This is a genomic window from Metabacillus bambusae, assembly GCF_017497975.1.
In the GTDB taxonomy this organism is placed as follows: Bacteria; Bacillota; Bacilli; order Bacillales; family Bacillaceae; genus Metabacillus; species Metabacillus bambusae.
Window position 1 is genome coordinate 57,672 of record NZ_JAGDEL010000025.1, and the last position, 52,230, is coordinate 109,901.

The following is a 52,230-nucleotide window of genomic DNA, read 5'->3' on the forward strand; positions in this document are numbered from 1 at the left end:
CGACGAAATTTCCACTCCTCATGGTGAAAACTTCCATTGAAATCGAACGTATATTCGCTTAAGATAAAGAATATAATAAATACGAACATACATTCCGTTTGGAGGAAGCGGTCATGATTGAAAACTACGGTCAATTGCCAAAACGAAAAATCCTTTGTATTGATATGAAAAGCTTTTATGCAAGCTGTGCTGCCGTTTTACTTGGTTTAGATCCCCTGACATGTTATTTGGTCGTTGTTGGTGATACCGAGCGCCAAGGGAGTATTGTACTGGCAGCTTCTCCACAAATGAAAAAGGAATTTGGCATTAAAACGGGGGCGAGATTGTTTGAAGTTCCAAAGGACCCGCGGATTAAAATTGTTAATCCGAAGATGGGTACCTATATTCGGATGTCAACAGAAATAACAAAATTACTTCATCGCTATGTGCCAAAGGAGGCAATTCATACCTATAGTGTGGACGAAAGCTTTATTGAAGTGGATGGGGTAGAGCATATTTGGGGTGATGCCCAAACGATTGCCGATAAAATTCGTGATGACATGAAGTGTGAGTTTGGTCTCCCTAGTGCAATTGGCATTGGACCTAACATGCTTCTTTCAAAAGTATGCTTAGACATCGATGCGAAAAAAACAGGTATAGCAGAGTGGACGTATGATGATGTAAAGGAAAAGCTGTGGAAGATTGAGCCGTTAAGCAAAATGTGGGGGATCGGTTCAAAAGTGCAAAAAACATTAAATCGGATGGGGATTTTCAATGTCGGACAGCTAGCCAATTACCCACTTGAGCTTCTCGAGAAAAAATTTGGAGTTATGGGTAATCAACTATACTATCACGCATGGGGAGTGGATTTATCAGCAGTCGGAGCACCGATTATGCAGGGGCAAATTAGCTTTGGGAAAAGTCAGATTTTGCTTCGTGATTACCCAGATCCCGAGGAAGTTAAGCATGTCATTTTAGAAATAAGTGAGGAAGTTGCCCGCAGAGCACGGCAGCACAATAAGGTCGGAAGAACGATTAGTCTTGGAATTGGCTACAGCCGTGATGAATTTGGCGGTGGTTTTCATCGATCTAAAACAATTGATCAGCCGACAAATATTACAATGGACATTTATGAAACATGTTTACAGCTATTTGACAAGTTTTACGCGAATAAAACTGTACGGCAAATATCGATTACATTATCAAATATGGAAGACGATTACGTGATGCAGCTCGACTTGTTTCGCCAAAATCGATCTAAGCAGCGAACACTTGGCTATGTAATGGATTCAATTCGCCATAAATATGGTTCAGATGCAATTTTACGTGCTGTGTCGTACACTCCAGCCGGAACAGCGAAGCATCGTGCCAAACTTGTAGGCGGACATAAAGCATAACAAGCCCATTTCAAAATGGAAAAGCTACGGTTCACTCCAATGAAGAATAGTGTATAAGGACTTTATTTTGGTGTTTAGCTCGAGCGCCTAGCCCCTCGAGGTCATAAGCCACAAGTGAATTGAAGACAAAGAACGTCTTCTATTCACTTGCGTCTTATTGCCCGAGGCTGAACAAGGCGCTTGCGCTTTTCTAAGGAGGACGTAGCGTGGCAGTTAAACAACAGCAATGTTTAACATATGTTGCTTTAGGAGATTCTCTAACGGTTGGAGTAGGTGCATCATTTTTAGCACCAGGTTTTGTGGCACGTTATGTCAGGCTGACAGAAAAAGAGCTAAACAAGCATGTAGTGGCTGATATATATGCAGAATCTGGCATCGAGACAGGCGAAGTACTTACGATTGTAGAACGTCCAGATCTACACGAGAAAATTAAGCGTGCCAACATCATCACTATTTCCGCTGGAGGAAACGATTTAATAAATGCAAGTAAGGATCTTGCAGAAACAGGCGATATAACGGAGCTTACTCAATCAGTAAAAGAATGCCATAGCAATATGGTGAAAATCATGCGCACGATACATGAACTGAAAAAAGAATGTGGTGTGCCTTATAGGATTTACCTTCTCAATCTTTATAACCCGCTACCGCAAATTCCGCTTGCAGATAAATGGGTACGGTTATTTAATCGCCATTTAAATAGCCTTGGTAATGGCTCAACAATTTTCGTCGCTGATATTTACACTGTCTTTAAAGGGAGACAGGATGAGCTGTTGTCAAGACGAGATAATATTCATCCAAATGACCTTGGATATCAAGAGATCGCATATACATTATTTCACTTAGGCTATCCGAATGAATTTCAAAGTAGATAATTGTTGAGGAGGGTGAATGACATAATACGGGACAGAGGAAATATAAAATGGACATCAATGATGCTACCTGAACATGTAAAGCTACTAAGAGATTGGTCAGAGGCTGATTCCTATCAAGAAAAGCCTGAACTTGATGAACAACAGCTTGAACAATTTAATGAAACAATTTGCCTAGCAATGGAAGAGCACGCTGAGCTAGTTTTCACATATTATCAAGATCATTTTCATCACACTTGCACGGGCTATGTCCATTATATCGATCCAATTCAACATACGCTTCAAATTGTCGATGAACAAAGTGGACACCGCCAAAAGCTATCACTTGAAGCGATTGTTGATGTGAAGCAAAAATAAGCAGAAAAAACGAGTAGAAGGATGAAACAAACAATCTCATCCTCCTAACGTTCTTAATTATTCACCTAAGACTTTTTCGGCACGAACACAAGAATCAAAATTCCCCTTATGAGACGCATCGCAAAATGGCATTTTCGATGAACGACCACAGCGACATAAGGAAAAAACTTCTTTTGTCGTAAATTTGTTTCCTTCAACATCAATCAGTTCTACTTCTCCTGATATCCGCAAAGGACCATTATCCATTACTTTAATTTGTACGTTAGACACTTCTAACACCATCCTAATATATACTCTTCTAATCTATTATTCCCTCTGAACAACAAATTATACAATAAAAACTATGATTGTATTTAAAGATAGAGAAACTATAGATTTATCCCTCTTTTAAACATGCATAGAAATATTTACTAAAGAGGATAATATAGTTGAAAGTCGGTGATACATGATGGGTCCAATTAAATTTCCGCTAGTGGTGTTTATGATAATGCTTTCGATTGGACTATTTGCACACGTACAAACGATCCCTGCATTATTATCAATATCTGGTCGTGATTCATGGCTAGCTATTATTGCAACAGTAGTGCCCGTGATTCTATGGATATTTTTTTTAGGAAAGCTAGTTAAGCTCTCTGCAATAATAAGTGTTTCCGAATGGAAGGAAAACTTATCTCCACTGCGCTATTATTTGCTTGTAGGGCCGTTTGTTTTATATTTGCTTTTATCAGCTTATGTGACAAGCAAAGATATTACAATATGGAGTCATATATCATACATACCAGATATTAGTTATACAGTCATTGTGATTGCCTTTTTATTTATATGCTTTATTGGAACACAGTCAGGAACCCAATCTTTAGCAATCTTAAGTGGAGTTTTATTACCGTTGGTAGTAGCACTAGGGATATTTGTAATGACAGCAAATATAAAAAATAAAAACTATGAATTACTTTTTCCCATGCTAGAAGATGGATATATGCCAATTCTTAATGGATTTATCTACACAATGCTCCCGTTAGTAGAACTATTCATTCTTTTAATATTCCCCCATGTTGACAAACAATCAATTACGATTAAAAAACTATTTCTCATAGGAGGAATGATTTTAGGTTTGATGCTTGGACCAACGATGGGTGCAATTACTGAATTTGGCCCTATCCAAGCATCACAATATCGATATCCAGCATTTGAACAGTGGCGAATATTAACAATAGGAAATTACTTTTCCCATGTAGACTTTTTCGCCATTTATCAATGGTTAGCAGGAGGAGTTTTAAGAACAAGTTTATATGTTTTATTAGCAAGCCACTTACTTACAAGAAAAAAGCAGAAAAAGTATACAGTTTTTTTTAGTTATAGTGTACTAATAATCGGATGTTTATATCGAATAGATCAACAGACGTTTTATGAACTTGTTTATACAATTTTCATGCCAATCTCATTACTAGTTTTAACAATTCAATTAACAATTTTATTTATTTTTCTTACCATTCAAAATCATAAAAAAAAGCTAGAGGAGGTGAAATAGAATGGATAAAAATAACATTGATTATAGCCCAGATGGAATAAAGAATCTGTTTTATTCGTCTTCAGATATCGTAATTAAAACAAAATTTAAAGGAGAACAAGACGAGAAATCGCTTTTGATGGTTTATTGTGATCCAATAGTTGATAAGACTATGCTTAATCAAGTCGTTTTACCACCGATCAATCAACAAAGATCAGTTGGGGAATTTCTTGGCTCACTAAAAAATACGATACAAATAAGCTCATTAGAAAAGGAGAAAATAACAAAAGAAGACATATGCGATCCTATCTTTTCAGGACAGCTAATGATGACAACGAAGGAAAGTGATCATGTCTATTTTTATGACATCAGTAAAATACCATCCAGAACACCTGATGAATCAATTACAGAAGTATCAGTGAGAGGACCAAAGGATGGATTTGTGGAGGATATAAGTACAAATCTTGGTTTAGTTAGAAAGCGTTTGAAAACAGCTTCTTTTGTTGTAGAGGAATATACAATAGGCACACGGTCCCAAACGAAGGTAGCACTACTTTATATAACAGATATTATAAATTCCGAATTATTAAAGAAAATTAAAGGGAAATTAGCACAGATAGAAATTGATATTATTACAGGGAGTTCGCAAATGGAAGAATTAATTGCAGAAAAGCAATTTCTATCCTTATTTCCATTAGTGAACTATACAGGAAGAGCAGATTTTGTCGTTGAATCGTTAAATCAAGGTAGGTTTTCAATCATTGTAGATGGAGCACCAACAGCATTACTAGCTCCCGCGAACTTAGGATATTTAATAAAGACCTCAGAAGATGAACACACAAGCTTCTTTTATGCTTCTGTTGAAAGGCTTCTACGTTTATTTGGACTATTTATGACAGTTTTTTTACCTGGTTTATATACTGCTTTAACAACTCATAATGTTGGCGAATTACCACTCCCTTTATTAGCGACTATTTCAATTTCAAGAATAGGGCTACCATTTACAGCCTTTATTGAAGTGTTAATTATGCTAATTATGTTTGAATTATTTCGAGAGGCTGGCGCACGACTCCCTAAAGCTGTAGGACAAACAGTTGCTGTTTTAGGTGGATTGATCATTGGCGATGCAGCGATAAGAGGTGGCATTACATCTCCAACTATGCTTGTTGTAATAGGAGTTACAGCTATTGCAAGCTTTACTCTTGTCAATCAATCACTTGCAGGAAATATTTTCATTATACGATTATATGTTGTCATCCTAAGTTTTTTTATGGGGATATTTGGATTTATCATTAGCTTTATTTCTATTATTATGTATCTAGCTAATTTAAGATCATTCGGTTTTCCATATTTATCATTTTATACTAATATGACGTGGAAGGATTTCTTGTCAATATTTATCAAATTACCTGAATTAATAAAAGATAAGCGGGGTTCAGAATTGAAGCAAAAGGATTCATCAAGACTAGGTGAAGCTGAATGAGTTGGAGGAAGATTTGGATTTTAACAATAATGTTCATTCTTTTATCAGGATGTGGAAGGGTAAAAGAAATTCATAACCAAGCATATGCAGTTGGAATGGGAATTGACTATGTGGATAATGAGTACCATGTTGTCATTCAATTTCTGGATTTTAGTAATGTTGCAAAAACAGATCAAGGGAAAAGTTCAGATCAAGTACCTGTGTGGATAACAAAGGGGAAAGGAAAAACAATTGAAACAGCGTTATCAGGTATCTATCAAACAATTCAAATGAGAGTGAATTTTGAACAGTTAAATTTAATTATTTTTGGAGAAGGGTTGATCACATCTAAACAGCTTTATGAGGCATTCCAATCATTAACTTCTAACTTTACTGTTCGTTTAACAGCATGGACATATGGGACACAAGAGAAATTTGATGACATCTTTACATCTTCGGTGATATTTGATTATCCATTTTCTTATTCGAGATTGAACCAGCCTAATGAAGGAAATCAACAGAGTTCAACGATTCCAGCAATAACATTACGAGATTTTGTATGGAGATTAAATGAAAAAACAATAACGACCATCGTCCCATCAGTCTCACTTAACGAACAACATATATTTAAAGAGAGTAAGCCAATAAAAGCTGCGGTTATCAATGGTGCATACATATTAAACGATAAAACGTATAAAGGCTGGTTATCCACCTCAGATCTACGTGGCTTTATTTGGACAAATGATGAGTCAATAAGATCAATTACAACGATTAAAGAAGACAAGGATCATCTTGTAGAAGTTGAATTAATAGAACCAGAAATAAAATTGAAAAAGAAAAAGGATGAATTGAGCTATAACATTAATGTAAATTTAAGAGCAATGATAAGAGAAAGTTTAGATAGTGATATGGCACAAGAAAAGATAAAAAAGAAAGTGGAAGTTAAAGTCAAAGAAGAAGTGAAAAAAGCGTTCAATGCAGGGAAAGAACTAGGTGCTGATATTTTTCAGTTAGAGGACAATTTGTATCGGTACTATAATAATGAATGGCTGAACAACAAACATGAAAATCCAATTGAGTTGGCAAATATAAAGGTAAATGTGATACCGCTATATAGTATTGATAAATTTAAAAGTAAAAAGCAAGATGCAAATACAAAAAGAGAAAATTAAATATAATTACTAATTGTTATTTTGCATCGCTAGTTCATGCATGAAATAAAAGGGTGTGATAAACTATGCATATAGAATATTGAGAAGGAGAATATCATGCAGCTAACATTTACAAAAGAGGCAATTGAGCAATTAACACCTAAACTTCGAGAAAATAAAAATAGAGTGTTGAAATTAAAATATGATACAGAAGGCTGCGGATGTGTGATGAGTGGTGTCACTGCATTATGGCTAGTAAAAGAGCAGGATGCAGATGACATAAAGTTAGAAACAAATGAAGTACCGTTATTTGTTGAAAAGACAAAAATGGTATTTTTAGATGAAGAGCTCACAATATCCTATAACAAAACAGCAAATTGCTATATGCTAAAAAGCCCTTCACAAATATTAAATCCACGCATGAGCTTACTTGTAAAGTGAGGGGAAATAGGTGAAGAATCGGTTAAAATCAATAAAAAATGTTGCATTAAATAAAACGTGGGTATCTTTTTTAAATGATAACCACCCATATAGTCTGCTTCACTGGTCAATCGGAGGATCTCATGACGATACGAAGGACGTATGGTTACTTCAGGATGAAATGACGTTTGAAGCACAGGAATTTCCGACTATAGATGAAGCAATTCAATGGATGGAGCAAAATATGGAGCATATCTCTGATGTGCTAGGATGAAAACAGGCTACCATGTGATTAATGTGGTAGCCTTAATAAGTTCTCAATAACCGAGCGCTTACGCTTTTGTTCTTATCTAGGAAATTATAAAATTCTTGTACTGTGGATAAGCGCTTGGCATCCAGCTCCAGCGCCTAGCCCCTCTTGGGTCTACAGCCACTTAAGAATTGAAGGCAAAGAACACCTTCTATTCTTAAGCGTCTTATGCTTGTCGGGGCTGTTCAAGGCGCTTACGCTTTTGTTCTTATAAACCAATCTCAGCAAAAAACTCATCAATAACTTTAGAATATTCCTCGCGATTTTCTGCATAAGACATCGCATGTGAGCCTTTTTCAGCAATATAGAGCTTTTTGAGTCCTGTCTTTTTTTCGTAAAGTTGTTTAGTCATTTCAGCTGGTATGTAATCATCTTCTTTACTATGAATCAATAAAACTGGACGTTTTATATTTGCTATTGCATTAAGTGGTGAAACACCTTTAATAGAGTAGCGATCACGGAGCTGAACAAAAGGCTTTGCAATCGGCATAATCAAGAGGCTTGGTACTTTGAACTCAACTTTAAGCCTGTAGAGCAGCTGTGCTTCAAGCTCTGAGAAAGGGCAGTCGGCAATATAAAAATCTGCACCATCTTCAACCATACCAGCATAAAGCAAAGTTGTAACTGCACCCATTGATTCACCATGTATTCCTAATACAATTGAATCCCCAATTTCTTTCTTTACCCATTGAACAACAGATTGGAGATCAAATTTCTCATAATGACCATAACTTGTTGTTTTTCCACCACTTTCACCATGCCTACGGTGGTCATAGATCAAAACATTCCAGCCCTTTTGCATAAATAAATTCATATACTTAACCGAATTAAGGCGATTTACTGTAACTCCGTGACAAATAATGATGTAACGGTTCGTATTGTGCGGTTCAATAAGCGTGCCTTTTATCGAGTAGCCAAACTGAGATGGAATTGAGAAATTTTTCTTCTCAAGAGCATCAAAATCCTTTTGGTTATAAAGTCCATATTTAGTATCTCGATTAATAATTTCTTCATCTGTTTTCTTTTTGATATACATCATTTTATTTGTAAAGAAAAATCCGATGATAAAAATATACGAAAGGATAATAAGCAATCCAATAAAGATTTTTTTCATAAAGCTGACTCCTTAACAAATTTAACTTCATTCTTATTTTACATGAACCGCTACCACACTTCCAATGTTTACTAAAATGCATTTAAATAAAAGGCCGCTGCTAAACTTGGTTGTTGATTTCCGCTACATGCGTTCGCTTTCCGCGGACGGTCCTAGAGCTTCCCGCAGGAGTCTCACATATCTGTTCTAATCAACAAAGCACCAAAATAGTCAAATGAAAAAGACAAGCGCTAAGCCTGTCCATTTAATCATTGCACTGAATTCTGTCTTTTTGTAGGATGGATCGCTTTTGCTACTTCTTCAGCAGCCATCATCTTTTTAGAAGTATCAGCATTTGGTTTGCCTTTTTGTCCTCGTTGCTTAGCCATGTTTAATCGCTCCTTTCTATCAAATAAAATATGTGTTTAGAGAACAAATTATACAAATATCGAAACAGCCAAGCAGTATGTGCGTATTCATATATAGGGATGTGTTTAGATGAAAGCCTTTCTCTTAGGATTATTACTTGCTTGCTTAATAGGACTAATTGGTTTTGTGACGAATGATAAAACGATTATTACCATGCTATCTGGGAGTGTTGGTTTAGTTTCCTTTTTAGCATCAGGATTGTATGTAGGAGTTTTTGTAAGTAGTGATCGCATAAGAATACAATACCAAAATGAAACAAAGGAAGAACGAATAAAGAGAGTGAACACAGCTGCGATGTTCTTTTTACTTGGGTTACCCAATTTCATTCTTGGGATTTATACAATTGCAATGTAATGATTTTCCTTAAGTAAATATCTTTTCAAGTATAAAAAACTTTTTTATACTTTGAAGTAGAGATAATCCAAGCTCTATTTGCTTCATTCGAATTACCCTGAGCGTTTATAGTGACACTGAAAAAGGATGTAGGAGGCAACTGGATGAAAAAGCAAAACAAGAAAAAGGATGATCAAACAGTATCAGTTTCAGATCATTTAAATAGTAATGTATTAGAGAAATTGAAAGCAGTGAAAAAAGGATTAACACAGGAACAAGAGGAAAGACAAGCAGCGCTTGAACGCCAAAAACTAGAAGAACGAAAACAAAGAGAAAAAAATAAAAGCTTTGAAGAACTGTTAGACGAGAGTTCCTTATCATGGAAGAATTTTAAATAATCATAGTGAGACAAGAAAACGGGACCTAATCGGCCCCGTTTTTTAACGGTGTTGTTCGTATATATCTAGTTTTGTTAGTTGTTGCAACTTTTCATATGTTTGGGAAGTTAGTGGATCACCTGATCCCGCGGCAGCATTTTCAATTAATTGCTGTATCTTGCTTGCCCCAGGAATTACTGTGCCTATGACATCCTGATAAAGGCAATATTGCAAGGCAAGCTCTGTCATAGTATGGTTGGTGTCTACATTCTCAAGTTCTACGATTTGTTTTTCAAGCTCTTCCTTTGAGTAAGAAAGATACCCTTGGTCTAGGAGCTTTAATGATAGAGGTTTTTCGGTTAAAAGACCTTTAGCAAGTGGTCCACGTGCAATTACACTCACACCATTTTCTTTCATGAGCGAAAACCATTCCTCAGGACGTCGATCTAATAGGCTGTATTGCATCATAATTGAGATAATACTTGATGTTTTTAGATATTCCTCAATCACATTCGGTCGAATTGAAGAAATACCATAATAACGAATAACACCTTCTTGTTTTAATTCTTCAAAAGCTTCTATCGTTTCATCAATATTATCTTCAATTGTACCTCCATGTAGCTGATAAAGGTCGATATAATCAGTTTGCAAACGAAGTAAGCTCTGTTTTACAGCTTCTTTTATGTATGCCTTAGAAGGATCCCAGCTCCAGCCAGTTTTGTCATCCCTCCAACGATTTCCTACTTTTGTTGCTAAAATGATGTCGTTTCGGCGATGTTTAATGGCTTTGCCGACAAGTTCTTCATTTCGTCCAAAATCATATAAATCCGCTGTATCAAAGTAATTAATACCTTGTTCTATTGCTGCATCAATAAGCGAGAGAGCATGCTTTTCTTCAGTTCCAAGTGACATACAGCCAAGTCCTACTTCACTTATATATAATTCTGATTGGCCAAGTTGTCTTTTTCGCATTTTATCACTCCTTGTTCAAAAGTCATCTTAAATTCGAGGGTAGTATAAAGAATGCGAAAAAGCAACTCAAAACACTTAGTCTATTTTTTTGAATTAAACCTGAATGTTTCGCGTGTTTTTTCATCACGAATCCATTCATTTACAGTTGTATACGTACGACCGTACTCCTTCAATTTTGTACGAATCTCCCACGCTTTCCCAACAAGAACAATTCCTTTGTCCAGCAGATAGATTTTCACGTTCTTTAGAACCATTCCTTTCCAATAGCTCTGTTAAAGCTCACTGTTGATTTTGGCACTTTGTTGATTGGAGTGGAAAGCGAACGCCTGCAGCGGAAATCAACAACCAAGTTTAACAGAGCCTTTCAATTAAGATATGATAGAATGTATGAAGGAAGAAATGCTTATAGAACAGGAGCTGATCGAATGGATCATTTAAAAGAAACGACACTCTCTTCAAAGGAAATATTCAAGGGGAGAATTATTGATTTATATGTAGAAGAAGTTGAACTACCAAATGGTAAAACAAGTACTCGCGAAATTGTAAAGCATCCAGGGGCAGTAGCTGTTATAGCAGTAACTCCTGAAAATAAAATATTAATGGTTGAGCAATTTCGTAAGCCACTTGGACGAACATTAGTTGAGATTCCAGCAGGAAAGCTAGAAAAAGGAGAACAACCAGAATCCACAGCTAAAAGAGAGTTAGAGGAAGAAACTGGCTATACATGTGGTTCTCTACAACCATTAATCTCATTTTATACCTCACCTGGTTTTGCAGATGAACTTGTTCATTTATTTATTGCAGAGAATTTGGAAAAGCTAACAGTAGCTGCAGAATTAGATGAAGATGAATTTTTAGATGTGATGGAAGTGACATTAGAGGAAGCGGAGGCAATGATTCAAAATAAACGAATATACGATGCGAAAACTGCCTTTGCCGTTCAATACTTGCAACTTAAACAAGCGTTAAAAGGATAGGAAGCTAAATTGCAGCATAGGCCAGATCTAACATGTATCAAAGAACTCATTTAGTAGTTAATCTAGTAGTAAAATATAGTTTATCCTTCGTATTAAAGTGGCGTAAACACACTACAGGGGGTTCGTTAACATCTTGAATCATTATTTTGCTGATTTACATATTCATATCGGTCAAACAACTTCTGGAAAGCCAGTTAAAATTACAGCCTCACGAACGCTCACCTTAGAAAATATATTAATCGAAGCAAGTGAGCATAAAGGAATCGATATTGTAGGAATCATTGACTGTCATGTACCTGAAGTATTACTGACGCTTACTAAGCTCGTTGAAAATGAAGATTGTATAGAGCTAGAAAACGGTGGCATTCGCTTTAACAATACAACCTTAATTCTCGGTAGTGAGCTAGAAATTTATGACGATGCTTGCAAAGGTCCAATCCACGTATTGGCTTTTATGCCATCACTTGAAAAAATGAAGGAGTTTTCTACATGGCTTTCTTCACGATTAACAAATATTACGCTAAGTTCACAAAGAATTTATGAAGAGGGAAAAACATTACAAAAGGTTGTTAAAAGCCTAGGTGGGTTATTTATTCCTGCTCATATTTTTACACCTCACAAAAGCTTATATGGAAGTGGGGTAACGCATTCCTTGAAAGAGGTTTTTGATGGTAGCCTAATTGATGCGGTTGAACTTGGATTAAGCTCTGATACCACTATGGCGGACCAATTAGCTGAGCTACATAATTATACGTACTTAACCAATTCAGATGCTCATTCATTGCCGAAAATTGGACGGGAATATCAAAAGCTAATTTTGCAAGAACCAAGCTTTTTAGAATTGAAAAAAGCACTAGCTATGGAGGATGGTAGAAGTGTCGAAGCTAATTATGGTTTAAATCCATATTTGGGAAAATATTATGAAACAACATGTGAAAAATGTGATAAAAAGCCGGAAGCAGATCAAGTAAAATGTGAAAACTGTGGTAGTACTCGTTTTGTAAAAGGTGTATCAAACCGGCTCAAAGAACTAGCAAGTGCAATAGAAAATGCCAAAAGTCGTCCTCCATATATTCATCAAGTACCACTTCAATTTATTCCAGGTATTGGTCCGAAAACATTAGAAAAATTGAAGGACATGTTCGGAACAGAGATGAACATACTACATGAGGTACCTAAGCATGAACTTCAGAAGGTAGTACCAGAAAAAATTGTTGAGTATATAGTGGCTGGAAGAGAAGGTCGTCTTAAAGTGACATCTGGCGGTGGCGGAACGTATGGAAAGGTAAAGGGAATTTAGTGAAGATGGGGGAAGTGTACTTATCTGTAGCTCCCCCTCTTAGTTCATTTCCTCTGTATAATTTTAGCGAACACAGATGTATCTCTCAAAGATTTGCCATCTGCTGACAGAGCGTCATGATGAAACGTACCCTCTAATGTAAATCCTAATTTTTCTGGTATATTTCGACTTTTACCATTATTTGAATCACATCTAATTTCAATTCGTTTAGCAGCAAGTTCTGTTTCGGCGAAATATATCAATCCTTGGACAGCTTCTGTCATGAACCCTTTACCACTGAATCTTGAATCGATCCAATAACCAATTTCAAAGCTGCGTACCTCCCAATTTATTCTATGTAGACCAGTACTTCCGATAAACTGACCAGTAAATCGTTCAAAAATAAGAAAGCGTAAATCTTCTCGTAAAATAAATTTAGCGATTGCTTCTCTAGTATTTGTTTCGGTATCCTCAAGAGTTGGAGCTTGTTGTGCAAAAGGCAGCCATTGTTTTAACTCGTTAATCGAAGCAAGTATTGCCGAATTCACGGCTTTGCCATCACCAAACTTAGGGGCTCGAAGGAGTAAGTGTTTAGTTGTGAATTCAGAAGGGAAATCTAGTAAAATAGGGTTCATTTCAACACATCCTCTTCAACTTTTTTAAAAGTATATAATAGAAAACTAGAAAAGAAAACCAACTTTTTGAGTCATAGAATAGTGATCCTCTCATATACTCTAGTAAGTGAATGACGGGAGGAAATAATATGCGTAGACAACTGCCAATTAGTGCAATGATAAAGAAGCATCTTAAAGAGCATTCTTCAATATATCTGTTTGTGTTTGTATTGTTTCTAATGGGAGTTATTTTTGGAGCGATTATTGTAAACAGTATGAACTTAAGTCAAAAAGAAGACTTATACTACTATTTAAACCGATTTTTCGGACAAGTTGCTGAAGGGAAAGTAGCAAGTTCTACAGATATGTTCCAACAAAGCTTTTTTCATAACTTAAAATACTTAGGCTTAATGTGGATCTTAGGTATTTCAATCATTGGACTACCAGTCATATTAGTTATGCTTTTTATAAAAGGTATGGTCGTTGGTTTTACAGTCGGATTTTTAGTGAATCAATTAGGATTAAAGGGCTTTTTACTCTCATTTGTCACAGTACTACCGCAAAATGTGCTGCTTATCCCAGCCTTTATCATTATGTGTTCCGTTGCGATTGCCTTTACGTTAAAGATCATCAGACAGCTATTCGTAAAGAAAACAAGTAATTTAGAGGCACCATTCTCTTTATTTATGAGGTATGTAACTGTGTTTTTATTTATTGGGGTTCTTGCTATAGTAGCATCAGGGTTTGAAGCTTACGCATCACCATTTTTAATGAAGAATGTAGTAGAGTTTGTAAGTAAATAATAATTATTATTAATTAATATAGATTATGTTTATTAGATTGTAATGATTTTAGTTGGACACTTTCCTTCCAAATGATATATAATAGTTTTGGGAACGCGGCGAGGGAGGAAAAGTAGTTATGGAAAACCGCATTGATCGGATCAAGAAGCAGCTGCACTCTGCTAGCTATAAGCTAACACCGCAGCGTGAAGCAACTGTTCGGGTATTACTAGAAAATGAAGAAGATCACTTAAGTGCTGAAGATGTGTACCTTCTCGTAAAAGAAAAAGCACCCGAAATTGGACTAGCGACAGTATATCGTACTTTGGAATTATTAACTGAATTAAAAGTTGTCGATAAAATAAACTTTGGTGATGGTGTATCTAGATACGATCTTCGTAAAGAAGGGGCAGCTCATTTTCACCACCATTTAGTATGTATTGAATGTGGTTCTGTAGCTGAAATCGAAGAAGATTTACTAGAAGATGTTGAAGAAATCGTTGAAAGTAAATGGAATTTTAAAATAAAAGATCACCGCCTAACATTTCACGGAATATGTGTGAAATGTCAGGAAAAAGAGCAAAACGAACAACAAGAACCTAATAATGATGAGTAAGAGAGTCTAACATACTTAGTTAGGCTTTTTTTGTTGCTCAAAACTATAGATGCACTATACTTTGGATAATTGCTTCTGTCCCCAGCAATAGCTCAATATTTAGTACGTGGAATTATCTCCTAATAAAAGATATGCAAAAAAATAAATTGGTTGAAAAATGATGTATAAAGTTTGTCCTTTTTGGCATATCTTCTAATAATCATAATAAAAACTCCTCGTTAACGTATGATCCTTCAAAATCTAATAAACTAAAAGCAATTTATTGAAAATCTTCGTTTTAGGCGGAGTAAATCACCGAAAAGAGTTGGAGGTTCATTATGATTCGCTGGTTAAAGACGGCTAGAGATATGTTAAAGGTATTTATTTTATTTACTGGATTTACGATTTTATTCTATTATGCTATCATTTGGGTGAACTTAGAGTATCAGGAATTACATCGATATGATCAGCCAGAAGGAGCTGCCTTAAAAGTAACAAACATGGTAAACAATGAAGAAGAAAGCTGGTTTAACAGATTAATGTTCTTTATTGACAATGGGGAGTAGACGATTTTGAAGGATCAAATAAAAGATTTTATCCACTATTTAATAGTAGAACGAGGTTTATCCAATAACACGATCGTATCTTATGAAAGAGATTTAAAAAGTTATCAAAAGCATTTAACAGAGAATCAACAACTTAAAACATTTAATGATGTCACTCGTCTTCATATTATTCAATTTTTAAAATCCTTAAAAGAAGCTGGGAAATCAAGTAAAACGATTGCGAGACATACTGCATCCATACGCTCGCTTCATCAATTTTTGTTAAGAGAAAAGCAAGCAGACCAGGATCCATCTGTCTTAATTGAGTCTCCACAATTAGAACGAAGCTTACCTAAAATCCTTTCATTGCAAGAGGTGGAAATGTTGCTTGATACACCAAAGCTTACAACTCCGTTTGGCTATCGAGATAAAGCTATGCTTGAGCTTTTATATGCAACAGGCATTCGTGTGAGCGAAATGATAAACTTAAACTTAACGGATGTTCATTTAACAATGGGATTTATCCGGTGCTATGGAAAAGGGAATAAGGAACGAATTGTTCCAATTGGACGAACAGCAACCGAGGTCATTACCAATTATATTGAAAAGGGAAGACCAAGATTATTAAATGCAAAGCAGCCAACTGAAGCTCTCTTCGTCAATCATCATGGAAAACGGATTACTAGGCAAGGTTTTTGGAAAAATCTTAAGAAAATAGCACTAGAAGCGAATGTGAATAAAGAGCTCACACCACATACATTACGACATTCCTTTGCAACACATTTACTTGAGAACGGTGCAGATTTAAGAGCTGTTCAAGAAATGCTCGGGCATGCAGATATTTCAACAACCCAAATTTATACACATGTAACAAAAGCTAGATTAAAGGATGTTTATAATCAATTTCATCCTAGAGCTTAACTAGGCATCACACATTTGTGGAGATGCTTTTTTAATGTTTACCAGGAAAAATAATATTACTTTTAAAAAATAGAAAATTGAATTTGCTTCTTAAGAGTTGTCAATGATCATGTAAGGGGTTTATAATAAAGATACGGTTTAGTTGTCAGACTTCCGACAAGTTCTCATTTTCGAATTGAATATAGTGTTATTTGGAACAGTAAGATGAGAGAGTATGAAGAAGGAGGATTTGCATGGCAAATTATACATATAAACGGATTTTTTTAATTGTGATGGATTCAGTGGGCATTGGAGAAGCCCCAGATGCAGACAAGTTTAACGACCTTGGCTCAGACACGCTTGGACACATAGCTGAACATATGGGTGGGCTAAATATGCCGAATATGGCTAAGCTAGGCTTAAGTAATATTCGCGAAATTAACGGAATCCCAAAGCAAGAACAGCCACTGGCTTTTTATACAAAAATGCAGGAAGCATCGAATGGCAAAGATACAATGACCGGGCATTGGGAGATTATGGGGCTCAATATTAAGCAACCCTTCAGAGTCTTTCCAGATGGTTTCCCACCAGATCTTATCAACGAATTAGAAGAAAAAACAGGGCGCAAAATTATTGGTAATAAGCCTGCATCAGGTACGGAAATATTAGATGAATTAGGCGAAGAGCATATGAAAACAGGGGCATTAATTGTGTATACATCTGCAGACTCAGTATTGCAAATTGCTGCACATGAGGAAATTGTTCCACTAGATGAGCTATATAAAATATGTGAACTAGCACGTGAAATGACATTAGATGAAAAATATATGGTAGGACGTATCATTGCTCGTCCATTCTTAGGTAAGTCTGGGAAATTCACACGAACAGCTAATCGTCATGACTATGCCTTAAAACCTTTTGATCGTACAGTCATGAATGAGCTAAAAGATAGTGGATATGATGTATTGTCAATCGGGAAAATTTCCGACATTTATGATGGTGAAGGAATCACAAAATCATTACGAACAAAATCCAATATGGATGGCATGGATAAGCTAAATGATACTGTTGGCATTGATTTTACAGGTATTAGTTTTGTAAACTTAGTAGATTTTGATGCATTATATGGGCACCGTCGTGATCCATCTGGATACGGAAAAGCTCTTGAAGAATTTGATGTAAGATTAACAGAAGTGCTTGAAAAGTTAACGGAACAAGATCTTTTAATTATCACGGCAGACCATGGCAATGATCCTATTCACCACGGAACAGACCATACAAGAGAATATGTTCCATTACTCGTCTATAGTCCGAGTTTAAAAACAGGTAAAGAGCTACAGATAAGAGAGACGTTTGCTGATATTGGTGCAACCATTGCTGATAATTTTGAAGTGAAAATGCCTGCATTTGGAAAAAGCTTTTTAGCAGATTTGAAATAGGAGGATACATAATGAATTACAATGCAATTAAAGAAGCTGCTAGTTATGTGAAATCGAAATACGAGGATACACCAAAAATTGGTCTTATTTTAGGCTCAGGTTTAGGGGTATTAGCAGATGAAATCGAAAACCCTGTAAAGATTCCATACAATGAAATCCCAAATTTCCCAGTATCAACGGTCGAAGGTCATGCAGGTCAACTTGTAATAGGAACACTTAAGGAAGCAAAAGTAATTGCAATGCAAGGCCGCTTCCATTTTTATGAGGGATATAGCTTAGACAAAGTAACAGCACCAGTTCGAGTGATGAAAGAGCTTGGAGTTGAAACATTAATCGTTACAAATGCAGCTGGGGGGATAAATGAGTCTTTTGAAGCTGGTGATTTAATGTTAATCACCGATCATATAAATAATATGGGGACAAATCCATTGATTGGGCCAAATGACGCTAGTATTGGTGTTCGTTTCCCAGATATGTCAGAGAGCTACAATAGAAAGCTTCGGGATATGGCAAAAAATATTGCTAATGAGCTTAATATTAAGCTTCAAGAAGGAGTATATGTTGGTAATACTGGACCATCTTATGAAACACCTGCAGAAGTTCGCGCCCTTCGTACATTAGGAGGAGACGCAGTCGGTATGTCAACGGTACCAGAGGTCATCATTGCTAGACATGCAGGACTAAATGTATTAGGCATATCTTGTATTTCCAATATGGCTGCTGGTATTTTAGATCAACCTCTATCACATGACGAAGTGATCGAAACAACGGATAAAGTGCGTGTCAACTTTTTAAAATTAGTAAAAAGTATCGTAGAGAAGATCCAATCATCAAAATAAAAATAAAGGTGAGATTATCTATGAGAATGGTTGACTTAATTGAGAAAAAAAGAGATGGTCAAGAATTAACAAAAGAAGAAATCCATCATATCATTAAAGGCTATACATCTGGTGACATTCCAGATTATCAAATGAGTGCCTTTACAATGGCTATTTATTTCCAAGGTATGACAGACAATGAGCGTGCAGAGCTTACAATGGCCATGGTCCATTCCGGTGACACAATCGATTTAAGTGAAATAGAAGGAATTAAAGTGGATAAGCACAGTACAGGTGGAGTTGGTGATACGACAACACTTGTATTAGGCCCTTTAGTAGCTGCAGTCGGTGTTCCCGTGGCAAAAATGTCAGGGCGTGGTTTAGGTCACACAGGCGGTACAATCGATAAACTCGAATCCGTACCTGGCTTTCACGTTGAAATAGAAAACAAACAATTTATTGAGCTAGTTAATAAAAACAAAATCGCTGTAATCGGTCAAAGTGGGAATCTTACTCCAGCCGATAAAAAGCTATATGCACTACGTGATGTCACAGCTACTGTAAATAGCATTCCACTCATTGCCAGCTCCATCATGAGTAAAAAAATTGCAGCTGGTGCTGATGCCATCGTATTAGACGTAAAAACGGGTGCCGGTGCGTTTATGAAGGATCTAGAAGATTCAAAAGAACTTGCCAAAGCAATGGTTGACATCGGAAACTTAGTCGGTAGGAGAACAATGGCTGTTATTTCTGACATGAGCCAGCCATTAGGATACGCAATCGGCAATGCACTAGAAGTAAAAGAAGCAATAGATACCTTAAGTGGAAAAGGACCAAAAGACTTGGAAGAGCTTTGTTTAACACTAGGCAGCTACATGGTCCTCTTAGCTGAAAAAGCAAACACACTAGATGAAGCTCGTTCAATGCTTGTGGAAGTCATGAACAACGGGGAAGCGTTGAAGTCGCTAAAAACATTCCTAGGTGCACAAGGTGGGGATGGATCCGTTGTTGACCAACCAGATAAACTACCTCAAGCAAAGTTTATCGTTGAATTAGAGGCAAAGCAAGAAGGCTACGTCTCTGAAATTATTGCTGACTCAGTTGGAACTGCAGCCATGCTACTCGGAGCAGGACGTGCAACAAAAGAATCGCAAATTGATTTAGCAGTTGGCTTAATATTAAATAAAAAAATTGGTGACTTTGTTAAAAAAGGTGAGTCTCTTGTTACGATTCACAGCAATCAAGAAAATGTAGATGACGTGATGAATAAATTGTATAGTAGCATTTCGATATCTGGTAGTGAGGTAAAAGCACCGAAATTGATTTATGCCACAGTGGAATAGCGTAATTTATCGAATCGACCACAGCCTAATTGGCTGTGGTTTTTAAGTTGTGGCACGTAGTTAATAAAAAGAGAAAAGCAACATCAAGAGGGAAAGGTGCAACAAAATGCAAATAGAAGTAAACTAGTAGAAGATATTGATACTTAAAACTAACAAACCAACAAACAAGATCCTTCACACACCTCTCATCAAGCACAACCTCTATAAGCTTCTTTCATCTTTAAATTTCAAAGTTACAAGTAGCACAAGTGATAAGCGTTATCACATATTAATAGATTAACTATCCATAAAAAATCTTTCCTCCACCCTAGTATAATTTCCCTCCAAATGGAAAAAATGGGTGTATAAAGAATGGAGGGCTTATGAAATGAAACGGATACTTTCATGTTTTACGCTTATAGCAATGCTTATTTCTGTCACACCAGTGGCATTTGCCAAAGAATCTACAACTGTCGAACTTGCAGATAAAGCGAAGTCAGCTGTTTTAATCGAACGAGATACGGGAACGATTTTGTACGATAAAAATAGTGATGAAAAGCTGCCTCCAGCAAGTATGACAAAAATTATGACGATGCTATTAATTATGGAAGCGCTTGAAAATAATCAAATTAAATGGGATGAAAAAGTTCGTACAAGTGAATATGCTGCTTCAATGGGCGGTTCGCAGATTTTCTTAGAGCCCGGAGAAGAAATGACTGTCGAGCAAATGTTAAAAGGTATTGCAATTGGATCCGGAAATGATGCGTCAGTTGCAATGGCTGAAAAAATTGCAGGCTCTACTGAACAGTTTGTAAATATGATGAACAAGAGAGTAGAAGAGCTTGGCTTGAAAAATACTCATTTTAAAAATCCGACAGGTTTGCCTGAGCCTGACCATTATAGCTCAGCTCATGACATGGCTTTAATGGCAAAAGAGTTATTAAAGTATGAAGAAATTACGAAATTCACAGGTAAATATGAGGATTATTTACGCGAAGGAACTGACAAGAAATTCTGGCTAGTTAATACGAATCGTCTTGTTAAGTTTTATCCAGGTGTTGATGGAGTGAAAACTGGGTTTACAAATGAAGCGAAGTATTGCTTAACGGCAACTGCAAAAAAAGATAATATGCGTGTAATTGCAGTTGTTTTTGGAGCAGAGACACCTAAAGACCGTAATGCACAGGTAACGAAAATGCTGGATTATGCATTTAGTCAGTATCAAACACATCCTCTTTTTGAAAAAGATCATGTTTTAACAAGGTTGAAAGTAAGCAAGGGTAGTGAAAAGGAAGCAAATTTAATGACATCTGAGCCAATTTCAGTCCTTACCAAAAAGGGTGAAAATGTAGATGATGTGACTCAAGAGATTGTGATGAAAAAAGATGTGCAGGCACCTATTAAAAAAGGTGATGAGCTAGGGTCACTTCAATTAAAGAAAGATGACAAAATTCTGGCTGAAAGTAAATTAGTTGCTGAAAAAGATATTTCAGAAGCGAGCTGGTGGAAGTTATTTAAACGGGTAATGGGTGATTTTACAAAGTCTAGCTAATGTTGACGAATTATCACTAGTTTTGTCACCATGCAGGAAATTAAAGTTTCAATCAAGAATGACTCTTTATCCAGAAATTAAGGAGGGGTAAAACCTTGAGTCTAGCGATTGAACTTGATGTGAAGGAAGCTGTTTTATGTGTAAGACTTTCAGGTGAGCTTGATCATCATGCAGCTGAAGAATTACGTACAAAAGTTACTGAAACGTTAGCCACGAATCCTATCAAGCATATTATGTTAAATCTTGAAAATTTATCGTTTATGGATAGCTCCGGTTTGGGTGTGATTTTAGGAAGATACAAACAAATTAAAGCTTCAGGTGGAGAGATGGTCGTATGTGCGATTTCTCCTGCTGTAAAACGATTATTTGATATGTCAGGGTTATTTAAAATTATTCGTTTAGAAGAAGATGAGAAAAAAGCACTGCAAACATTGGGGGTGGCATCATGAAAAATGAAATGAACCTCCAATTTTCAGCACTTAGTCAAAATGAATCCTTTGCAAGGGTCACGGTTGCAGCATTTATTGCACAACTAGATCCGACAATGGATGAATTGACTGAAATTAAAACAGTCGTTTCAGAGGCTGTGACAAATGCGATCATTCATGGATATGAAAATGATCCAAATGGTATTGTGTACATTTCAGTTACATTAGAGGATGATGTCATCCATATGACAATTCGCGATGAAGGTATAGGAATTGCCGACATTGAAGAAGCGAGACAACCTCTCTATACAACAAAGCCTGAACTTGAACGATCAGGTATGGGCTTTACAATCATGGAAAATTTTATGGATGAAATTAAGGTAGAGTCGTTAGAAACAAGAGGTACAACAGTTAGGCTGACAAAACACTTATCGAAAAGTAAAGCTTTATGCAATTAAAGGGAGACTTGCTATGGATGTGGAGGTCAAGAACGATAATTCAAAGACACAGTTAAAGGACCATGAAGTCAAGGAGTTAATTCGTCGCAGTCAAGAAGGGGACCAAGAGGCTCGTGATTTAATTATTCAGAAAAATATGCGTCTCGTTTGGTCAGTTGTTCAACGCTTTTTGAACCGTGGCTATGAGCCTGATGATTTATTTCAAATTGGAAGTATTGGTTTACTGAAATCTGTCGATAAATTTGATTTATCTTATGATGTGCGATTTTCAACCTATGCAGTGCCCATGATTATTGGAGAAATCCAACGATTTATCCGAGATGATGGAACAGTAAAGGTTAGTCGATCATTAAAAGAACTAGGCAATAAAATTCGACGTGCTCGTGATGAACTCTCGAAAACGATGGGGAAGGTTCCCACTGTAGCAGAAATCGCAAACTACTTAGACATTTCTCCCGAAGATGTGGTTCTCGCTCAAGAAGCTGTAAGAGCACCTTCATCTATTCATGAGACGGTTTATGAGAATGATGGAGATCCGATTACTTTGCTTGATCAAATAGCTGATAATACGGAAACAAAATGGTTCGATAAAATCGTGTTAAAAGATGCAATTCGTGATCTCGATGAACGAGAAAGACTTATCGTATACTTAAGATATTATAAAGACCAAACACAATCTGAAGTTGCAGATCGGTTAGGAATATCTCAAGTGCAAGTATCACGACTTGAAAAGAAGATCTTACAGCAAATGAAAGATAAAATGAATCAATAGAAAAAAGCTGGCCTTATTGGGTCAGCTTTTTTCGTCGTTTAAATTTTGATGGGAATACACCAATTTTGACGTTTGCTTAATAAATAATTTAAGTAAAATAATGCTGTCCTTCCATGGTAATTATTGGACTTCAGCTTAGGCTTGCATGATTAAAAATCAGCAAATGCATACTACATATACGTACAAAATTAATAAGACGAATTTATGACAGCAAAAAAAAGGGAAATTAACATCATAAGCAATATGGGGCAAAGAATGGGGTAACTAAATATAACCTTACAATACTAAGTTCGTCTATTTTAAGAAATTGATTGGATTTAGCATTGTGTGTCACCATATTCTTTCTTACAAACTAAATCATTAGGAGTGAACCTTGATGGAAAAGACGGTATATATTAGACTTCGTCATCGCATTCAAGTCCATCCTAACGATGTCATTACGATTGATAAAATCGCACTCGTCGTCGGCGATAAGGAGTTGACGGAAAAACTAAGAAAACTATTTATTCACAAAATTAAACCGAGTGATAAAAATATGGTGGTAATAGACGTCATGCACGTTATAAAAGAAATACATAAATTTGACCACCTTATTGATGTCCAGACAATTGGTTCATCACAAACAATCGTTGAAATCGTGTACGAAAAAAAGAAGCTTTCACCAATCTTATTTCTTGCTGTATGGATTCTTCTATTTATCGGTTCAGGACTTGCGATTATGAACTTTCATGAGGATGTAAGTATGCAGCAGGTTCATCAACGTATCCATAAAATCGTAACGGGGAATTCAAATGATCAACCACTCTTACTGCAAATTCCATATTCAATTGGATTAGGTTTAGGAATGGTTTTGTTTTTTAATCACTTATTTAAGAAAAAGATAAATGAGGAACCAAGTCCCCTGGAAGTTGAAATCTTTAATTATCAGCTAGATTTAGACAAATATGTTGCGATGAATGAGAATAAGGAGAACTTGAACAACGTTGATAATGATCGTAAATAGTGTGATCTTAATTATCATTGGCTTGTCTGGGGGACTAGTTGTAGGTACTGGGTTTGTAGCGTTCTTAGCTGTACTTGGGATCATTCCAAGGCTAACTCAACTAACAAAAACAAACCATTTTATCCAGGTATATGAGTGGGCGATTATTCTCGGAACTGTTATTACTGGCTGGATAAGCTTGCGAGATTCTGTACTATTCCAGTCTGAGTATTGGCTTATTCCAATTGGACTCTTTAGTGGGATGTTTATTGGAATGCTAGCAGCAGCCTTAACAGAGGTATTAAATGTTTTTCCGATCTTGGCAAAGCGAATAGGGTTAGGAGATAAAATTGTTATTCTATTAATGGCGATTGTGTTTGGGAAAATTATTGGTTCCCTTTTTCACTGGCTCTATTTCGTAAATCATTAAAGGAGGTAGAAGCATGGCAAACTCTAAAATGAAGGATGACTATAAAAATCAGATTAAAAGCTATCAACCGAAACCACCTTACGTTTTAAATTGCTTAAAAGCATTTCTAATAGGTGGGTTTATTTGTATGGTTGGTCAAGGTATCCAAAATTTTTACATTAATGTATTAAATTTTACTGAAAAGGATGCAGGTAATCCTACTGCAGGAACGTTGATTCTAATCTCAGCCCTTTTAACTGGTTTAGGTGTTTATGATAAACTTGGTCAGTTTGCGGGTGCAGGATCTGCAGTTCCTATTACAGGTTTTGCTAATTCAATGGCAAGTGCAGCAATAGAGCATCGAAGTGAAGGGATTGTACTAGGTGTTGCAACTAATATGTTTAAGCTAGCCGGTAGTGTTATCGTATTTGGGGTTGTAGCAGCTTACATTGTAGGGATTATTCGTTATTTTTATGGACTTGTATTTTAAGGTGAGGTGACACTGATGAAATTAACTGGTAAACAAACCTGGCAATTTGAAAATCCATTATTTGTTCAATCAAGTGGAACCGCTGTTGGTCCTAAGGAAGCAGATGGACCTTTAGGCCAATTATTTGATGTGAAGCATAAAGAGCTTCATTGTGGTGAAGACAATTGGGAGCTTGCCGAAAGACGATTAATGGAGCAAGCAATAGAACAATGTTTAATGAAAGGGAATAAAACGACAGATGAAATTGATCTTTTTTTAGCTGGAGATTTGTTAAATCAAAATGTAACAGCAAATTATGTTGCTAGACATGTAAATATCCCATTTCTTTGCATGTTTGGTGCATGTTCAACCTCTATGGAAACAGTTGCAATTGGATCTGCCCTAATAGATGGTGGCTTTGCTAGTAATGTGCTAGCGGCAACAAGTAGTCATAATGCTACTGCGGAAAGACAATTTCGCTATCCAACCGAATATGGTGGTCAAAAGCCAGATACTGCAACGTTTACTGTAACAGGTTCTGGTGCAGTATTAATTAGCAAAGAGGTCAGTAACATACGAATTACATCAGCTACAATCGGGAAAGTAGCAGATCTTGGTATCAAAGATCCGTTTGATATGGGTTCTGCTATGGCACCTGCTGCAGCTGATACGATTGCACAGCATTTAAAAGATTTAAATAGGACTCCAGATGATTACGACATGTTTTTAACTGGTGATTTGTCTGGAGTGGGTAGTCCGATTGTTAAAGAAATGCTTAAAGATGAAGGCTATGATGTTCACAACAAGCACAATGATTGTGGATTAATCGTATATCGTCCCGATCAAAAAGTATTTGCAGGTGGCAGTGGGTGTGGGTGTTCAGCTGTTGTAACATATAGCCATATATTTAATGAATTAGAAAAAGGAAATTTAAACCGTGTTTTCGTAGTTGCGACTGGAGCATTATTAAGCCCAACAATGATTCAACAAAAAGAATCTATCCCTACTATCGCACACGGCGTTGTTTTTGAAAGAGCTGATGGGAGTGTGAATAGCTAATGGAGTACTTGTTGGCTTTTTTAGTAGGAGGTGCTATTTGTGTAATTGGGCAGCTGCTTTTAGATATTATAAAGTTCACGCCTGCACATGTGATGAGTATTTTCGTCGTATCAGGTGCGATTTTAGATGGATTTGGTCTTTATGATAAGTTAATTGAGTTCGCAGGAGCAGGGGCAACTGTTCCAATCACAAGCTTCGGACATTCATTACTTCATGGAGCAATGGAGCAAGCTCATGAACATGGTTTTATAGGAATTGGCATTGGAATCTTTGAATTAACTTCAGCAGGTATATCAGCAGCGATACTATTCGCTTTTATCATGGCCCTTATTTTTAAACCGAAAGGATAGGATTAAGCATTGACAAAACGAAGGCAGGTAATTTTAGTTACAGATGGGGATGAGTATGCAGCAAGAACAATCGAATATGTTGCAGCTGAAATAGGTGGAAGAGCAATATCTAGAACTCAAGGAAATCCAACAACGTTGAGTGGACCACACATTGTACAGCTTATTCTCGAAGCTAAAAATGATCCTGTTTTTGTTATGTTTGATGATTGTGGATTATTAGGTGAGGGTGCGGGTGAGAATGCCTTGAAATATGTGGCCGGACATCAAGATATTGAGGTACTTGGCGTTATTGCTGTCGCATCAAAGACACATCAAACCGAGTGGGCAAAAGTAGATGTTAGTATTGATCGCTTCGGTGAAATAACAGAATTCGGTGTAGATAAAGGTGGGTTAAAGGACCTTGAGGTTGGGAGGATAAGTGGTGATACCGTATATTGTCTAGACCAGATAGATGTTCCAATTATTGTAGGAATAGGTGACATCGGCAAAATGGCGCGAAAGGACAGTGTGAAAAACGGCTGTCCAATCACAATGAAAGCTGTAGAACTTATTTTAGAAAGGAGCGGCTATCATGACAACAAAAACTGATAAACAGAAAATTTCAGTCAACCTTGCAGAAAATGAACGGTACTTTAAAGAAAATGTAGGATTAAATATTAGTTTTGATTTAGGTATTAGAAAGCTATTTATTTTAGATTACCAAGTCAATCTGTATTTTTTAAACGGACTATGTGATACAGGGTATATTACTGAGATCTTAAAGAATGTCACATCCATTAGTGACAATGAGGTAGATCATACAAAATTCAAGGAAATACTTGAGAATCGAATCGTTAACCAATCAGTTCAAAAAATAAAAACATTAGATGAAGTTGTTGATCAAGTTCTTTCAGGATTAATTGTATTTTTAATGGAAGGCAGTGATTTCGGCTTTGTTGTAGATGTAAGGAGCTATCCTGGACGTCAGCCTGCAGAACCTGATACCGAAAAAATTGTTCGAGGAGCAAGAGATGGCTTTGTTGAAAATATCATTGTAAATACGGGCCTAATTAGACGAAGAATTAGAGACGAGCGTTTAAGATATGAAATGATGAGAATTGGAGAACGATCAAAAACCGATCTATGTCTTGCTTATATAGAAGATGTTGCAGATCCTGGGCTAGTAAAAACAATAAAAAAGGAATTAGAAACAATTAATATAGACGGTATTACAATGGCTGACAAAACGATCGAGGAATTTTTAGTAAGACAGGGATTTAACCCATATCCATTAGTACGTTATACAGAGAGACCAGATGTTGCAGCAAATCATTTATTAGAAGGACATGTCATACTTATTGTTGATACATCACCAAGTGTTATCATTACTCCAACAACAATGTTTCATCATGTTCAACATGCGGAAGAATATCGTCAGGCCCCTGCAGTAGGGACATTTTTACGATGGGTTCGATTTTTAGGCATTATCTCGTCTGTCTTTCTTTTGCCACTGTGGTTTCTATTTGTTTTAGAGCCTTCCTTATTACCGAAGGAAATTGCATTTATTGGACCAACTGAACAAAAGAACATTCCAATCGTTGTCCAAATTTTCCTTGCAGACTTTGGTCTTGAATTCTTAAGAATGGCTGCCATACACACACCAACATCATTATCTACTGCAATGGGTTTAATTGCTGCAGCGCTAATTGGACAAATTGCTATTGATGTTGGTATGTTTGTACCAGAAGTTATTTTATATGTAGCTGTTGCTGGTATCGGAACGTTTGCAACTCCTAGTTATGAGTTAAGTGTTGCTAATAAAATGTCACGTTTGATTTTATTGGTTGCTGTAGCACTATTTAAACTAGAAGGCTTTGTAATAGGCTGTACACTATTTGTTATACTGCTAGCAAGCATTCGCTCACTTAACACTCCATACTTATGGCCCTTTATACCTTTTAATGCAAAAGCCTTGTGGCAAATCATTATTCGTACATCTGTACCGGGTGCAAAACTTAGACCAAGCATTGTTCATCCTCAAAATGTAAAAAAACAATCAAAATAGGGTAAAGCGACATTGAAAGAACCCCTCTTTTATGATATTGTATGTTTAATTTATTAAGGAAGCTTTTGTAACAGACAGTTAATGACCAGCTGGTGTTAACTGTCTTTTTCCTTTTAAGATCAAATAAACGGCTTATTAAAAATGGATGTTGTTTTTTTTCGCACAATAGGGATTGTTAGTAAAAGATCTGTTGGGGACTACTAGTGTTTTTAGTTTGTTTAAAGCGTCATAAAGAACATTGCTTCTTAACTAGCCTAAGATATAGAAAGAGGGGATATTAGTTGTTCTTACATGGTACGAGCAAGATAAATGAAGAAGGACATTTAGAAATAGGCGGAGTCGATACGATAACATTAGCTAAAGAATATGGTACACCTCTTTATATTTATGATGTGGCTTTAATAAGAGAACGTGCTAGTAGCTTTAAGCAGGCCTTTGAAAATATGGGTGTTAGTGCACAAGTGGCTTATGCTAGTAAAGCCTTTTCATCGATTGCAATGTTCCAATTAATTGATGAACTGGGTTTATCGCTGGATGTTGTCTCTGGAGGGGAGCTTTATACGGCAATTTCTTCAGGTTTTCCAGCATCGAGAATCCATTTACATGGAAATAATAAAAGTCGCGCAGAGTTAAAAATGGCTTTAGAACATGGAGTAGGTTGTATCGTTGTAGATAATTTTTATGAAATTTCACTGCTTAAAGAATTATCTAAGGGAAATAGTAAACAAGTACCAGTTCTGTTACGTGTAACTCCAGGTGTTGAAGCACATACACATGATTATATTACAACAGGTCAAGAAGATTCAAAGTTTGGTTTTGGATTATTGAATGGTCAAATCGAACAAGCAATTGAAGCTGTATTGAAATCTGAAGGCATTCATTTATTAGGGATTCATTGTCATATCGGGTCACAAATTTTTGATACGGCTGGATTTGTTCTTGCAGCTGAGAGAGTCTTTGAAAAAATTAAAGCCTGGAAAGAACAATTTTCCTTTACACCAGAGGTTGTTAATTTAGGCGGAGGATTTGGTATTCGTTATACAGAAGAAGATGAGCCTCTACCAGCAACCTATTATGTGGAACAAATTGTTGAAGCTGTAAAAAAACAGGTGAGTGAGATGGGAATAAACATGCCTGAAATCTGGATCGAACCAGGCCGTTCACTAGTTGGAGACGCAGGTACGACGCTTTATACAATAGGCTCACAAAAAACAGTACCAAATATTAGAGAATACGTTGCAGTTGATGGTGGTATGAGTGATAATATCCGTCCTGCACTTTATCAAGCAAAATATGAAGCAGTTCTAGCGAACAGAGTAGCTGAAAAGCATGATAGACCAGTATCAATTGCAGGTAAATGCTGTGAAAGCGGAGATATGTTAATTTGGGATTTACCACTACCAGAGGTTAAACCAGAAGATATTCTAGCTGTTTTCTGTACAGGAGCTTATGGATATTCGATGGCGAATAATTATAACAGAATTCCTCGACCAGCAGTTGTTTTCGTGGAAAATGGAGAATCACAGCTTGTAATTAAAAGAGAAAGCTTTGAAGATTTAATTGCGAATGACCTACCGTTAAAATCAAAGGTATCGCAAAATTAAGAAAAAAGAATTAATGCTTTTATATTATTTGTAACAGTAAGAGGAGCAACGTAAAAACGTTGCTCCTCTTACTGTTACATTCAGATATCAATTATTTCATTGCTGACTGCTCATTATTAGTAAAGATGGAAATAATCGCATTCCATAAGGCAATAAAGAAGTCCTTCACTTGTTGTAAGAAGGTTTGACCTTCCTCAGAATTCAGGAAGTTTGATATTTTATCTTGAGCTTTATCAAGCTGCTGGCCAACTTGATTCCAATCGATATTAATGTCCTTCATCTTATTAAATAGTTCAATTAGACTGTTAATATCTGCTTCTGATAAGGTGATTCCGAGGTCTTTCGCTGCATTTTCGATAAGTGTTCTAAGATCAGCATCTGTTTCAGGAACGCCATTTTTTGCGATTTCGTCTTTGATTTTTGCCATAAGGGCTGAGGCGTTTTCAGCACCAACTTCATCACCAAGCTTTGCTGTTGTGACAAGTTCCTCATTAGCTACTTGCTTAACATCCTCAGGTATCGCTTCATCTGAAGAAATTTCGTAAGCCTTAATTAATCCTGTTAATGCCGCAGTACCTGAAACTTCAAACGGAGCTGTAACATAGATTGATGCATCCTTAACCCCAGCTGTCATAAGTGCATTTAAATACATTTCATCTGTAACCCAGTTAATATTTTTCGTACTTACCTCAAGTCCGGAACCTTCTTTTTCAATTGTTATACTTGTTGAAGAAATAGCTTTTGTCCCTATTGTTGCTTTAGGGATATAATCACCTAAATATTTATGTTCTTCTTGATTAGAAACGGTGATGATTTGATTTTGCTCGGTCGCGTTCATTTCTTTAAGTAGGTCTTGTTTTTGTTGTTCAGTTAAATTTTCCCCAAGTGTAATTATTAGATCACCAACCACTGCATCTGCATGGCTTAGTGATGGAAATGCAAACAGTAATAGAGCAATTAAGCTTAAAACATACTTTTTCAAAGGTAAATCCTCCTTTATTTGTAAAGCAAGTATCTTCAATACCATCTATTATAGTGTTTTTTTTCTAAAGTCAATAGTATTTTGAAGTTTATTCTTTATTTTAGGTTTTATCATTTAAACGAAGAGTAACATTTTTCTAGTCCTATCACAATATCGTATTCGGTAGAATTTTTAAAAATTAATTGTTTTGGGATGTAAGTTTTTGTCAGTATAGTTTATATCTAGCTTTAAGTGCCGCCAGAATGTCAAATGCTTGTCGATGATTAAGACACCTTCCGCGTTTCTTATTTGCTGTTCACTCCTTGATTATAGTAGAATAGAAAAGTATTCATGTCTATTAGACGTATTAAACTTATTGGAGGTTACATACATATGAAAAAAGCACAAATTACAATGGAAAATGGAGATACACTTGGTATCGAATTATTTCCAAATGAAGCACCTGGTACGGTAGCTAACTTTGAAAAACTAGCAAATGAAGGTTTTTACAATGGTTTAACATTTCACCGTGTAATCCCTGGATTTGTTGCACAAGGCGGCTGTCCACAAGGTACTGGTACAGGTGGTCCTGGTTACTCAATTAAGTGTGAAACACAAGGAAACCCACATAAGCATGAAGCTGGTTCTTTATCAATGGCACATGCAGGAAAAGATACTGGTGGAAGCCAATTCTTCATCGTTCATGAGCCACAACCACATTTAAATGGTGTTCATACTGTTTTTGGTAAGGTTAACGAAAATCTTGAAGCAGTATATAAAATTAAGCCAAACGATGTTATGAAGGAAGTAAAAGTGTACGAAGAGTAAGAACAATTTAAAAGCTGCGACTGTTCATTTGAGAATAGTTGCAGCTTTTTTGTTCGGTTTAGGAAATAATAAAATTCTTTTATACAATGGATAGCACTTTGACATCCAGCTCCAACGCCTAGCGACGTATGCACTTCACACTCTTTTCAACATCGAAATGTTAAAAAGCTCTTCGTGTTTTCATTAACTCATACGGAGTGTTCTTTTTTCTACGTCGCTAAACGAGCACCCTGAGCATTTGTTCATTAATTTTTTAATTAAATGTCTTAAAGATTGCATATATCTCATTATACGGATAAAATAAATTTATAACTTCATATTTCGTTTTACATTCTTCGGGGCAGGGTGGAATTCCCTACCGGCGGTGATGAAGCTAATATAGCTACTTAGTCCGTGACCCGTTAATATATATTAACGGTGGATCTAGTGAAACTCTAGGGCCGACAGTTAAAGTCTGGATGGGAGAAGAATTGCGCGATTTTGCGGCGTATTAAAATTTGTTTAAAAATCAATTTTTAATACTCTTATTTGACTTACTCAAATATCAATTTCTCAAATTAAAGCCCTAGTCTATTGACTATGGGCTTTTTTAAAACGATAAAAAAGTATATGTTTTTAGTACTTAGTTTTCGTGACTAGCTCCAGGCGTTATCAGCTTAAGTCAGAAGCAAATCTGTTAAAAGGTTAAAATGTATAACCTTCCAATCGACATATCTTATGCTTATTGACGAAAACTGGCGTCGTGCACTTTTCTCGTGTAAACGTAAATATGGCCATCTTATTATTAAAGGGGAGGTCTATATGTTTATTAATAGCTAATTAATGCAGCAAAGTGAGGGAACTTAATGTTTACAGGAATTGTTGAAGAAATTGGTACGATAACAAGTGTTCAAGGTTCTAAGGATGCAATTGTTTTTACAATAGCAGCAAAAAAAATAATGGGTGATATGTCCTTAGGGGATAGTATTTCCGTTAACGGAGTTTGTTTAACAGTTACAGATTTCAGTCCATCATCTTTTTCTGTTGATGTGATGCCTGAAACTGTTAAAGGCACGTCATTAAACCAATTAAAGCAAGGTTCCAAAGTTAATTTGGAAAGAGCGATGGCTGCTAACGGTCGTTTTGGAGGACATTTTGTTTCAGGGCATGTTGATGGAGTAGCTAAAATTAGTAAAAAACAACGTGTTTCAAATGCTGTTTATTATGAATTACAGGTAGCAGAAGAGTTAACAGATACTCTAATTCATAAAGGTTCGATCACAATTGATGGAATTAGTTTAACGATATTTGGTTTGGAAAAAAATAAAGTTGTTATTTCAATTATTCCTCATACGCTAACAGAGTCAATCCTCGGTACGAAAGCTGTTGGAGACATTGTTAACATTGAATGCGATATGATGGGTAAGTATATAAAGAAATTTATTAATCAACAGGTAAATCCAAAGAACTCTTCATTGAGTAAATCGTTTTTAGCAGATAATGGATTTTATTAAGGCTTTTTTCTAACTAATTGTCGCTTTTAAACTACTTCATGCAATTTCGCGAATACTACTAAAAAATAAGCAATATGTAAGAAAATCAAGAATCATCACGAAAACAACCTTTATTATTGCTATGAAAAGATAAGGAATGAAGGGAGCTTGACAATGTTTCATAAAATAGAAGATGCCATTCATGATCTAAAAGAAGGTAAGGTTGTTATAGTTGTTGATGACGAAGATCGGGAAAATGAAGGGGATTTTGTCTCCTTAGCCGATCGAGTGACACCTGAAGCGATTAATTTTATGATTAAGCATGGAAGAGGGTTAGTTTGCGTTCCTATTACTGAACAACAAGCAAAAAGATTAGAACTAACGCCGATGGTTAATCAAAACACAGATCCACACGGTACAGCCTTCACTGTTAGCGTTGATTATAAAACAAATAAAACGGGAATCAGTGCATTTGAACGTGCAGACACCGTTAAAGCATTACTAGCAGATGATACAAATCCATCCGATTTTAAACGTCCAGGTCATACATTTCCATTAGTGGCTAAGGAAGGTGGAGTACTTCGGAGAGCAGGCCATACTGAAGCAGCTGTGGATTTATCAATTCTTTGCGGTGCAAAGCCTGGTGGTGTTATTTGTGAAATCATTAAAGAAGATGGTACGATGGCGAGAGTACCTGATTTACTAATAATGGCTGAACAGCTAGATTTGAAAATCATTACGATTAAGGATTTAATCCAATACCGTAATCGAAGCGAAAAATTAGTCAAGAGAGAAATAGAAATTGATTTACCGACAGAATATGGATCATTTAGGGCGATAGGATATTCTAACTCATTAGATGATAAAGAACATGTTGCACTTGTTAAAGGTGAAATTGATACAACTGTACCCACATTAGTAAGAGTGCATTCTGAGTGCTTAACAGGTGATGTTTTTAGTTCATATCGATGTGATTGTGGTCCACAATTGCACGCAGCACTTGCACAAATTGAGAAAGAGGGCAAAGGTGTATTATTGTATATGCGCCAAGAAGGCAGGGGCATTGGTTTACTTAATAAAATGAGAGCGTATAAGCTTCAAGAGCAAGGGTATGATACAGTAGCAGCAAATGAAAAGCTAGGCTTTGCTCCTGATCTCCGAGATTATGGAATTGGTGCTCAAATCCTAAAAGACTTAGGAATTGAAAAAATGAACCTATTAACGAATAATCCTAGGAAAATTGCAGGCCTAGAAGGATACGACTTAACGGTTGTTGATCGTGTACCTATTGAAATGCAGGCAAGAGAAGAGAATGAACAATATTTAAGAACAAAGTATGAAAAACTTGGACATTATTTACATTTTTAATACAGACAAATCAGGAGGAATTATAGATGAAAACATTTGAAGGTCATTTAATTGGTAGTGGATTAAAGGTAGCGATCGTTGTTGCTCGTTTCAATGAATTTATTACGTCTAAGCTGTTAGGTGGAGCAGAGGATGGGTTAAGAAGGCACGGTGTTGAAGACGAAAATGTAACCGTAGCTTGGGTTCCTGGTGCTTTTGAATTACCTCTAATAGCAAAAAAACTCGCTGAAACAGGGAATTATGATGCTGTTATTACATTAGGTACAGTTATTCGTGGAGCAACAACCCATTATGATTATGTTTGTAATGAGGCAGCTAAAGGTGTCTCTAAAGCATCTTTATCCACAGGTGTTCCAGTAGTATTTGGTGTTTTAACAACTGAAACGATTGAGCAAGCTGTAGAGAGAGCTGGAACAAAGGCTGGTAACAAAGGCTATGAAGCAGCTGTTACAGCTATTGAAATGTCAAATTTACTTAAAGCCCTACATTAATTTTACAAAAAGTGTTTAAAATCGATAAAAAACTGTTTATAATGTTTTGAGAAGTAATTTTCTTGAAATTCAAACATCAGCAAGATCAAAGGGCATCATGTTTCGTTTTTGTATCTTATATTTTTTATCGACGCTTGACTAATGCTTTCGTTTTTTAGGAAGCTATTTCGTTAATGAGGGGTATTTATGTTAATACGTTATAAAAAAAGTTTTGAAAAAATTGCAATGGGTCTCTTGTCATTTATGCCAGGGGAAAAGGATCTTAAGCAATTACAACAAACTATTAAGCAATATGAAACGACAGATGATTGGCAGTTGTTTCTATGGAAACAAGAAGAGGATATTATCGGTGCGATTGGGGTTGTTTTTAAAGGTGAGGACATGGTAGAAGTTCAACATATCTCAGTGAATCCTTCCCATAGGCAACAAGGCATCGGTAAACGTATGGTAAATGCAGCAAGAGATCTATACAAAAACAAATCTGTTGTTCCGAATGACGAAACAGAAGCATTCTTTAAAAAGTGTAATCCTGATAAAGACTTAGATTGTTAGTGATAAGCCAGAGATCATTTTACTGTGATCTCTGGCTTTAACTATTATCTAGAGTTTCTAGACCTTCTTCGCATTTCAAGCTGCTGGAATCGCTCTTCGATCACAGCAGATCGATTTCGTTTTATATGCTTATGAATTAAATACTCATCCGATAAGTCACTTTCTTTTCCCCATACCTTATGTGAGTCTTTACATTGCTTTTGGCACATGTGTAACAATTCCTGATCGATGATTGGTATATTGAAGCTATAGTAGCTTTTTTTATCTGAAATTTCGTTTTTTCGCTTCTTTAATTCTTTAATTAGCTCTTCACTATGTAACCCAAGCTTTTCAATTGCCTGTATATCATTCTCCAATAACTCAATTGAATTTGAAATCATTCGCAATGCTCCAGTAAAATTTCCTCGTCTTTGATGGTATAAGCCAACAGCAATTTGAATAAGACCTACCCAGTATTTTTTCCGCTTCTTAGGTGGATCGGCTTTCCAATGCTCTTCTAACACTTCATGGCACTCAAAATAATCCCGTTCACAATGAAAGTGTAGGAGATAATCTATAAAGGCACGGTCATACATACGCGTTTCATCCCTTCAGTGATTCTATAAGGCTCTTTTCTAAGAGATTGTTGCTTTTAAACAAAAACTAATTCAGGTTGATTGGAGCGAAGGTGTGAGACTCCTGCGGGTGCAGCGGGAAAGGTGAGACTCATGCAGGCATTTACGCCGAGGAGGCTCACCGCCCGCCCCACGGAAAGCGAGCAACTCTCGCTGAAATCAACCACACCGCATTACTTGATAAATAGCAACAAAGTTTGTGAGAACAGCCTAATGAAAATAATTGTATCATAATAAAGTAAACAAAGGCTGCTGATACACTCAGCAGCCTCTTGCATTCATTAGTATAACCAAGCAGCACCAACGATAATTAATAAAATAAACAATACAACGATTAACGCAAATCCTCCACCATAGTTAAAACCATGTTCACCCATGTTAATTCCTCCTTAATGTTTAGCTATTACATTTGTAATATATGAGGAAAGAGCTGAAATGTATGGGCGAATGACCAATTATTAGGTATTTTTATTACAACTCGTTATGAAATTTTTTGTTGAAAAACCTTAAATATTATTGGACATGCTTAAAATTTACTCTATACTATATGTTGGCTAGTTGTAAGAATGGTGGGATATAAAATTGCAATATCATGTGAAGATTGATGCTTTTGAAGGTCCATTAGACCTTTTACTTCATTTAATTAATCGTTTAGAAATTGATATATATGATATTCCTGTCTCAGAAATTACAGAGCAATACATGCTATACATTCACACAATGCAAGAGTTGCAGCTTGATATTGCTTCTGAATATTTAGTTATGGCAGCTACATTGCTTTCAATTAAAAGTAGAATGCTTTTACCAAAACAGGAAGAAGAGCTATTTGAGGATGAATATGGAGCGGAACCAGAAGAAGATCCTCGGGAAGAGTTAATGAGAAGATTAATTGAGTATCGCGTTTATAAAGAAGCAGCGGAGGACTTACGGACTCTTGAAGAGGACCGATCACAGGTCTTTACTAAACCACCTAGTGATTTAAGTGAATACGGCTCACTGCCAGTAAATCAAATGGATTCTTTGAATGTTTCTTTATATGACATGCTTGGTGCATTTCAAAAAATGTTAAGAAGAAAGAAAATACAAAAACCAATCCAAACAAAAATTACTAGACAAGAAATTCCAATTGAGAAAAGAATGGAAGAGATCTTAGATGATTTACGATCAACTCCTGGGAGACGTCGATTTGTTGATTTATTTCCATCCAACAGTAAAGATCATTTAGTCGTTACGTTTTTAGCTATATTAGAATTGATGAAATCACATTCGATATTAATTGAACAAGAAAATAATTTTGCAGATATTTATATTATGGGGAGTGAGTAGCTCATGTCCTTAGGTCTTATTGAGTGGAAAGCGATTGTAGAAGCTCTATTATTTGCTTCAGGTGATGAGGGCCTTTCTTTAAAACAGCTTTCGGTTGTTTTAGAACTCGAAGAACAGGAAGTCATTGATATTCTAGAAGAGCTATCACAAAGCTATAAAGGAAATGAACGTGGAATTGAATTAGTCGTAGTTGCAGGACAATACCAATTAACTACGAAAAAGGATCATGCGATTTATTTGAAAAGATTAGTTGAAGCACCTGTAAATACTTCACTCTCACAAGCAGCGCTTGAAACTTTAGCTATTGTTGCTTATAGACAACCAATTACAAGAACTGAAATTGAAGAAATTCGTGGAGTGAAAACGGAACGGCCGATCCAGACCCTTGTAGCAAAAATTCTAATAAAAGAGGTTGGTAGGGCAGAAGGTACAGGTCGCGCCATTCTATATGGTACAACAAAGGAATTCCTTGAATATTTCGGATTAAAATCAATAAAAGAGCTTCCACCTCTTCCGGATAAAGAAAATGAAGAATATGAACAGGAAGAAGCAGACTTATTCTTTGAAAAATTTAATGAAACATTAGAGGAACTAAAATAATGATCTAAGGCTGACTTAGGTGTAATGTTCAATGCTTGCTAAAAAGGCAAAAGCGTGAAATTACCTGAGTCAGCCTTATTTCATATGTTCAGTTTTTGAAATAATAAGCATATACTATTCGAGAAGTTGCTCCTAGCTTTTATTGATTATACATATGACGAAAAGGGTGTGTATGATGGAAAATACACGTGTAAAATCAGAACTTAAAAGAGTGGTAGTATTTTTGGAGAATGTTGTCGAGAAAATAACGAATTATTTGAATGACATTACGATCACTTCTTTAGAAAATGAAATAGCTGGCGACAAGGACTACTTCTTGAAATTGTTAAAATCCGTTCGGAAGCTTGTAGTATTTTGTGAGGAGGCCCTTGATGCCTGCACTACTATTTTAAGGAATCAGCCGTTTAAAGAAGATGTGGCAAACCAACTTCTTTTTAAAGTGTATCAGCAATGTATTGAAAGGTATTTTCACCCTAAAAATGATGTTTGGTATGAAGATAGTCGTAGTGCCTATTCAAGCACAAAAGCGATTGTTTTTAGAAAAACACCACCTCCTTCATTAGCCGATTTAATCACCACCTTAGAAGACGACTTTCAAGTAGTTAGAGAAGAATTAGATAAAGGAGTCCAGCCACAATTTTGAAATTTCCATTCATAAGCTTTGTCCACGTGCATAAACTTGTACAAAACAAGTAAGAGGACGTGATAGCTTTGCCGCATATAAAGAAAGTGACAACCGGTTTTATCATCATTTTTTTGCTGCTAACATTATTTCCGCACCAGTCATCGGCCATAGGTGTGAGTGCGAGAGCTGCGATATTAATTGATCAGGAATCTGGTAGAATTCTCTATGAAAAAGAGGCTCACATAAAGATGAGAATTGCAAGTATTACTAAGATTATGACGGCAATCCTTGCAATTGAATCCGGAAAACTCGATTCAATGGTAAAAGTTAGTGAAAATGCACGTAAGGCTGAAGGGTCCTCTATTTATTTGCAAAAGGGAGAAAAAATAAAATTAGAGGATTTAGTATATGGACTCATGCTACGTTCCGGAAATGATGCTGCAGTAGCAATCGCCGAACATGTAGGAGGCAGCCTTGAAGGCTTCGTGGTGTTGATGAATCAAAAAGCTGAAGAAATTGGGATGACAAACACTGAATTTGCAAATCCGCATGGGCTAGATGATCATGAAAATCATTATTCTACAGCTTACGATATGGCTATTTTAACTCAATATGCTATGCAAAATGAAACATATCAAAAGATTTCTAGTGCCGAAACCCATAGAGCCCCTAATCCTAATGAAAAATGGGACAGAGTATGGCATAACAAAAATAAATTATTAACTAGTCTATATGAATATAGCACAGGAGGAAAGACGGGTTATACAGTAAGAGCGAAACGAACCCTTGTCTCAACAGCTTCAAAGGATGGATTCAATACAATTGTTGTTACCTTAAATGATCCAAATGATTGGAAGGATCATATGAATCTTCACAACTATGCTTATAACAATTTTGAACTTGTAAATATAAAACAGCAGGGAACCCTTCATAAACTAGACAACGATTTTTATAAGGAAAGAGTGTTTATTAATAGAAATGTCATATATCCCTTAACAGCTGAAGAACAACAAAAAGTAAAAATTAATCTTTCCTTGATAACACCTAATAAGAAATGGGAAGACCCTGAGGATGTCCCTGATGTTGTAGGGGAAATGTCTGTTATGCTTGATAAAAAAGAAATTGCGGAGGTTCCAATTTACTTTGACAATGGTCAGGTTGAAAAGCCGAAAGGCTCATTCTGGGAGCTGTTTAAAGGTTTATTTTTTGCTACAGCAGGAGTAAATAAATATGGTTAACCTCATATGGGTTCTTTTAACTGTGATCGGTATTGTCTTTGCGATGTTTAATGGAACAATGGAGCAAGTAAATGAAGCTGTTTTTAAAGGTGGAAAAGAAGCAATAACGATTTCATTTGGGTTAATTAGTGTATTAGTATTTTGGCTTGGTTTAATGAAGATTGCTGAAAAAGCAGGTATATTAGAAAAGCTAGGTAACTTATTTAAGCCAATTGTGTCTAGGCTTTTTCCAGAGGTACCCCCTGAACATCCGGCAATGGGGTATATGATTTCCAATATGATGGCCAACCTTTTTGGTTTGGGAAATGCTGCCACACCATTAGGAATTAAGGCAATGGAGCAATTAAAGGTTTTAAATGGAAACTCGGATAAAGCTAGTCGTTCTATGATAACATTTTTAGCCATTAACACCTCGAGTATTACGTTAATACCAACAACTGTAATCGCGATCATGATGACCTATGGTTCATCCTCTCCAACTAGTATAGTCGGACCAACGATCCTTGCGACCTTTATATCAGCAATTGGAGGAATATTAATAGATCGATTCTTTTATTATCGGAGAAAGAGAAAAGGGTGAAAAGAACATGGGAATCATTGGAGTAGTATCATTATGGTTAATACCTGTTATCATCGGCTTTATCCTTATATATGGTACCTTTAAAAAGGTACCAACATATGAAACCTTTGTGGAAGGTGGTAAAGAGGGCATTACCATTTCCTTTTCAATCATTCCATATTTAGTTGGGATGCTTGTGGCTATCTCAATCTTCCGTGCTTCAGGTGCATTAGAATTTTTAATGAATATAATGAAGCCTGCATTAGATATTCTAAATATTCCGGCAGAAATAGTACCTTTAGCTTTTATTCGCCCAATCTCAGGGACAGCTGCATTAGGATTAACCTCCGATATCATTGCTACATATGGACCTGATTCATTTATCGGAATGCTAGCAGCAACAATGCAAGGTAGTACAGACACAACACTGTATGTACTGACCGTTTATTTCGGTGCTGTTGGTATTAAAAAAATGGGTGATGCTTTGAAGGTTGGCTTATTAGCTGATCTTGTAGGGATTGTTGCTTCAATTGTTATTGTCACATTAATGTTCTCATAGGGTGAAATTCATACTAAAATGAAAGAGACTGACCCATTAGTTTGGTTCAGTCTCTTTATGGTGTAAATGAGCAAACTATCGGTACGAACGTAATTTAAACATAAAATAGAAATTGTGGTATGATGGTAAAGCACAATTTGACGTTTAATATCGAAATGAAATCGTTAAAAATGATAACAGGTAAAATGATTTTAAATTGATGTTGTTTTATCTAACTAAACTTGTCGAAACTTGTGAAAAAAACTAGAAAGCAGTAATATGTTAACGAGGTGAACAAGATGGAACGCTTACAAAAAGTAATTGCTCATGCCGGTGTAGCATCTAGAAGAAAAGCAGAGCAGTTAATATTAGAAGGTAAAGTAAAAGTGAATGGAAAAGTAGTAAAGGAACTCGGAATAAAGGTGACTGATCAAGATCGAGTTGAGGTTGAAGGAGTACCATTAGAGCGTGAGGAACCTGTTTATTTATTATTGTATAAACCTACAGGTGTAATTTCGGCTGCAAAAGATGATAAAAGTAGAAAGGTTGTAACAGACTTTTTCCCTTATATAAAGCAACGGATTTATCCAATTGGAAGGCTTGATTATGATACATCCGGACTGATACTTCTTACAAACGATGGTGAATTTGCAAATATTCTTATGCATCCACGCTATGAGGTTGAAAAAACATATGTTGCGAAAATAAAAGGCATCCCTCTTCGTGAGAAGGTAAGACAACTTGAAAAAGGTGTCCATCTCGAGGATGGAAAAACGGCTCCTGCAAAAGTAAAGGTATTATCTGTAGACAAGCAGAAGCAGACATGTATTATTGAGCTGAAAATACATGAAGGTCGTAATCGTCAAGTTAGACGAATGCTAGAAGCGATTGGTCACCCTGTTCAAAAGCTAAAAAGAGAACAATATGCATTTCTAGATTTAAAAGGTCTTGCAACAGGTGATTCAAGAGAGTTATCACCACATGAAGTCAAACAGCTTCGAGCTCTTGCTCTCCATGGCAACAGGTGAAATAATTTTCACATAAACTTCAAAAACTGCAGCAAACCATCTATATGGATAATGTTATAATGACACTGAATGTTTAAGGGTAGGGGAGTTTGTAAATGAAGAAGAAACGTTTACTTATGCGCTCTATTATATTAATTTTATTAATTGGTGCGTTAGGATATACATTATATTCAAATTTTATTGTGAGTAAAGAGAAGGTAAAGGTTGGAAGTGAAGCACCCGATTTTATCTTAACTGATTTAGAGGGAAAACAGCACCAGCTTTCGGATTACAAGGGTAAAGGTGTATTTTTAAACTTTTGGGGAACGTGGTGTGAGCCTTGTGAACGAGAAATGCCTTATATGGATAATCAATATGAGTACTATAAAACTCAAGGTGTTGAAGTCTTGGCAGTTAATATTGCTGAATCCAATGTTGCGGTGCAAAGCTTTGTGGACAAACATGATTTGTCATTCCCAGTCGTTTTGGATAAAGATCGCCAAGTGTTAAATGCCTATGGTGTAGGCCCTCTACCAACTACGTTTCTAATTAACCCAGAGGGCGAAGTCGTACATATTACCTCAGGTTCATTAACAGAGAGAATGGTAAGGGATTTTATGGATCAGATTAAACCTTAAATGGGGAGTTTTCAGCATGAATAAGGTACAATGTGAGTGTAGTCATGCAAATCCGCAGGGAACACATATATGTGAATCATGTGGAAATCCGATAGGTGATAAAGAACAACAAGAACCTAAACAACTATTGGATATGAAATATGAGGGATCTGCAAGACGTTCTCAAACGTATAAAAAGACATTTGTAGATAAAATATGGAATTTCTTTTCATCTGTTAAGGTTGGAATATGGATCATTGTATTGCTATTAATTGCTTCTGCACTAGGAACAGTTTTTCCACAGGAAATGTATATACCTCCAACAATGACCGCAAGTGAGTTCTATAAAGATGAATATGGAGTTCTAGGTCAGTTGTATTACGAATTAGGTTTTCATAATTTATATGGTTCATGGTGGTATATGATATTAGTTGCATCTTTAGGTATTTCACTCGTTATTGCAAGCTTAGATCGTTTTGTACCATTATATCGAGCATTGAAAAAGCAAGGTGTTACTAGACATGAATCGTTTATGAAGCGCCAGAGGTTGTTTAGTGCTACTAAAACTGATGAAACAAACCTTGAAACCATTAAAGAACGATTAACTTCTCGCCGTTACAATGTTAGAGAAGAAAATGGAAACCTGTTAGCAGAAAAAGGTCGTTTTTCTAGATGGGGCCCTTATGTCAATCATTGTGGATTAATCTTATTCTTATTTGGAGCAATGCTTCGCTTTATACCTGGGATGTATGTTGATGAAGTGCTTTGGGTTAGAGAAGGAGAGACAGCAGTCATACCAGGAACCGAAGGGAAATACTACCTAGAAAATAAAGAATTTATAATGGAAGTTTACGAGAAAGACAAAGAAAATGAAGTCTTTGCGGATGCAATTACCCGTGTTGGTGACGGAAGTGTTGTTAAAAATTTCCAATCAAATGTTGTTTTATATGAAAGAAAAGGTGAAATTGTCCATGGTGCAGAGCCTAATCTTGAAGAAGTAAAGCAAGAAGAAATTCGTGTCAATGAACCACTTAAATTTAATTCTTTTTCACTTTATCAAGTAGACTATAAGCTAGATGAATTAAATAAAATGACATTTAGTTTAATAGATAAAGAAACAGAAAAGAGTTTTGGACAAATTACAGTAGATCTTCTTGATCCTAAATCAAATTATGATTTAGGAAATGGGTATAAAGTTGAAATTTCTACATACCTTCCAGACTTTTTCTTTAATGAGGAAGGTGTTCCATCAACAAAAACTAGGATACCTAATAATCCTGCATTTGTTTTCAAAATGATTACACCTGAAACTCCTAAAGGAGAAACAAGTTTTGTTGCGATACAACAGACGATTGAACCATCAGGAGATAATCAATACAAAATGAAATTTCAAGGTGTTGAAACAAAAAATTTAACAGCATTAACTGTTAGAAAAGATTTAACACTGTGGTTTTTAGCATTAGGTGGGGCAATTTTTATGATCGGTGTTATTCAAGGTATGTATTGGAACCATCGTCGAATTTGGATCAGACGTAGTGAAGAAGAAATATTAATTGCGGGTCACACAAATAAAAATTGGTACGGTTTGACACAGGAGTTGAAACTAATTTTAGAGGGTACTTCTTTGACAATTCCTAAAGACCAAGTGGAAAAAAAATAAACTTAGCTTTATAGGATTAGATCCGGGGCTAGTCCTAAAAGGTTGACATGGCACTAACACATTTCTAAAAGGAGGGGAAAACGTGGCATCATTAAGTAGTACATTTTTAGAAATTGCGTTTATTTTGTATTTAGTGGCCATCTTTCTATTTGGTGGCTCAATCCGAGATAAACGAAGCAAATCAGATAAAATGAGTAAATGGACTACACTGGCAGTAGGGACAACCATTTTAGGTTTTGCTTCACAATTAGTCTATTTTATTACAAGATGGATCGCATCTGGACATGCGCCGGTTAGTAATCTCTTTGAGTTTACAACAGCGTTTGGTATGATGCTTGTCCTTGCTTTCATAATCCTATTTTTCATATACAAGGTTGCAGTATTAGGTCTATTCACTTTACCTATTGTTATTTTAATTATTGCATATGGAAGTATGTTTCCATCAGATATTAGTCCACTTATTCCATCATTACAAAGTCACTGGTTATACATTCACGTAACAACAGCTGCATTAGGTCAAGCAATTCTAGCAATCAGTGCGATCGCTGGGATTATTCACCTAGTCACTGTTGTTGATCAAACAAAATCAACGAGTAAAACGCGATGGTTAGAATTTGTCATGTATATTTTAGTTGTAACGATAGGCTTTATCGCTGTTACGTCAACATTTAAGGGTATGGGATATGAAGCAGAATTTAATTGGATTGATAAAAATGATCAAGAAGCTGTAATGACATTTAATTTACCGGCATTAGTAGGGCCACATGAAGGAGAATTGGTGACAGAAGGGAAATTTACGCCTTTTGTTGAACTTCCGGCACTTTTTTCTGCAAACAAGGTAAATACTGTTATTTGGTCAACAATTGTAGGTACGCTTTTATATGGTTTATTTAGGCTACTATTTCGTAAACGAATCTCAGCTTTGCTTCAACCATTTACGAAAAATATTAATCTTGATCTCGTCGATGAAATAGGCTATCGTTCGGTTACAATTGGTTTTCCTGTATTTACACTAGGTGCATTGATCTTTGCAATGATTTGGGCACAAATCGCATGGACCCGATTTTGGGGCTGGGACCCGAAAGAGGTATGGGCACTAATTACTTGGTTATTTTATGCTGCATACTTACATCTCCGTCTCTCAAAAGGCTGGCATGGAGAGAAGTCAGCATGGCTTGCAGTTATAGGATTCGCAATCATTATGTTTAATTTGATTTTTGTTAACTTAGTTATCGCAGGCTTGCATTCTTATGCATAAAGAAAAGGTAATCCTAAAATAATAGTAAGATCGTCAATTAAATGTGCTAAGTAGCATGAAAATAATTGCAAAGCTGCTATCAAAGCCTTCACTCCAATGCAGTGAAGGCTTTTCATTTATACGTACTACATAATAGGGAGGGCTCCAAATGGAAGATAATCAAAATGCAAGAATTCTAGTTGTTGATGATGAAGATAGAATCCGTCGACTTATACGTATGTACTTAGAAAGAGAAAATTATGTGATTGATGAAGCTGAAAATGGTGATGAGGCATTAGAACTAGGATTAAATAACGAATATGATCTTATTATGTTAGATATCATGATGCCAGGTATTGACGGAATTGAAGTATGTAAACAGCTTCGAGAAAAAAAAGCAACCCCGATTATCATGCTTACAGCAAAAGGGGAAGAAGCGAATCGAGTTCAAGGCTTTGAGGTTGGAACAGATGATTATATTGTGAAGCCATTTAGTCCAAGAGAAGTTGTTTTACGTGTAAAGGCCTTGCTAAGAAGATCATCACAGACCTCTTACTTAAAAACGGATACAAAAGCGAAAAATGTTATCGTTTTTCCGCATCTTTCTATTGATCATGATGCACATCGTGTAACTGCTGATGGTACTGAGGTTAGTTTAACACCTAAGGAATATGAACTATTATATTTTCTAGCTAAAACACCTGATAAAGTATATGACCGTGAGAAGCTATTAAAAGAAGTATGGCAGTATGAATTTTTCGGAGATTTACGTACGGTTGATACACATGTTAAACGACTCCGTGAGAAATTAAGCAAAGTATCACCTGAAGCAGCAAAAATGATTGTAACGGTTTGGGGAGTAGGCTACAAATTTGAGGTTAATAATGCATGATTCTTTGGAGAAGTGTTGTAGGGAAGCTATGGGGAACGATTTTATTACTCGTTTCCTTCGTCTTATTTGTTCTAACAATTTTAATGCTCGAGTTTATTGAAAATTATCATGTTGTTGAGGCTGAAGAAGAACTTGTACAGCTTGCAAATAAAGTATCTGAAATCATGGAAAGTCATGATGAAGATCAACAACTTGCAAGATCAATTATATGGGAATTAACTGATGAATTAACTCATATTCTGATTATAAAAGACGGGGATACCTATTGGAATTCACCTAATCTAGATAAAGAAATACCTGCACTAGAATTTGCTGATATTGAAAAAGATGCTGATCTCGCTGCTGTATTAACAAAAGATCGGAATATAAGTAAACGAACTAATCTAGTTAATCCCAATAATCCATTAGCAAACGGTGAAGATGAAATCTTAATTGTTGGAGTCCCTTATAAAATTTCTAAAACGGATAACGGTGCTGTTTTTATCTCGCAATCACTGTCAGCTGTTCACGATACAACTAAGACTACAACAAAATATATTATTTTAGCTGCGGGTATTGCGATAATCTTAACAACAATTTTCGCTTTCTTTTTATCTACGAGAATTACCTATCCATTAAGGAAAATGAAAGAGGTTGCTCAAAACCTTGCAAGAGGAAAGTTTGATATGAAGGTGCCAATTATGTCAAATGATGAAATTGGTGAGCTCGGTATTGCCTTTAATCAAATGGGGCGGCAATTAAAATTCCATATAAATGCACTTAATCAAGAAAAGGAGCATTTATCAAATATTTTAAGTAGTATGGCAGATGGAGTTATTACATTAAATATAAATGGAACAATATTAGTCACAAATCCCCCTGCAGAGCGATTTCTACAGGCATGGTACTATCAGCAAGGAATGAACATTCAAACTAGTGAGGAACTTCCTCCAGAGGCAAATGATTTGTTTCACCTTGTAGTAAATACAGAAAAGGAACAGGTACTTGAAATATCGCTTCAAGGAAGAAGCTGGGTTATATTAATGAGTCCTTTATATAATCAATCCTATGTTCGAGGAGCAGTTGCAGTTCTTAGAGACATGACAGAGGAACGTCGATTAGATAAGCTCCGCAAGGACTTTATTGCGAATGTGAGTCATGAATTACGAACACCAATATCAATGCTTCAAGGATATAGTGAAGCAATCGTTGATGATATTGCCAGCACTGATGCTGAAAAAAAAGAGATTGCACAAGTTATTCATGATGAATCCTTGCGAATGGGTCGTTTAGTTAATGATTTATTAGATTTAGCTAGAATGGAAGCTGGACATATCTCCCTTAATCTTGAAGAGATTTCTGTACCAAATTTTATCGATAAAATAAATCGAAAGTTTCAAGGCCTAGCAAAAGAGAAAATGATCTCTCTAAAAGCCGATATTGATTTAGATGATACACTTTATGTATTAGACCCAGATAAGATTGAACAGGTGTTAACTAATTTAATTGATAATGCCATTCGACACACCGCTGAAAATGGCGCTGTTTCCATCGTTGTTGCAAATAGTGAAAACGGAATTTCACTAAAAATTCAAGATTCAGGTAGTGGGATCCCTGAAGAGGATCTCCCTTTTGTCTTCGAACGCTTCTATAAAGCTGATAAAGCTAGGACTAGAGGAAGAGCTGGAACAGGACTTGGGTTAGCAATTGCAAAGAATATTGTGGAAGCACATCAAGGGAAAATTCAAGTTCATAGTAAAATAGGAGAAGGTACGACATTTAGTATCTTTTTACCACGAAAAAAGCTAGATTCTGATTGATAATGACGAACAATCTTGTTTCATAAGAAACAATTTTCATACGTACATTCTGTGTGCCAAGCTTTTTTAAAAATAGCCTATTCGTGGGAGTAGGCTATTTTCTTTATTAATATAAAGGTAGTAGATGAAACGTATTTTTAATTCATCTAATTAAAAAGGTGATTTGAAAAAGTTAGTTGAAATGTATACTTATTGGAATAACGAAATATATATTAAGCAGGAAAAGAAGATTGGAGAGTGAAAAAGGTGAATTTATATACTAGAACAGGTGATAGCGGAAAAACCAGCCTGATTGGTGCTAGAGTGGATAAAGACGATTTACGTGTAGAAGCATATGGAACGATTGATGAAGCCAATTCTTTTGTAGGACAAGCGATGACATTACTTACAGACTCATTGTTCGACGATATTTACAAAGAGCTAGAAAAAATTCAACATGAGCTTTTTGATTGCGGGGGAGATTTAGCAGTTGTAAAAGAAAAATATCCATATAAAACAACAGCTGAAATGGTTTCTTTTTTGGAAGAAAGAATTGATCATTATGTGAAAGAAGCCCCTGAATTAGAGCGGTTTATTTTACCTGGAGGCAGCCCGGCAGCTGCTGTAATCCATCTTGCAAGAACTGTTACTCGACGTGCTGAAAGATGTACAGTTACACTTCAAAAGGAAATGGCGATAAATGATATTGTCTTAAAATACTTAAATCGTTTGTCAGATTACTTTTTTGCGATTGCAAGAGTGATTAATTTTCGCTTAGGAATTAGTGATGTTGAATACGAAAGAAGTGCACTTGTTTTTAAAAGTAAGCCTTCAAAAAAAGAAAATTAGTAAAAGGAGCCTTTCTATGATTCTCGTTAGTTCCTGCTTAGCAGGGGTTAAATGCCGTTATAATGGAACAGCAAGTCTAGATGAGAAAATTCAAGAATTAGTTGATGATAAAAAAGCGATGTTGGTATGCCCAGAGTTATTAGCAGGTTTTTTAACGCCAAGAGAGCCAGCTGAAATAATTGGTGGAAATGGAAATGATGTTTTAGATGGTCGCGCAAAGGTTATTGAAAAATCGGGTAAAGATGTAACAGATCTTTATATTAACGGTGCCATTCGTACATTGGAACTAGCAAACTTGAACAAGGTAACTTGTGTTGTGCTAAAGGAATATAGCCCTTCATGTGGGTCTAAAATGATCTATGATGGTAGTTTTCAGAACAAGAAAATAGCTGGAGATGGAGTTACTTCAGCGCTGCTGAAGAGGGAAGGTATTAAAGTAGTTTCAGAAAAGGAACTTTCTGAGCTTTGATAAGGTATGTAAAAAGTGTGTAATAATATAATGCTGCGACTCTAATACAGTATGAGTCGCTTTTAATTTTTTTACATATAACACTTTGTTTTGGACTTACAGGGATAAGAAGGTAACAAAACCTTAAATCTTTTGTGAATATTTAAAAATAACCTTAGAGATTACTAGTTTGTGTGCTAAAGTTAAACATAGTTGATGTCAAATATTACATAAATATTTCAATTACATTTCTTATTACATCTGTGCAACTTTTCCTATTTCTTTACGACTAAATAAAAGAATGGAGGGGCATTCATGGAGGATACCTTTCAGAGAATATATGAAAAATATCATCATGATCTTTTTCAGTTTTTATTCTATATGGTGAAAAACCGTGAGCAGGCTGAAGACCTTGTACAAGAGGTGTATATTCGAGTTTTAAAGGCTTACGATACATTCCAAGGAAGAAGTAGTGAAAAAACATGGCTATTTTCAATTGCTAGACATGTTGCAATCGATTGGTTTCGCAAACAAAAAACAATTCGCATGCGGATTTTAGAAAAGTTTGATTGGGATAAACAGCAGATAGAGGATGATCAAGTGTTACCTGATGAGGTTGCCTTGCAAAATGAACAAGTTAAATGGTTGTACAAAGCACTTGACGTGTGCTCGATTGACCAACGTTCTGTGCTTATTTTACGTTACCTACAAGAACTATCAATTACAGAAACAGCTGAAGCTCTTGGTTGGACTGTAAGTAAAGTAAAAACAACACAGCATCGTGCTTTAAAACAATTGCAAAAGCAAATGATAAGCATATCTGAAAAGGAGGGGTTTTCTATTGAAAAGACAAGAGTGGAGTGAAGAACAGCTCGAACAGCTTTTGAAGCAGTTGCCCCCTGTTAAAGATAAACAAACTGCAAAAGACATCTTTCAAAGCATTCAATATAAACGGCAGATTAATAAAAAGTCACGAAGTTGGATTACTCCTGCTGTTGCTACTGTTGCGGCGCTGTTGATATTCGCTTTAATTTCTCCATATATTTTTCAAAATTTCACAACAAATCAAGAAAGTAAAATGGATATGTCAACAGCGAAAACATCAGAGGAAACAGTAAAAGTTGAGAATGATTCTGCTAACAATCTTAAAATGGCGGAGGCTAATTCGCAACAAGGAAATTATCGAGAGCAAGATACTCTTTCTAATACTCAGTTAAAAAGTGAAAAACAAGAAACATTTGTGGCAAATGAAAATGATGCAGAGGAGATCATCACGGTTGGTTTTACTGATCCACAAGCACAAAATATTATACCTATAAGTTTAGAGGCGAATGAGAAGAAGGAAAAGTTGGAACAAATTAAAGAGGTAAATCCAGAAATTTATATAGATGAACTTGGCCCGATTACGTATGAATTAAGTAAAACAGATATATTGGAAACAGAAAATCCCGAGGAAATTAACATTGAATATAATGGGGAACCAAATGTAAAATCATCTAGTCATGATATGTTATATCAAAATGCAATTATAGAAACTTTTAGATGGCTCGACTATAAAAATGCAAAGCTTTATACAAATGATAAAGAAGGAATTGAATTTGGTCAAACCGGTCATAAGAAAGATTTAGTTGTAAAGAAAGAAACGAAAAAGGCATATTTCCTCTATCAATTTGATGAGGAAACTTTAAAGCTTCTTGTCCCATCACCAGATTCATACGATTCAGTTGATAGTGCTTTTGAAGCGATGAAGAAAGGGATAGAAGAGCGTAGTTTAAAACCTACAATAATGAATAACATTACAATGATAATGGTAAAGAAAAATGGTGACATGTTAGAAATCGAATTTAATCAAGATGTCGAATTTGAAAATAGTGAACCAACGATAATAATGTTTGAATCCATTTTATTAACAGCTAAAGAGTTTGGTTATAAAACTGTTCAGTTTAATGGGATAAATATTGATAAGGTCGGTGTCATGGATGTTACTAAACCAATAGAAGTGCCTTTTTCTCCAAACCCAATTGAAGCAAATTAGTAGAGACTCATTTTGATCTGAACCCAAAAAGTTAGACATGAATATTAAGCAGCTTCCTGGGCATGAGTTCGGTATTGAACCGGACTCATGCCTTTTAATTTTTCCTTAATTCGTTTGTGATTGTAATAGTAAATATAATCCTCTAATTCTTGTTTGAAATGTTCCATACTCTCAAATTCTTTAAGATAAAGTAACTCACTCTTTAATAAGCCAAAGAAACTCTCCATGACTGCGTTATCTAAACAATTGCCTTTTCGAGACATGCTTTGTGTAATCCCTTGTTCTTTCAATGCCTTCTGATATTTCTTCATCTGATAATGCCAGCCCTGATCTGAATGAAGGATAGGGGAATCCCCTTCTTTTAAAGTTTCAAAAGCCTTTTCCAACATATTAGAAACAAGTGGGTAAACCGGACGTTGTTCAACGTTATATGCAATAATTTCTCCGTTATAAAGATCGAGGATTGGTGATAAAAATAGCT

At 35.9% G+C, this 52,230-nt stretch carries 61 protein-coding genes and 1 riboswitch; of the genes, 52 read left to right on the top strand and 9 right to left on the bottom strand.

Going from position 1 to position 52,230, the window contains the following annotated elements:
• The first annotated feature begins 113 nt into the window (after positions 1-113).
• The 3 genes from I7822_RS23890 to I7822_RS23900 all read left to right on the top strand — a co-directional run bounded on the left by I7822_RS23890 (position 114) and on the right by I7822_RS23900 (position 2,602).
• Positions 114-1,376, top strand: a complete 1,263-nt coding sequence (locus I7822_RS23890) for a Y-family DNA polymerase (protein ID WP_207981574.1) — start codon at positions 114-116, stop codon at positions 1,374-1,376.
• A 206-nt stretch (positions 1,377-1,582) separates the two neighbouring features.
• Positions 1,583-2,248: a GDSL-type esterase/lipase family protein gene (locus I7822_RS23895; protein ID WP_207981575.1), complete on the top strand. Its 666-nt coding sequence runs from the start codon at positions 1,583-1,585 to the stop codon at positions 2,246-2,248.
• Positions 2,249-2,260: 12 nt separating this feature from the next.
• Positions 2,261-2,602, top strand: coding sequence for a YolD-like family protein (locus tag I7822_RS23900; RefSeq protein ID WP_307847866.1), 342 nt, complete (start codon positions 2,261-2,263; stop codon positions 2,600-2,602).
• Positions 2,603-2,659: 57 nt separating this feature from the next.
• On the opposite strand, the gene I7822_RS23905 is transcribed toward I7822_RS23900, so the two are convergent.
• Entirely contained in the window at positions 2,660-2,872 is a 213-nt protein-coding gene (locus I7822_RS23905) for a CDGSH iron-sulfur domain-containing protein (protein WP_307847867.1), read from the bottom strand.
• 217 nt (positions 2,873-3,089) lie between these two features.
• On the opposite strand from I7822_RS23905, the gene I7822_RS23910 reads away from it, so the two are divergent.
• The 5 genes from I7822_RS23910 to I7822_RS23930 all read left to right on the top strand — a co-directional run bounded on the left by I7822_RS23910 (position 3,090) and on the right by I7822_RS23930 (position 7,416).
• Positions 3,090-4,130, top strand: a complete 1,041-nt coding sequence (locus I7822_RS23910; protein ID WP_207981577.1) for an endospore germination permease — start codon at positions 3,090-3,092, stop codon at positions 4,128-4,130.
• Position 4,131: 1 nt separating this feature from the next.
• Complete coding sequence (locus I7822_RS23915) at positions 4,132-5,592, top strand: spore germination protein (protein ID WP_207981578.1); 1,461 nt, start codon at positions 4,132-4,134, stop codon at positions 5,590-5,592.
• Positions 5,589-6,743 (top strand): Ger(x)C family spore germination protein, encoded by a 1,155-nt coding sequence (locus I7822_RS23920; RefSeq protein ID WP_207981579.1) that lies wholly within the window; start codon positions 5,589-5,591, stop codon positions 6,741-6,743. The genes I7822_RS23915 and I7822_RS23920 overlap by 4 nt, the downstream gene beginning before the upstream one ends.
• A 96-nt stretch (positions 6,744-6,839) precedes the next feature.
• Positions 6,840-7,163 carry an iron-sulfur cluster biosynthesis family protein gene (locus I7822_RS23925; protein ID WP_066330157.1) on the top strand — a complete coding sequence of 108 codons (324 nt, stop codon included), beginning with the start codon at positions 6,840-6,842 and terminating at the stop codon, positions 7,161-7,163.
• Positions 7,164-7,173: 10 nt separating this feature from the next.
• Entirely contained in the window at positions 7,174-7,416 is a 243-nt protein-coding gene (locus I7822_RS23930; protein WP_207981580.1) for a DUF2552 family protein, read from the top strand.
• 244 nt (positions 7,417-7,660) lie between these two features.
• Here the strand turns inward: I7822_RS23930 and I7822_RS23935 are convergent, their stop codons facing one another.
• Positions 7,661-8,566, bottom strand: a complete 906-nt coding sequence (locus I7822_RS23935) for an alpha/beta hydrolase (protein ID WP_207981581.1) — start codon at positions 8,564-8,566, stop codon at positions 7,661-7,663.
• Positions 8,567-9,043: 477 nt separating this feature from the next.
• Between I7822_RS23935 and I7822_RS23940 the strand changes: the two genes are divergently transcribed.
• Together I7822_RS23940 and I7822_RS23945 are read left to right on the top strand one after the other, a co-directional pair.
• Entirely contained in the window at positions 9,044-9,328 is a 285-nt protein-coding gene (locus I7822_RS23940; protein WP_207981582.1) for a DUF5316 domain-containing protein, read from the top strand.
• Positions 9,329-9,471: 143 nt separating this feature from the next.
• Positions 9,472-9,705, top strand: a complete 234-nt coding sequence (locus tag I7822_RS23945; protein WP_207981583.1) for a YqkE family protein — start codon at positions 9,472-9,474, stop codon at positions 9,703-9,705.
• A 42-nt stretch (positions 9,706-9,747) separates the two neighbouring features.
• On the opposite strand, the gene I7822_RS23950 is transcribed toward I7822_RS23945, so the two are convergent.
• Positions 9,748-10,656 (bottom strand): aldo/keto reductase, encoded by a 909-nt coding sequence (locus I7822_RS23950; protein ID WP_207981584.1) that lies wholly within the window; start codon positions 10,654-10,656, stop codon positions 9,748-9,750.
• An 80-nt stretch (positions 10,657-10,736) separates the two neighbouring features.
• A complete protein-coding gene (gene mciZ, locus I7822_RS23955; RefSeq protein ID WP_207981585.1) occupies positions 10,737-10,895 on the bottom strand; it encodes a Z-ring formation inhibitor MciZ in 159 nt (52 codons plus the stop codon).
• A gap of 186 nt (positions 10,896-11,081) precedes the next feature.
• Here mciZ and I7822_RS23960 point away from each other — a divergent pair, with 186 nt between their 5' ends.
• Both I7822_RS23960 and I7822_RS23965 read left to right on the top strand, forming a co-directional pair.
• The gene (locus I7822_RS23960; RefSeq protein WP_207981586.1) at positions 11,082-11,633 is read left to right on the top strand and encodes an NUDIX hydrolase; all 552 of its coding nucleotides are present in this window, start codon (positions 11,082-11,084) and stop codon (positions 11,631-11,633) included.
• Positions 11,634-11,766: 133 nt separating this feature from the next.
• Positions 11,767-12,933 (top strand): endonuclease Q family protein, encoded by a 1,167-nt coding sequence (locus I7822_RS23965; RefSeq protein ID WP_207981587.1) that lies wholly within the window; start codon positions 11,767-11,769, stop codon positions 12,931-12,933.
• 44 nt (positions 12,934-12,977) lie between these two features.
• On the opposite strand, the gene I7822_RS23970 is transcribed toward I7822_RS23965, so the two are convergent.
• Positions 12,978-13,547: a GNAT family N-acetyltransferase gene (locus tag I7822_RS23970; protein WP_207981588.1), complete on the bottom strand. Its 570-nt coding sequence runs from the start codon at positions 13,545-13,547 to the stop codon at positions 12,978-12,980.
• A 128-nt stretch (positions 13,548-13,675) separates the two neighbouring features.
• On the opposite strand from I7822_RS23970, the gene spoIIM reads away from it, so the two are divergent.
• From spoIIM to lysA, 19 genes are all read left to right on the top strand, one after another.
• A complete protein-coding gene (gene spoIIM / locus I7822_RS23975) occupies positions 13,676-14,329 on the top strand; it encodes a stage II sporulation protein M (RefSeq protein ID WP_207981589.1) in 654 nt (217 codons plus the stop codon).
• A 118-nt stretch (positions 14,330-14,447) separates the two neighbouring features.
• Positions 14,448-14,924 carry a ferric iron uptake transcriptional regulator gene (gene fur / locus I7822_RS23980; protein ID WP_207981590.1) on the top strand — a complete coding sequence of 159 codons (477 nt, stop codon included), beginning with the start codon at positions 14,448-14,450 and terminating at the stop codon, positions 14,922-14,924.
• A 317-nt stretch (positions 14,925-15,241) separates the two neighbouring features.
• Positions 15,242-15,469 (top strand): YqzK family protein, encoded by a 228-nt coding sequence (locus tag I7822_RS23985; protein WP_207981591.1) that lies wholly within the window; start codon positions 15,242-15,244, stop codon positions 15,467-15,469.
• Positions 15,470-15,475: 6 nt separating this feature from the next.
• Positions 15,476-16,369, top strand: coding sequence for a site-specific tyrosine recombinase XerD (gene xerD, locus I7822_RS23990; RefSeq protein ID WP_207981592.1), 894 nt, complete (start codon positions 15,476-15,478; stop codon positions 16,367-16,369).
• Positions 16,370-16,602: 233 nt separating this feature from the next.
• Entirely contained in the window at positions 16,603-17,787 is a 1,185-nt protein-coding gene (deoB, locus tag I7822_RS23995) for a phosphopentomutase (RefSeq protein ID WP_207981593.1), read from the top strand.
• An 11-nt stretch (positions 17,788-17,798) separates the two neighbouring features.
• Positions 17,799-18,626 carry a purine-nucleoside phosphorylase gene (locus I7822_RS24000; protein ID WP_207981594.1) on the top strand — a complete coding sequence of 276 codons (828 nt, stop codon included), beginning with the start codon at positions 17,799-17,801 and terminating at the stop codon, positions 18,624-18,626.
• A 20-nt stretch (positions 18,627-18,646) separates the two neighbouring features.
• A complete protein-coding gene (locus I7822_RS24005) occupies positions 18,647-19,948 on the top strand; it encodes a pyrimidine-nucleoside phosphorylase (protein ID WP_207981595.1) in 1,302 nt (433 codons plus the stop codon).
• A gap of 367 nt (positions 19,949-20,315) precedes the next feature.
• The gene (locus I7822_RS24010; RefSeq protein WP_207981596.1) at positions 20,316-21,479 is read left to right on the top strand and encodes a D-alanyl-D-alanine carboxypeptidase family protein; all 1,164 of its coding nucleotides are present in this window, start codon (positions 20,316-20,318) and stop codon (positions 21,477-21,479) included.
• A 95-nt stretch (positions 21,480-21,574) separates the two neighbouring features.
• On the top strand, positions 21,575-21,928 hold the full coding sequence (spoIIAA, locus tag I7822_RS24015; RefSeq protein ID WP_207981597.1) for an anti-sigma F factor antagonist: 354 nt from the start codon (positions 21,575-21,577) through the stop codon (positions 21,926-21,928).
• Positions 21,925-22,365 carry an anti-sigma F factor gene (gene spoIIAB / locus I7822_RS24020; protein ID WP_207981598.1) on the top strand — a complete coding sequence of 147 codons (441 nt, stop codon included), beginning with the start codon at positions 21,925-21,927 and terminating at the stop codon, positions 22,363-22,365. Before spoIIAA ends, spoIIAB begins: the two co-directional genes overlap by 4 nt.
• A gap of 13 nt (positions 22,366-22,378) precedes the next feature.
• Positions 22,379-23,137 (top strand): RNA polymerase sporulation sigma factor SigF, encoded by a 759-nt coding sequence (gene sigF / locus I7822_RS24025; protein ID WP_207981599.1) that lies wholly within the window; start codon positions 22,379-22,381, stop codon positions 23,135-23,137.
• Positions 23,138-23,513: 376 nt separating this feature from the next.
• Entirely contained in the window at positions 23,514-24,140 is a 627-nt protein-coding gene (locus tag I7822_RS24030; RefSeq protein ID WP_207981600.1) for a stage V sporulation protein AA, read from the top strand.
• Positions 24,127-24,549 (top strand): stage V sporulation protein AB, encoded by a 423-nt coding sequence (locus tag I7822_RS24035; RefSeq protein WP_207981637.1) that lies wholly within the window; start codon positions 24,127-24,129, stop codon positions 24,547-24,549. Before I7822_RS24030 ends, I7822_RS24035 begins: the two co-directional genes overlap by 14 nt.
• Positions 24,550-24,577: 28 nt before the next feature.
• The gene (gene spoVAC / locus I7822_RS24040; protein ID WP_372442216.1) at positions 24,578-25,018 is read left to right on the top strand and encodes a stage V sporulation protein AC; all 441 of its coding nucleotides are present in this window, start codon (positions 24,578-24,580) and stop codon (positions 25,016-25,018) included.
• Positions 25,019-25,033: 15 nt separating this feature from the next.
• On the top strand, positions 25,034-26,056 hold the full coding sequence (gene spoVAD, locus I7822_RS24045) for a stage V sporulation protein AD (RefSeq protein WP_207981602.1): 1,023 nt from the start codon (positions 25,034-25,036) through the stop codon (positions 26,054-26,056).
• Positions 26,056-26,406, top strand: coding sequence for a stage V sporulation protein AE (gene spoVAE, locus I7822_RS24050; RefSeq protein ID WP_207981603.1), 351 nt, complete (start codon positions 26,056-26,058; stop codon positions 26,404-26,406). Before spoVAD ends, spoVAE begins: the two co-directional genes overlap by 1 nt.
• Before the next feature lie 9 nt (positions 26,407-26,415).
• On the top strand, positions 26,416-26,994 hold the full coding sequence (gene spoVAEA, locus I7822_RS24055; protein WP_207981604.1) for a stage V sporulation protein SpoVABEA: 579 nt from the start codon (positions 26,416-26,418) through the stop codon (positions 26,992-26,994).
• Positions 26,978-28,450 carry a spore germination protein gene (locus I7822_RS24060; RefSeq protein ID WP_207981605.1) on the top strand — a complete coding sequence of 491 codons (1,473 nt, stop codon included), beginning with the start codon at positions 26,978-26,980 and terminating at the stop codon, positions 28,448-28,450. Before spoVAEA ends, I7822_RS24060 begins: the two co-directional genes overlap by 17 nt.
• A 281-nt stretch (positions 28,451-28,731) precedes the next feature.
• A complete protein-coding gene (lysA, locus tag I7822_RS24065; RefSeq protein ID WP_207981606.1) occupies positions 28,732-30,054 on the top strand; it encodes a diaminopimelate decarboxylase in 1,323 nt (440 codons plus the stop codon).
• A 91-nt stretch (positions 30,055-30,145) separates the two neighbouring features.
• Here lysA and I7822_RS24070 read toward each other — a convergent pair whose 3' ends face one another.
• Positions 30,146-31,036, bottom strand: a complete 891-nt coding sequence (locus I7822_RS24070; protein ID WP_207981607.1) for a DUF1002 domain-containing protein — start codon at positions 31,034-31,036, stop codon at positions 30,146-30,148.
• A gap of 372 nt (positions 31,037-31,408) precedes the next feature.
• Here I7822_RS24070 and I7822_RS24075 point away from each other — a divergent pair, with 372 nt between their 5' ends.
• The 5 genes from I7822_RS24075 (at position 31,409) to I7822_RS24095 (ending at position 35,726) form a co-directional block, all read left to right on the top strand.
• Positions 31,409-31,843, top strand: coding sequence for a peptidylprolyl isomerase (locus I7822_RS24075; protein ID WP_066330089.1), 435 nt, complete (start codon positions 31,409-31,411; stop codon positions 31,841-31,843).
• Between the two features lie 327 nt (positions 31,844-32,170).
• Positions 32,171-32,317: riboswitch (FMN riboswitch) on the top strand.
• A gap of 371 nt (positions 32,318-32,688) precedes the next feature.
• On the top strand, positions 32,689-33,336 hold the full coding sequence (gene ribE, locus I7822_RS24080) for a riboflavin synthase (protein WP_207981608.1): 648 nt from the start codon (positions 32,689-32,691) through the stop codon (positions 33,334-33,336).
• A gap of 153 nt (positions 33,337-33,489) precedes the next feature.
• On the top strand, positions 33,490-34,683 hold the full coding sequence (locus I7822_RS24085) for a bifunctional 3,4-dihydroxy-2-butanone-4-phosphate synthase/GTP cyclohydrolase II (RefSeq protein WP_207981609.1): 1,194 nt from the start codon (positions 33,490-33,492) through the stop codon (positions 34,681-34,683).
• Positions 34,684-34,709: 26 nt separating this feature from the next.
• Positions 34,710-35,174 carry a 6,7-dimethyl-8-ribityllumazine synthase gene (ribH, locus tag I7822_RS24090; protein ID WP_207981610.1) on the top strand — a complete coding sequence of 155 codons (465 nt, stop codon included), beginning with the start codon at positions 34,710-34,712 and terminating at the stop codon, positions 35,172-35,174.
• A 186-nt stretch (positions 35,175-35,360) separates the two neighbouring features.
• The gene (locus I7822_RS24095) at positions 35,361-35,726 is read left to right on the top strand and encodes a GNAT family N-acetyltransferase (RefSeq protein ID WP_207981611.1); all 366 of its coding nucleotides are present in this window, start codon (positions 35,361-35,363) and stop codon (positions 35,724-35,726) included.
• Positions 35,727-35,770: 44 nt separating this feature from the next.
• On the opposite strand, the gene I7822_RS24100 is transcribed toward I7822_RS24095, so the two are convergent.
• Complete coding sequence (locus I7822_RS24100; protein WP_207981612.1) at positions 35,771-36,301, bottom strand: DUF309 domain-containing protein; 531 nt, start codon at positions 36,299-36,301, stop codon at positions 35,771-35,773.
• Positions 36,302-36,621: 320 nt separating this feature from the next.
• Complete coding sequence (locus I7822_RS24105; RefSeq protein ID WP_136351138.1) at positions 36,622-36,717, bottom strand: YjcZ family sporulation protein; 96 nt, start codon at positions 36,715-36,717, stop codon at positions 36,622-36,624.
• Positions 36,718-36,922: 205 nt separating this feature from the next.
• Here I7822_RS24105 and I7822_RS24110 point away from each other — a divergent pair, with 205 nt between their 5' ends.
• From I7822_RS24110 to I7822_RS24185, 16 genes are all read left to right on the top strand, one after another.
• Entirely contained in the window at positions 36,923-37,666 is a 744-nt protein-coding gene (locus I7822_RS24110) for a segregation/condensation protein A (protein ID WP_207981613.1), read from the top strand.
• A 3-nt stretch (positions 37,667-37,669) separates the two neighbouring features.
• The gene (scpB, locus tag I7822_RS24115) at positions 37,670-38,266 is read left to right on the top strand and encodes an SMC-Scp complex subunit ScpB (protein WP_207981614.1); all 597 of its coding nucleotides are present in this window, start codon (positions 37,670-37,672) and stop codon (positions 38,264-38,266) included.
• Between the two features lie 175 nt (positions 38,267-38,441).
• Positions 38,442-38,909 carry a DUF3907 family protein gene (locus I7822_RS24120; protein ID WP_207981615.1) on the top strand — a complete coding sequence of 156 codons (468 nt, stop codon included), beginning with the start codon at positions 38,442-38,444 and terminating at the stop codon, positions 38,907-38,909.
• 68 nt (positions 38,910-38,977) lie between these two features.
• Positions 38,978-40,129 carry a D-alanyl-D-alanine carboxypeptidase family protein gene (locus tag I7822_RS24125; RefSeq protein ID WP_207981616.1) on the top strand — a complete coding sequence of 384 codons (1,152 nt, stop codon included), beginning with the start codon at positions 38,978-38,980 and terminating at the stop codon, positions 40,127-40,129.
• Complete coding sequence (locus tag I7822_RS24130) at positions 40,122-40,709, top strand: nucleoside recognition domain-containing protein (protein ID WP_207981617.1); 588 nt, start codon at positions 40,122-40,124, stop codon at positions 40,707-40,709. Before I7822_RS24125 ends, I7822_RS24130 begins: the two co-directional genes overlap by 8 nt.
• Before the next feature lie 7 nt (positions 40,710-40,716).
• Positions 40,717-41,247 carry a spore maturation protein gene (locus I7822_RS24135; RefSeq protein WP_207981618.1) on the top strand — a complete coding sequence of 177 codons (531 nt, stop codon included), beginning with the start codon at positions 40,717-40,719 and terminating at the stop codon, positions 41,245-41,247.
• 278 nt (positions 41,248-41,525) lie between these two features.
• Positions 41,526-42,254 carry a 23S rRNA pseudouridine(2605) synthase RluB gene (gene rluB, locus I7822_RS24140; RefSeq protein ID WP_207981619.1) on the top strand — a complete coding sequence of 243 codons (729 nt, stop codon included), beginning with the start codon at positions 41,526-41,528 and terminating at the stop codon, positions 42,252-42,254.
• A gap of 95 nt (positions 42,255-42,349) precedes the next feature.
• Positions 42,350-42,871 (top strand): thiol-disulfide oxidoreductase ResA, encoded by a 522-nt coding sequence (gene resA / locus I7822_RS24145; protein ID WP_207981620.1) that lies wholly within the window; start codon positions 42,350-42,352, stop codon positions 42,869-42,871.
• Between the two features lie 16 nt (positions 42,872-42,887).
• Positions 42,888-44,510: a cytochrome c biogenesis protein ResB gene (resB, locus tag I7822_RS24150; protein ID WP_207981621.1), complete on the top strand. Its 1,623-nt coding sequence runs from the start codon at positions 42,888-42,890 to the stop codon at positions 44,508-44,510.
• Positions 44,511-44,592: 82 nt separating this feature from the next.
• Positions 44,593-45,768 carry a c-type cytochrome biogenesis protein CcsB gene (ccsB, locus tag I7822_RS24155; protein WP_207981622.1) on the top strand — a complete coding sequence of 392 codons (1,176 nt, stop codon included), beginning with the start codon at positions 44,593-44,595 and terminating at the stop codon, positions 45,766-45,768.
• A gap of 148 nt (positions 45,769-45,916) precedes the next feature.
• Positions 45,917-46,639, top strand: coding sequence for a response regulator transcription factor (locus I7822_RS24160; protein ID WP_207981623.1), 723 nt, complete (start codon positions 45,917-45,919; stop codon positions 46,637-46,639).
• Positions 46,636-48,438 (top strand): ATP-binding protein, encoded by a 1,803-nt coding sequence (locus tag I7822_RS24165; RefSeq protein WP_243459655.1) that lies wholly within the window; start codon positions 46,636-46,638, stop codon positions 48,436-48,438. Before I7822_RS24160 ends, I7822_RS24165 begins: the two co-directional genes overlap by 4 nt.
• 246 nt (positions 48,439-48,684) lie before the next feature.
• Positions 48,685-49,266: a cob(I)yrinic acid a,c-diamide adenosyltransferase gene (locus tag I7822_RS24170; protein WP_207981624.1), complete on the top strand. Its 582-nt coding sequence runs from the start codon at positions 48,685-48,687 to the stop codon at positions 49,264-49,266.
• Positions 49,267-49,282: 16 nt separating this feature from the next.
• Positions 49,283-49,735 carry a 2-thiouracil desulfurase family protein gene (locus I7822_RS24175; RefSeq protein ID WP_207981625.1) on the top strand — a complete coding sequence of 151 codons (453 nt, stop codon included), beginning with the start codon at positions 49,283-49,285 and terminating at the stop codon, positions 49,733-49,735.
• Positions 49,736-50,029: 294 nt separating this feature from the next.
• Complete coding sequence (gene sigX / locus I7822_RS24180; RefSeq protein ID WP_207981626.1) at positions 50,030-50,578, top strand: RNA polymerase sigma factor SigX; 549 nt, start codon at positions 50,030-50,032, stop codon at positions 50,576-50,578.
• Positions 50,556-51,749 (top strand): GerMN domain-containing protein, encoded by a 1,194-nt coding sequence (locus I7822_RS24185; protein WP_207981627.1) that lies wholly within the window; start codon positions 50,556-50,558, stop codon positions 51,747-51,749. Before sigX ends, I7822_RS24185 begins: the two co-directional genes overlap by 23 nt.
• 44 nt (positions 51,750-51,793) lie before the next feature.
• On the opposite strand, the gene I7822_RS24190 is transcribed toward I7822_RS24185, so the two are convergent.
• Positions 51,794-52,230 (bottom strand): IS3 family transposase (locus I7822_RS24190; RefSeq protein ID WP_207981628.1); only part of this gene is annotated, 437 nt, incomplete at its 5' end.

Excerpts from the sequence above, each read along its gene's own strand:
- I7822_RS24035 (WP_207981637.1), top strand. The coding sequence starts at position 24,127 with ATGATCGTAAATAGTGTGATCTTAATTATCATTGGCTTGTCTGGGGGA.
- I7822_RS23960 (WP_207981586.1), top strand. The coding sequence starts at position 11,082 with ATGGATCATTTAAAAGAAACGACACTCTCTTCAAAGGAAATATTCAAG.
- I7822_RS24165 (WP_243459655.1), top strand. The coding sequence starts at position 46,636 with ATGATTCTTTGGAGAAGTGTTGTAGGGAAGCTATGGGGAACGATTTTA.
- I7822_RS23920 (WP_207981579.1), top strand. The coding sequence starts at position 5,589 with ATGAGTTGGAGGAAGATTTGGATTTTAACAATAATGTTCATTCTTTTA.
- I7822_RS24000 (WP_207981594.1), top strand. The coding sequence starts at position 17,799 with ATGAATTACAATGCAATTAAAGAAGCTGCTAGTTATGTGAAATCGAAA.
- spoIIM (WP_207981589.1), top strand. The coding sequence starts at position 13,676 with ATGCGTAGACAACTGCCAATTAGTGCAATGATAAAGAAGCATCTTAAA.
- scpB (WP_207981614.1), top strand. The coding sequence starts at position 37,670 with ATGTCCTTAGGTCTTATTGAGTGGAAAGCGATTGTAGAAGCTCTATTA.
- I7822_RS24085 (WP_207981609.1), top strand. The coding sequence starts at position 33,490 with ATGTTTCATAAAATAGAAGATGCCATTCATGATCTAAAAGAAGGTAAG.
- sigF (WP_207981599.1), top strand. The coding sequence starts at position 22,379 with ATGGATGTGGAGGTCAAGAACGATAATTCAAAGACACAGTTAAAGGAC.
- I7822_RS23950 (WP_207981584.1), bottom strand. The coding sequence starts at position 10,656 with ATGCGAAAAAGACAACTTGGCCAATCAGAATTATATATAAGTGAAGTA.
- spoVAD (WP_207981602.1), top strand. The coding sequence starts at position 25,034 with ATGAAATTAACTGGTAAACAAACCTGGCAATTTGAAAATCCATTATTT.
- I7822_RS23925 (WP_066330157.1), top strand. The coding sequence starts at position 6,840 with ATGCAGCTAACATTTACAAAAGAGGCAATTGAGCAATTAACACCTAAA.
- resB (WP_207981621.1), top strand. The coding sequence starts at position 42,888 with ATGAATAAGGTACAATGTGAGTGTAGTCATGCAAATCCGCAGGGAACA.
- I7822_RS24010 (WP_207981596.1), top strand. The coding sequence starts at position 20,316 with ATGAAACGGATACTTTCATGTTTTACGCTTATAGCAATGCTTATTTCT.
- I7822_RS24135 (WP_207981618.1), top strand. The coding sequence starts at position 40,717 with ATGGGAATCATTGGAGTAGTATCATTATGGTTAATACCTGTTATCATC.
- I7822_RS23970 (WP_207981588.1), bottom strand. The coding sequence starts at position 13,547 with ATGAACCCTATTTTACTAGATTTCCCTTCTGAATTCACAACTAAACAC.
- I7822_RS24120 (WP_207981615.1), top strand. The coding sequence starts at position 38,442 with ATGGAAAATACACGTGTAAAATCAGAACTTAAAAGAGTGGTAGTATTT.
- I7822_RS24175 (WP_207981625.1), top strand. The coding sequence starts at position 49,283 with ATGATTCTCGTTAGTTCCTGCTTAGCAGGGGTTAAATGCCGTTATAAT.
- I7822_RS24105 (WP_136351138.1), bottom strand. The coding sequence starts at position 36,717 with ATGGGTGAACATGGTTTTAACTATGGTGGAGGATTTGCGTTAATCGTT.
- ribH (WP_207981610.1), top strand. The coding sequence starts at position 34,710 with ATGAAAACATTTGAAGGTCATTTAATTGGTAGTGGATTAAAGGTAGCG.
- I7822_RS23940 (WP_207981582.1), top strand. The coding sequence starts at position 9,044 with ATGAAAGCCTTTCTCTTAGGATTATTACTTGCTTGCTTAATAGGACTA.
- spoIIAB (WP_207981598.1), top strand. The coding sequence starts at position 21,925 with ATGAAAAATGAAATGAACCTCCAATTTTCAGCACTTAGTCAAAATGAA.
- I7822_RS23910 (WP_207981577.1), top strand. The coding sequence starts at position 3,090 with ATGCTTTCGATTGGACTATTTGCACACGTACAAACGATCCCTGCATTA.
- I7822_RS23890 (WP_207981574.1), top strand. The coding sequence starts at position 114 with ATGATTGAAAACTACGGTCAATTGCCAAAACGAAAAATCCTTTGTATT.
- sigX (WP_207981626.1), top strand. The coding sequence starts at position 50,030 with ATGGAGGATACCTTTCAGAGAATATATGAAAAATATCATCATGATCTT.
- I7822_RS24060 (WP_207981605.1), top strand. The coding sequence starts at position 26,978 with ATGACAACAAAAACTGATAAACAGAAAATTTCAGTCAACCTTGCAGAA.
- ribE (WP_207981608.1), top strand. The coding sequence starts at position 32,689 with ATGTTTACAGGAATTGTTGAAGAAATTGGTACGATAACAAGTGTTCAA.
- spoVAE (WP_207981603.1), top strand. The coding sequence starts at position 26,056 with ATGGAGTACTTGTTGGCTTTTTTAGTAGGAGGTGCTATTTGTGTAATT.
- spoVAC (WP_372442216.1), top strand. The coding sequence starts at position 24,578 with ATGAAGGATGACTATAAAAATCAGATTAAAAGCTATCAACCGAAACCA.
- I7822_RS23945 (WP_207981583.1), top strand. The coding sequence starts at position 9,472 with ATGAAAAAGCAAAACAAGAAAAAGGATGATCAAACAGTATCAGTTTCA.
- I7822_RS23985 (WP_207981591.1), top strand. The coding sequence starts at position 15,242 with ATGATTCGCTGGTTAAAGACGGCTAGAGATATGTTAAAGGTATTTATT.
- rluB (WP_207981619.1), top strand. The coding sequence starts at position 41,526 with ATGGAACGCTTACAAAAAGTAATTGCTCATGCCGGTGTAGCATCTAGA.
- I7822_RS24100 (WP_207981612.1), bottom strand. The coding sequence starts at position 36,301 with ATGTATGACCGTGCCTTTATAGATTATCTCCTACACTTTCATTGTGAA.
- I7822_RS24030 (WP_207981600.1), top strand. The coding sequence starts at position 23,514 with ATGGAAAAGACGGTATATATTAGACTTCGTCATCGCATTCAAGTCCAT.
- I7822_RS23915 (WP_207981578.1), top strand. The coding sequence starts at position 4,132 with ATGGATAAAAATAACATTGATTATAGCCCAGATGGAATAAAGAATCTG.
- fur (WP_207981590.1), top strand. The coding sequence starts at position 14,448 with ATGGAAAACCGCATTGATCGGATCAAGAAGCAGCTGCACTCTGCTAGC.
- I7822_RS24130 (WP_207981617.1), top strand. The coding sequence starts at position 40,122 with ATGGTTAACCTCATATGGGTTCTTTTAACTGTGATCGGTATTGTCTTT.
- I7822_RS23935 (WP_207981581.1), bottom strand. The coding sequence starts at position 8,566 with ATGAAAAAAATCTTTATTGGATTGCTTATTATCCTTTCGTATATTTTT.
- I7822_RS24005 (WP_207981595.1), top strand. The coding sequence starts at position 18,647 with ATGAGAATGGTTGACTTAATTGAGAAAAAAAGAGATGGTCAAGAATTA.
- I7822_RS24075 (WP_066330089.1), top strand. The coding sequence starts at position 31,409 with ATGAAAAAAGCACAAATTACAATGGAAAATGGAGATACACTTGGTATC.
- I7822_RS24095 (WP_207981611.1), top strand. The coding sequence starts at position 35,361 with ATGTTAATACGTTATAAAAAAAGTTTTGAAAAAATTGCAATGGGTCTC.
- resA (WP_207981620.1), top strand. The coding sequence starts at position 42,350 with ATGAAGAAGAAACGTTTACTTATGCGCTCTATTATATTAATTTTATTA.
- deoB (WP_207981593.1), top strand. The coding sequence starts at position 16,603 with ATGGCAAATTATACATATAAACGGATTTTTTTAATTGTGATGGATTCA.
- I7822_RS24160 (WP_207981623.1), top strand. The coding sequence starts at position 45,917 with ATGGAAGATAATCAAAATGCAAGAATTCTAGTTGTTGATGATGAAGAT.